The 54,902-nt window shown below is 74.2% G+C and carries 53 protein-coding genes (1 of these 53 running past the window's edge); 26 read left to right on the top strand and 27 right to left on the bottom strand.

Translation table 11 applies throughout. From position 1 onward, the window contains the following. The 6 genes from ACFWBF_RS22555 to ACFWBF_RS22530 form a co-directional block, all read left to right on the top strand. Nucleotides 1-438 carry the final stretch of an NUDIX domain-containing protein gene (locus tag ACFWBF_RS22555; RefSeq protein WP_385604687.1) on the top strand. The gene continues 690 nt to the left of window position 1, outside the view, so 438 of the gene's 1,128 nt are visible here — the last part of the coding sequence; its start codon lies off the left edge, out of view; the stop codon is at nt 436-438. Between the two features lie 75 nt (nt 439-513). After that, nucleotides 514-1,044, top strand: a complete 531-nt coding sequence (locus tag ACFWBF_RS22550) for an SRPBCC domain-containing protein (RefSeq protein WP_385604684.1) — start codon at nt 514-516, stop codon at nt 1,042-1,044. Nucleotides 1,045-1,281: 237 nt separating this feature from the next. Further along, entirely contained in the window at nt 1,282-1,938 is a 657-nt protein-coding gene (locus tag ACFWBF_RS22545) for a GNAT family N-acetyltransferase (RefSeq protein ID WP_385604682.1), read from the top strand. Between the two features lie 74 nt (nt 1,939-2,012). Then, nucleotides 2,013-2,534, top strand: a complete 522-nt coding sequence (locus ACFWBF_RS22540) for a hypothetical protein (RefSeq protein WP_385604679.1) — start codon at nt 2,013-2,015, stop codon at nt 2,532-2,534. A gap of 155 nt (nt 2,535-2,689) precedes the next feature. After that, nucleotides 2,690-3,565, top strand: a complete 876-nt coding sequence (locus tag ACFWBF_RS22535) for an alpha/beta fold hydrolase (RefSeq protein WP_385604676.1) — start codon at nt 2,690-2,692, stop codon at nt 3,563-3,565. A 115-nt stretch (nt 3,566-3,680) separates the two neighbouring features. Beyond that, a complete protein-coding gene (locus tag ACFWBF_RS22530) occupies nt 3,681-4,610 on the top strand; it encodes a class I SAM-dependent methyltransferase (RefSeq protein ID WP_385604674.1) in 930 nt (309 codons plus the stop codon). 69 nt (nt 4,611-4,679) lie between these two features. Here ACFWBF_RS22530 and ACFWBF_RS22525 read toward each other — a convergent pair whose 3' ends face one another. Together ACFWBF_RS22525 and ACFWBF_RS22520 are read right to left on the bottom strand one after the other, a co-directional pair. Further along, nucleotides 4,680-6,179 (bottom strand): DEAD/DEAH box helicase, encoded by a 1,500-nt coding sequence (locus ACFWBF_RS22525; RefSeq protein ID WP_385604671.1) that lies wholly within the window; start codon nt 6,177-6,179, stop codon nt 4,680-4,682. 89 nt (nt 6,180-6,268) lie between these two features. Beyond that, a complete protein-coding gene (locus ACFWBF_RS22520) occupies nt 6,269-6,763 on the bottom strand; it encodes a MarR family transcriptional regulator (RefSeq protein WP_385604666.1) in 495 nt (164 codons plus the stop codon). Between the two features lie 107 nt (nt 6,764-6,870). On the opposite strand from ACFWBF_RS22520, the gene ACFWBF_RS22515 reads away from it, so the two are divergent. Both ACFWBF_RS22515 and ACFWBF_RS22510 read left to right on the top strand, forming a co-directional pair. Continuing rightward, nucleotides 6,871-7,236, top strand: coding sequence for an HGxxPAAW family protein (locus ACFWBF_RS22515; protein WP_385604663.1), 366 nt, complete (start codon nt 6,871-6,873; stop codon nt 7,234-7,236). A gap of 192 nt (nt 7,237-7,428) precedes the next feature. After that, on the top strand, nt 7,429-7,635 hold the full coding sequence (locus ACFWBF_RS22510; RefSeq protein WP_030231294.1) for a cold-shock protein: 207 nt from the start codon (nt 7,429-7,431) through the stop codon (nt 7,633-7,635). A 90-nt stretch (nt 7,636-7,725) separates the two neighbouring features. Here ACFWBF_RS22510 and ACFWBF_RS22505 read toward each other — a convergent pair whose 3' ends face one another. Together ACFWBF_RS22505 and ACFWBF_RS22500 are read right to left on the bottom strand one after the other, a co-directional pair. Continuing rightward, complete coding sequence (locus tag ACFWBF_RS22505; RefSeq protein ID WP_385604660.1) at nt 7,726-8,301, bottom strand: TetR/AcrR family transcriptional regulator; 576 nt, start codon at nt 8,299-8,301, stop codon at nt 7,726-7,728. Beyond that, nucleotides 8,298-8,651, bottom strand: coding sequence for a DUF1304 domain-containing protein (locus ACFWBF_RS22500; RefSeq protein ID WP_385604657.1), 354 nt, complete (start codon nt 8,649-8,651; stop codon nt 8,298-8,300). Before ACFWBF_RS22500 ends, ACFWBF_RS22505 begins: the two co-directional genes overlap by 4 nt. Nucleotides 8,652-8,769: 118 nt before the next feature. Between ACFWBF_RS22500 and ACFWBF_RS22495 the strand changes: the two genes are divergently transcribed. Then, the gene (locus ACFWBF_RS22495) at nt 8,770-9,777 is read left to right on the top strand and encodes a DUF4872 domain-containing protein (protein ID WP_385604654.1); all 1,008 of its coding nucleotides are present in this window, start codon (nt 8,770-8,772) and stop codon (nt 9,775-9,777) included. Nucleotides 9,778-9,830: 53 nt separating this feature from the next. Here ACFWBF_RS22495 and ACFWBF_RS22490 read toward each other — a convergent pair whose 3' ends face one another. The 3 genes from ACFWBF_RS22490 to ACFWBF_RS22480 all read right to left on the bottom strand — a co-directional run bounded on the left by ACFWBF_RS22490 (nt 9,831) and on the right by ACFWBF_RS22480 (nt 11,762). Beyond that, nucleotides 9,831-10,025 carry a ferredoxin gene (locus ACFWBF_RS22490; protein ID WP_385604696.1) on the bottom strand — a complete coding sequence of 65 codons (195 nt, stop codon included), beginning with the start codon at nt 10,023-10,025 and terminating at the stop codon, nt 9,831-9,833. A 14-nt stretch (nt 10,026-10,039) separates the two neighbouring features. Then, entirely contained in the window at nt 10,040-11,293 is a 1,254-nt protein-coding gene (locus ACFWBF_RS22485; RefSeq protein ID WP_385604651.1) for a cytochrome P450, read from the bottom strand. A gap of 127 nt (nt 11,294-11,420) precedes the next feature. Next, a complete protein-coding gene (locus ACFWBF_RS22480) occupies nt 11,421-11,762 on the bottom strand; it encodes a thioredoxin family protein (protein ID WP_385604648.1) in 342 nt (113 codons plus the stop codon). A 79-nt stretch (nt 11,763-11,841) separates the two neighbouring features. Here ACFWBF_RS22480 and ACFWBF_RS22475 point away from each other — a divergent pair, with 79 nt between their 5' ends. Continuing rightward, a complete protein-coding gene (locus ACFWBF_RS22475) occupies nt 11,842-12,111 on the top strand; it encodes a hypothetical protein (protein ID WP_385604645.1) in 270 nt (89 codons plus the stop codon). Nucleotides 12,112-12,187: 76 nt separating this feature from the next. On the opposite strand, the gene ACFWBF_RS22470 is transcribed toward ACFWBF_RS22475, so the two are convergent. Further along, nucleotides 12,188-12,553, bottom strand: coding sequence for a hypothetical protein (locus tag ACFWBF_RS22470; protein ID WP_385604642.1), 366 nt, complete (start codon nt 12,551-12,553; stop codon nt 12,188-12,190). Between the two features lie 210 nt (nt 12,554-12,763). Between ACFWBF_RS22470 and ACFWBF_RS22465 the strand changes: the two genes are divergently transcribed. Both ACFWBF_RS22465 and ACFWBF_RS22460 read left to right on the top strand, forming a co-directional pair. Continuing rightward, the gene (locus tag ACFWBF_RS22465) at nt 12,764-13,120 is read left to right on the top strand and encodes a YciI family protein (protein WP_385228849.1); all 357 of its coding nucleotides are present in this window, start codon (nt 12,764-12,766) and stop codon (nt 13,118-13,120) included. Between the two features lie 95 nt (nt 13,121-13,215). Beyond that, nucleotides 13,216-14,460 (top strand): RNA polymerase sigma factor, encoded by a 1,245-nt coding sequence (locus ACFWBF_RS22460; protein ID WP_385604639.1) that lies wholly within the window; start codon nt 13,216-13,218, stop codon nt 14,458-14,460. Nucleotides 14,461-14,489: 29 nt separating this feature from the next. Here the strand turns inward: ACFWBF_RS22460 and ACFWBF_RS22455 are convergent, their stop codons facing one another. The 4 genes from ACFWBF_RS22455 to ACFWBF_RS22440 all read right to left on the bottom strand — a co-directional run bounded on the left by ACFWBF_RS22455 (nt 14,490) and on the right by ACFWBF_RS22440 (nt 23,192). Continuing rightward, nucleotides 14,490-15,971: a condensation domain-containing protein gene (locus tag ACFWBF_RS22455; protein WP_385604636.1), complete on the bottom strand. Its 1,482-nt coding sequence runs from the start codon at nt 15,969-15,971 to the stop codon at nt 14,490-14,492. A 143-nt stretch (nt 15,972-16,114) separates the two neighbouring features. Continuing rightward, complete coding sequence (locus ACFWBF_RS22450) at nt 16,115-17,065, bottom strand: ABC transporter ATP-binding protein (protein WP_385604633.1); 951 nt, start codon at nt 17,063-17,065, stop codon at nt 16,115-16,117. Next, nucleotides 17,062-19,839: a hypothetical protein gene (locus tag ACFWBF_RS22445; protein WP_385604630.1), complete on the bottom strand. Its 2,778-nt coding sequence runs from the start codon at nt 19,837-19,839 to the stop codon at nt 17,062-17,064. Before ACFWBF_RS22445 ends, ACFWBF_RS22450 begins: the two co-directional genes overlap by 4 nt. Further along, on the bottom strand, nt 19,836-23,192 hold the full coding sequence (locus tag ACFWBF_RS22440) for an FtsX-like permease family protein (RefSeq protein ID WP_385604627.1): 3,357 nt from the start codon (nt 23,190-23,192) through the stop codon (nt 19,836-19,838). Before ACFWBF_RS22440 ends, ACFWBF_RS22445 begins: the two co-directional genes overlap by 4 nt. A gap of 241 nt (nt 23,193-23,433) precedes the next feature. On the opposite strand from ACFWBF_RS22440, the gene ACFWBF_RS22435 reads away from it, so the two are divergent. Next, on the top strand, nt 23,434-24,117 hold the full coding sequence (locus ACFWBF_RS22435; RefSeq protein WP_385604624.1) for a hypothetical protein: 684 nt from the start codon (nt 23,434-23,436) through the stop codon (nt 24,115-24,117). Here ACFWBF_RS22435 and ACFWBF_RS22430 read toward each other — a convergent pair. Then, the gene (locus ACFWBF_RS22430; RefSeq protein WP_385604621.1) at nt 24,107-25,669 is read right to left on the bottom strand and encodes a hypothetical protein; all 1,563 of its coding nucleotides are present in this window, start codon (nt 25,667-25,669) and stop codon (nt 24,107-24,109) included. The two genes, ACFWBF_RS22435 and ACFWBF_RS22430, sit on opposite strands and share 11 nt — an antisense overlap. Further along, nucleotides 25,666-26,550, bottom strand: a complete 885-nt coding sequence (locus tag ACFWBF_RS22425; protein WP_385604617.1) for a LysR family transcriptional regulator — start codon at nt 26,548-26,550, stop codon at nt 25,666-25,668. Before ACFWBF_RS22425 ends, ACFWBF_RS22430 begins: the two co-directional genes overlap by 4 nt. 71 nt (nt 26,551-26,621) lie before the next feature. On the opposite strand from ACFWBF_RS22425, the gene ACFWBF_RS22420 reads away from it, so the two are divergent. Further along, on the top strand, nt 26,622-27,500 hold the full coding sequence (locus ACFWBF_RS22420) for an NAD-dependent epimerase/dehydratase family protein (RefSeq protein ID WP_385604614.1): 879 nt from the start codon (nt 26,622-26,624) through the stop codon (nt 27,498-27,500). Here ACFWBF_RS22420 and ACFWBF_RS22415 read toward each other — a convergent pair. Further along, nucleotides 27,497-28,243, bottom strand: a complete 747-nt coding sequence (locus ACFWBF_RS22415) for a GntR family transcriptional regulator (RefSeq protein WP_385604611.1) — start codon at nt 28,241-28,243, stop codon at nt 27,497-27,499. The two genes, ACFWBF_RS22420 and ACFWBF_RS22415, sit on opposite strands and share 4 nt — an antisense overlap. Nucleotides 28,244-28,482: 239 nt before the next feature. Between ACFWBF_RS22415 and ACFWBF_RS22410 the strand changes: the two genes are divergently transcribed. From ACFWBF_RS22410 to ACFWBF_RS22385, 6 genes are read left to right on the top strand one after another with little or no spacing between them, the layout of a single operon-like run. Further along, nucleotides 28,483-29,652: an ABC transporter substrate-binding protein gene (locus ACFWBF_RS22410; RefSeq protein ID WP_385604608.1), complete on the top strand. Its 1,170-nt coding sequence runs from the start codon at nt 28,483-28,485 to the stop codon at nt 29,650-29,652. Next, nucleotides 29,652-30,563: an ABC transporter permease gene (locus ACFWBF_RS22405; protein ID WP_385604605.1), complete on the top strand. Its 912-nt coding sequence runs from the start codon at nt 29,652-29,654 to the stop codon at nt 30,561-30,563. The genes ACFWBF_RS22410 and ACFWBF_RS22405 overlap by 1 nt, the downstream gene beginning before the upstream one ends. After that, the gene (locus ACFWBF_RS22400; RefSeq protein WP_385604602.1) at nt 30,551-31,504 is read left to right on the top strand and encodes an ABC transporter permease; all 954 of its coding nucleotides are present in this window, start codon (nt 30,551-30,553) and stop codon (nt 31,502-31,504) included. Before ACFWBF_RS22405 ends, ACFWBF_RS22400 begins: the two co-directional genes overlap by 13 nt. A gap of 5 nt (nt 31,505-31,509) precedes the next feature. After that, on the top strand, nt 31,510-32,604 hold the full coding sequence (locus ACFWBF_RS22395) for an ABC transporter ATP-binding protein (RefSeq protein ID WP_385604599.1): 1,095 nt from the start codon (nt 31,510-31,512) through the stop codon (nt 32,602-32,604). Further along, nucleotides 32,601-33,308, top strand: coding sequence for an HAD family hydrolase (locus ACFWBF_RS22390; protein ID WP_385604596.1), 708 nt, complete (start codon nt 32,601-32,603; stop codon nt 33,306-33,308). Before ACFWBF_RS22395 ends, ACFWBF_RS22390 begins: the two co-directional genes overlap by 4 nt. Further along, nucleotides 33,305-34,393 (top strand): DUF2330 domain-containing protein, encoded by a 1,089-nt coding sequence (locus ACFWBF_RS22385; RefSeq protein WP_385604593.1) that lies wholly within the window; start codon nt 33,305-33,307, stop codon nt 34,391-34,393. Before ACFWBF_RS22390 ends, ACFWBF_RS22385 begins: the two co-directional genes overlap by 4 nt. Here ACFWBF_RS22385 and ACFWBF_RS22380 read toward each other — a convergent pair. The 3 genes from ACFWBF_RS22380 to ACFWBF_RS22370 form a co-directional block, all read right to left on the bottom strand. Beyond that, nucleotides 34,390-35,982: a carboxylesterase/lipase family protein gene (locus ACFWBF_RS22380; protein WP_385604590.1), complete on the bottom strand. Its 1,593-nt coding sequence runs from the start codon at nt 35,980-35,982 to the stop codon at nt 34,390-34,392. The genes ACFWBF_RS22385 and ACFWBF_RS22380 overlap by 4 nt on opposite strands. Before the next feature lie 74 nt (nt 35,983-36,056). Then, a complete protein-coding gene (gene surE / locus ACFWBF_RS22375; protein ID WP_385604587.1) occupies nt 36,057-36,971 on the bottom strand; it encodes a 5'/3'-nucleotidase SurE in 915 nt (304 codons plus the stop codon). A gap of 153 nt (nt 36,972-37,124) precedes the next feature. Beyond that, entirely contained in the window at nt 37,125-38,381 is a 1,257-nt protein-coding gene (locus ACFWBF_RS22370; protein ID WP_385604584.1) for an MFS transporter, read from the bottom strand. Nucleotides 38,382-39,975: 1,594 nt separating this feature from the next. On the opposite strand from ACFWBF_RS22370, the gene ACFWBF_RS22365 reads away from it, so the two are divergent. The 3 genes from ACFWBF_RS22365 (at nt 39,976) to ACFWBF_RS22355 (ending at nt 43,394) form a co-directional block, all read left to right on the top strand. Continuing rightward, nucleotides 39,976-40,602, top strand: coding sequence for a phosphatase PAP2 family protein (locus tag ACFWBF_RS22365; RefSeq protein ID WP_385604582.1), 627 nt, complete (start codon nt 39,976-39,978; stop codon nt 40,600-40,602). A 100-nt stretch (nt 40,603-40,702) separates the two neighbouring features. After that, nucleotides 40,703-42,313, top strand: coding sequence for a carboxylesterase/lipase family protein (locus tag ACFWBF_RS22360; protein WP_385604579.1), 1,611 nt, complete (start codon nt 40,703-40,705; stop codon nt 42,311-42,313). A 73-nt stretch (nt 42,314-42,386) separates the two neighbouring features. Then, nucleotides 42,387-43,394: a LacI family DNA-binding transcriptional regulator gene (locus tag ACFWBF_RS22355; RefSeq protein WP_385604576.1), complete on the top strand. Its 1,008-nt coding sequence runs from the start codon at nt 42,387-42,389 to the stop codon at nt 43,392-43,394. Between the two features lie 87 nt (nt 43,395-43,481). On the opposite strand, the gene ACFWBF_RS22350 is transcribed toward ACFWBF_RS22355, so the two are convergent. Beyond that, nucleotides 43,482-44,324 (bottom strand): phosphatase PAP2 family protein, encoded by an 843-nt coding sequence (locus ACFWBF_RS22350; protein ID WP_385604573.1) that lies wholly within the window; start codon nt 44,322-44,324, stop codon nt 43,482-43,484. 117 nt (nt 44,325-44,441) lie between these two features. Continuing rightward, the gene (locus ACFWBF_RS22345) at nt 44,442-45,413 is read right to left on the bottom strand and encodes an alpha/beta hydrolase fold domain-containing protein (protein ID WP_385604570.1); all 972 of its coding nucleotides are present in this window, start codon (nt 45,411-45,413) and stop codon (nt 44,442-44,444) included. A 240-nt stretch (nt 45,414-45,653) separates the two neighbouring features. On the opposite strand from ACFWBF_RS22345, the gene ACFWBF_RS22340 reads away from it, so the two are divergent. Further along, nucleotides 45,654-46,199, top strand: coding sequence for an ATP-binding protein (locus ACFWBF_RS22340; RefSeq protein ID WP_385604568.1), 546 nt, complete (start codon nt 45,654-45,656; stop codon nt 46,197-46,199). A gap of 68 nt (nt 46,200-46,267) precedes the next feature. Here ACFWBF_RS22340 and ACFWBF_RS22335 read toward each other — a convergent pair whose 3' ends face one another. The 4 genes from ACFWBF_RS22335 to ACFWBF_RS22320 form a co-directional block, all read right to left on the bottom strand. Then, nucleotides 46,268-47,302, bottom strand: coding sequence for a zinc-dependent alcohol dehydrogenase family protein (locus ACFWBF_RS22335; protein ID WP_385604565.1), 1,035 nt, complete (start codon nt 47,300-47,302; stop codon nt 46,268-46,270). A gap of 177 nt (nt 47,303-47,479) precedes the next feature. Further along, a complete protein-coding gene (locus ACFWBF_RS22330) occupies nt 47,480-48,361 on the bottom strand; it encodes a DMT family transporter (RefSeq protein WP_385604562.1) in 882 nt (293 codons plus the stop codon). An 80-nt stretch (nt 48,362-48,441) separates the two neighbouring features. After that, nucleotides 48,442-49,230: a RimK family alpha-L-glutamate ligase gene (locus tag ACFWBF_RS22325; RefSeq protein ID WP_385604559.1), complete on the bottom strand. Its 789-nt coding sequence runs from the start codon at nt 49,228-49,230 to the stop codon at nt 48,442-48,444. After that, entirely contained in the window at nt 49,227-50,192 is a 966-nt protein-coding gene (locus ACFWBF_RS22320) for a RimK family alpha-L-glutamate ligase (RefSeq protein ID WP_385604556.1), read from the bottom strand. The genes ACFWBF_RS22325 and ACFWBF_RS22320 overlap by 4 nt, the downstream gene beginning before the upstream one ends. 167 nt (nt 50,193-50,359) lie before the next feature. On the opposite strand from ACFWBF_RS22320, the gene ACFWBF_RS22315 reads away from it, so the two are divergent. Further along, nucleotides 50,360-51,091: a hypothetical protein gene (locus ACFWBF_RS22315; RefSeq protein WP_385604553.1), complete on the top strand. Its 732-nt coding sequence runs from the start codon at nt 50,360-50,362 to the stop codon at nt 51,089-51,091. 423 nt (nt 51,092-51,514) lie between these two features. Here the strand turns inward: ACFWBF_RS22315 and ACFWBF_RS22310 are convergent, their stop codons facing one another. From ACFWBF_RS22310 to ACFWBF_RS22300, 3 genes are all read right to left on the bottom strand, one after another. Beyond that, nucleotides 51,515-52,243, bottom strand: a complete 729-nt coding sequence (locus ACFWBF_RS22310) for an anti-sigma factor family protein (RefSeq protein ID WP_385604550.1) — start codon at nt 52,241-52,243, stop codon at nt 51,515-51,517. Further along, nucleotides 52,240-52,830: a sigma-70 family RNA polymerase sigma factor gene (locus ACFWBF_RS22305; protein ID WP_385604547.1), complete on the bottom strand. Its 591-nt coding sequence runs from the start codon at nt 52,828-52,830 to the stop codon at nt 52,240-52,242. The genes ACFWBF_RS22310 and ACFWBF_RS22305 overlap by 4 nt, the downstream gene beginning before the upstream one ends. Before the next feature lie 110 nt (nt 52,831-52,940). Continuing rightward, nucleotides 52,941-53,939, bottom strand: coding sequence for a DUF1996 domain-containing protein (locus ACFWBF_RS22300; RefSeq protein ID WP_385604544.1), 999 nt, complete (start codon nt 53,937-53,939; stop codon nt 52,941-52,943). Nucleotides 53,940-54,088: 149 nt separating this feature from the next. On the opposite strand from ACFWBF_RS22300, the gene ACFWBF_RS22295 reads away from it, so the two are divergent. Next, nucleotides 54,089-54,838, top strand: a complete 750-nt coding sequence (locus tag ACFWBF_RS22295) for a DUF1838 family protein (protein WP_385604542.1) — start codon at nt 54,089-54,091, stop codon at nt 54,836-54,838. The last annotated feature ends 64 nt before the right edge of the window (nt 54,839-54,902 follow it).

Below are 54,902 nucleotides of genomic sequence, written 5' to 3'. Positions count from 1 at the left end.
CGCACCCGACGCAGCCCGCACCACGGCACCTGGCACGCCGGCCCGGCCCCCGAGCACCTGCCCGTACGGGACCACACGGGCTGGCTGTTCGCCCCCGACGGCCGGGTCCTGCTCCTGATCGCCCGCGCCACCGGCGCGGCCCGCCTCCCGCCCCTGACGGCCGCCGTCAGCTCCGGGGCGGCCCCGCTCGGCTACCGGTACGACGCCCGGCGCGCCCACCCGCGCACGACCGCCCGGCTCACCGCGCTGCCCCCCGGCCCCGACCCGGCGCACGCCCGGCTGCTGGCCACGCCCGAACAGGTCCGGGAGCTCAGCGACTGGGGCCCGGCCGGCCACGAAGAGCTCGCCTCGGTCCACACGGCCCGCGCCCGGCTCGGCCTCCCCGCCCCGGCCCGCACCCCGCTCACGGAACTCCCCGACCAGGGCATCCGTTGGTGAGCGGGCTTTCCCGCGGCGGGCGCCGCGAGGGAGGAAATCCGGCCAGTGCGGGGGGCGGTCCCGCAGCATGGGGGGATGAGTGAGACTGCGATCACCTACACCCTGTACATCCAGGCCGACCCCGCCCGGGTGTGGCAGGCCCTGACCGAACCCGCCTTCACCCGCCGGTACTGGGGGCTCAGCTTCGAGACCGACTGGGCGGTGGGCTCGCCGATGGACTGGGTGGAGGGCGGGGCGCGGACCAGCGATCCCGCGCAGGTGGTCCTGGACTGTGTTCCGCACCGCCGGCTCTCCTACGCCTGGCACACCTTCACCCCGCAGTGGGCCGCTTCGGCGGGCATCGGCGAGGAACTGCGGGCCGAGCTGGCGGCCGAGCGGCGCACGAAGGTGACGTACGAGATCGAGCCGGTGGGCGAGACCCTCGCCCGGTTGACCATCCTGCACGAGGACTTCGAGCCCGGCGGCACCCTCATCGGCATGTGCGGGCGCGCCTGGCCGCTGCTCGCCTCCAGCCTCAAGACGCTGCTGGAGACCGGCGCCCCGCTGCCCGAAGCCGGCCACGACACCGAGCTGGGCCACGGCGGATACGAGACCCACGACGGCTAGTGCGGTCGCAGCACTGGTGCCGTGACCCGGCGGCGTCCGGCGCGCGTCCCCGGCAGGGCGGATCGGACCTGGCCGATCCGAACCGCCCCGCACCTGTGATCATGGTGACCGGCCACGAACCAGGAGCGCTGACATGCCACTCCAGCACCACCGCGTCGTCGTCATCACCGCCGCGGGCGCCGCGCGCACGGACCACGTCGACGTTCAAGTCCTCCCCCTGCGAGGAGGGCTGACGGCATGAAACTGAACGAGATCCTCGACGCGGCGGCCGAAGGCCGGTTCCCGCCGCCCGACGGCGGCACCACCATCGTCCCGGCGCCGAGCCCGCGCGACAGCGGTGTCATCGCCTTCACCGCGCACTCCGTGGTCTTCATGGACGAGGACCCCCACTGGGTGCGCTCCACCCTCGCCTCGGTGGACTGCGACGCGCTGGCCGCCACCATGCACCCGCTCTTCCTGACCGCGCTGCTGGAGCGCACCGGGCGCCGGACCGACACCATCGACCTCCTCACCGTCGCCCGCGCGCTGCCAGGCGATCCGCCGGTGGCACTGCGGGAGATCGCCGACCGCGACCACCCCCGGGTCGTGCGGGCCCGCAAGCGCCGGGACGAGGTACGGGTCTGGGTCACGGACACGGGCGAGGGAGTGCTCGTCCTCGGCCGAGGCATCGCGGGCCGCTGGGAAACGGCCATAGAAGTGGACGAGAACGCCCGCCACCGCGGCCTCGGCCGCGACCTGGCGCTGGCCGCCCGCCACCTCGTCCCCGACGGCGGGCCCGTCTGGTCGCAGCAGGCCGCGGGCAACGCGCGCAGCATCCGCGCCTTCCAGGCCGCCGGATTCCGCCCGGTCGGCTCCGAAGTCCTGCTGCTGGCGCCCGCCCCGGGCAGCGCCTGACACACGCGGTGCACACAGCGGCGTACGGGACCCTGGACACCCGCCGTCCATCACTGTCGTGTGCAATGGTCGCCATGGGGAGACGCGAGGACCAGATACGCCGGAACACGCCAGGGCCGGCTCCGGTGCGCCCGCCCGAGGGGACGTCCGCGCCCGAGTACTGGCGCTACGCCCGGCACCTGGACTCCCTGGCGGCGGCGTCCGGCGGGGCGGCGGAGGCCGAGGCGGTGGCCGCCGTGCTGCGCGACCCGGACCCGGTGATGGCGGAGAGCGCCGTCGTCACGCACCTGGACCGGCGGGCGGCGCAGCTGTTGGCCGACGACGGCTTCCCCGCCTGGGCCCAGGCCCTGCGGGCCCCGCTCGGCGGCCGTACCTTCGCGGCCCGCCGGCTGCACGAGTGGGTCCTGCTCAAGGCCATCGCCCGGGGCGAGCCGTGGTCGGCCGAGGAGCTCACCGCCGCCTCCGACTGGTGCCAGCGCACGGCCGCGCAATCGCTCGCCTCGGACCGGGCGCTGAGCCTGCTGGCCGCCGCCGCCCGGACCCGCAGCGTCCGCAACACCGCCGCCCGGCGCCTGCTGCGGCGGGCGGCGGTCTGACGGCGTTCTGAAGGCGTTCCGACGGCTGTCCGAAGGCGTTCCGACGGCGGCCTGGCGGCGGGCCCATGGCGCCGCGACCACGGCCGGGCGGCGATCGCGCGGCTCTTCGCCGAATCCGGTTGCCACGGCCGCGGCGCGCTCGTGAGGATGACGCCATGCCTGCCTTCAGCGCACCCGACGGAACCCAACTCGCCTACCACGTGGTCGGCGAGGGCGAACCACTGATCTGCCTGCCCGGCGGCCCCATGCGGGCCTCCGCGTACCTCGGCGACCTCGGGGGAGTGTCGAAGCGGCGCCGGCTGATCATGCTCGACCTGCGCGGCACGGGCGACTCCGCCGTCCCGGCCGACCCGGCCACCTACCGTTGTGACCGGCAGGTCGAGGACGTCGAAGCCCTGCGCCGCCATCTCGGCCTGGAACGGGCCGACTTCCTGGCCCACTCCGCCGCCGGCGATCTCGCCCTGCTGTACGCGGCCCGCCACCCCGAGCGCGTCCGCAGCCTGGTGCTGGTCACCGCCCGGGCCCGGGCCATCGGCATCGACTTCACCGCGGAGCACCGCCGGGAGGCCATGGACCTGCGCGCGGCCGAGCCCTGGTACGCGATGGCCCGCCGGGCGGGGGACGCCGTCTGGGCCGGTACCGCGGCGGAAGCCGACTGGGACGCCATGGCCCCCTTCCAGTACGGCCGTTGGGACGCCGCAGCGCGGGCGCACGCCGCGGCCGAGGCCGAGCAGTCCAACGAGGAGGCCGGGGATGTCTACGCCTCCGCCGGAGCCTTCGAGCCGGCCGTCACGCGCGCCGCCGTCATCGCCCTGGAGGTGCCGGTGCTGATCCTGGCCGGCGAGCTGGACGGCGGCCCCCGGCCGCGCGTCGCCCGGGCCGTCGCGGAGTGGTTCCCCCGGGCCGAGGTGGCGGTCCAGGCGGGCACCGGCCACTACCCGTGGGTCGATGACCCGACTGCCTTCGCGCGGACGGTCCTGGCCTTCCTCGACGAGGGAATCGGAAGGGGCGGGAGGAAGCGGCCCCGCTGATTCCATCCATACACCTCGCACCCCTCGTCATTCACCTGTGTGGGGGCTTATGGTCTGCCTACCTGGCCGGGTAACCGAGTTGGACCGATGCCGCTCCAATGGAGGATGACTCTCCGTGTCACACGTTTCACAGGCTCCCGTCACCACCCCCGACGCGGCCCCCGCACCGCCCGCACCCAGGGCGTACAGCGAGGTCAAGGGATGGTTCTCGGCCTATGACCAGGTGCTTTTCGACTGGTTCCTGAGCCGCCAGGCCGGCGACGCCGCGCAGCGCGGCGATCTTCTGGAGCTGGGCGCCTTCATGGGAAAGAGCGCGATCTTCCTCGGCCGGTACCTTCGGGACGGCGAGGAGTTCACCGTGTGCGACCTGTTCGACTCGCCGCCGCCCGACGACTCCAACCTCGCCGAGATGCGGGGCTCGTACCCCACGCTGACCCGCCGCGGGTTCGACACGAACTACCTGACCTTCCACGAGGCGCTGCCGACCGTCGTCCAGGCACCGACCTCCGTGGTCGCCGATCTGGTCCGCCCCGACAGCTGCCGCTTCGTCCACATCGACGCCTCCCACCTGCACGAGCACGTGCTCCAGGACATCGAGTCCTCGCGCATCGTGGCCGCCCCGGGAGCCGTGATCGTCTTCGACGACTACCGCTCGGCCCACTGCCCCGGCGTCGCCGCCGCCGTATGGGCAGCCGTGGCCACCGGCGGGCTGCGCCTGATCTGCGTGTCCGCCTCGAAGCTCTACGCGACCTGGGACGACCCCACGCCCCACCAGGCGGCGCTGCTCACCTGGCTGGAGGGCCGCACGGACCTGTGGCACGGCGTGGACGTGATCGACGGCCGGCCGCTGGTCCGGATCGGTGACGAGGGAGTCGTCGCCCCGGCGCCCCCGCAACCGCTGCACGCCACCCCCGAGCCCGCTGCCGCGGCCCCGGCGAAGGCCGCCGCGCCCCGGGCCGGCGCCGGCTGGCGCCGGTTGGCCAAGGACCTGCTCCCGCCGGTCGTCACCCGCGCGATCGTGGCCCGCCGACGCGCGCGCCGCTGACGGCGACGCACGAGGGCGAAGCGAAGGTGCCGGCCCCCGTCCGGGGGACCGGCACCTTTCACGTACGGGTCACTTGCCCCGGCGCACCCGGGCCGCGGCGCGGGCCTCGGCGGCCTGACGGGCCTCGATCGTCTTGCGGGACTCCTTGCCCCGCCCCGGCCGCCCGGGCCGGGTGCCGATGCCGCGGAAGCCGAGGTCCGAGCCCGAGGGCCTGCCCTTGGCGTCGGTCGGCGCGGCGCCCGCCAGCGGAACCCCGGACGGGGCCTTCGCGCCGGTGATGCGGCTCAGCGCGGCCTCGCCGGAGCGCACCTGCGTGATCGTCGGCCGGAGCTTGGCGTCGGCCATCAGCCGCACCATGTCGCGGCGCTGGTTCGGCGTGACCAGGGTGACGACCCTGCCGGACTCGCCGGCGCGCGCCGTACGGCCGCCCCGGTGCAGGTAGTCCTTGTGGTCGGCGGGCGGGTCCACGTTGACGACGAGGTCGAGGTCGTCGATGTGGATGCCGCGCGCGGCGACGTTGGTCGCGACCAGGACCGTGATCAGGCCGTCCTTGAACTGCCCGAGGGTCCGGGTGCGCTGCGGCTGCGACTTGCCGCTGTGCAGCCCCTCCGCCCGTACGCCCATGGCCCGCAGGTGCTTCACGAACTGGTCGACACCGTGCTTGGTGTCCAGGAACATCAGCACCCGGCCCTCGCGGGCTGCGATCTCGGTGGCCGCCGAGACCTTGTCGGCCGCGTGGATGTGCAGCACGTGGTGGTCCATCGTGGTGACCGAGGCCGCCGACGGGTCCACGGTGTGCGAGACCGGGTCCTTGAGATAGCTGCGGACGAGCTGGTCCACGTTGCGGTCCAGGGTGGCCGAGAACAGCATCCGCTGCCCGGCGTGGTGCACCTGGTCCAGGATCTCCGTGACCTGCGGCATGAAGCCCAGGTCACACATCTGGTCCGCCTCGTCGAGCACCGTGATCTTCACGCGCTCCAGGTGGACGTCCCGCCGCCCGACCAGGTCGCTCAGGCGCCCGGGAGTGGCGACCACGATCTCGACGCCGGTGCGCAGGGCCGCGGTCTGGCGGCCGATGGACAGACCGCCGACGACCGTGGCCATCCGCAGCTTCAGGGCCTGTGCGTACGGGGTCAGCGCCTCGGTCACCTGCTGCGCCAGCTCACGCGTCGGTACGAGGACCAGCGCCAGCGGCCGCTTCGGATCCGCCTGCTCGCCCGCCGTGCGCGCCAGCATGGCCAGGCCGAAGGCCAGCGTCTTGCCGGAGCCGGTCCGGCCGCGGCCGAGGACGTCCCGGCCCGCGAGGGAGTTCGGAAGGGTCGCCGCCTGGATGGGGAAGGGCTCCGTCACCGCCAGCTCGGCCAGCGTCCGCACCAGCTCCGGGGGCAGGTCGAGCTCGTCGAACGACTTCACGGGCGGCAGCGCCGGGGTGGTCGTCGCGGGCATCGCGAACTCGCCCCGCAGGGGAGCGGTCCGGGGGGTCTTGCCGCCCCCCTTGCCACCGCCCTTGGAGCCTGCCTTGGTTCCGGCCTTGATGCCGAAACGCCCGTGAGGTGACGGGTTCTTCATGCAGAACCTTCCGTGAAGTCGTGAAAGGAGAAAATTTTACCATCGGACCCGCGACCCGGCGGGGGCGCGGGCCACAGCGGGCACCCCGGCTACGGGGCCACGGGACCCAGCTCCCCGGCCCGCACCTGGGCGAGGTGGGCGGTGATCTCGACCGTCGCGCGCCCGAACCAGTCGGCGATGACGGCGATCTCGTCGGGGGTGTACTCGGCGAAGACGGCGCCGAGCCGTGCGTAGAAGGGCTCGTACACGGCGAAGATCCGTGCGGCCGCGTCCGGGTCGGCCACGACCCGCACCCGGCGCCGGTCGGCGGGGTCGGCGCGGCGGCTCGCGTACCCGGCGCGCTCCAGGCGGTTGAGGACTCCCGTGACCGCGCCGGTGGTGAGGTTCGTCAGTTCGGCGAGCTCGCCGGCGGTGAGCGGGGTGTCCCCGGCGCCCAGGACGTGGCCCAGGCAGGTCAGGTCGGTGACGTTCAGCCCGAGCAGCTGGGCCACCTCCTGTTGGCCGATGAGGCCGAGCGCGACGTACCGGTCCATGCGCGAAAGCGCCTCCCCGGCCGTGGCCGCGGGGCGGGGCTTGCCCTGCACGCACATACTCCTTAGGATCTAAGAGGCTTAGTTCGTGAGATATTTATCTTGCTGAATAAGTCATCTCCTCTCCGAGCCTACTGCCGTCCGTCCGACCAGGGGGAATCGTGAGCGCCCACGGCGATGTCGATCTCGGCCACACCGTGGCCGGCTGGACCGGTACCTGTCTCGCCCTGCTGGGCTGTACCGGAGCGGGCGTCTCGGTCTGCGCGGCCTGGGCGCCCGGCATCTGGCTCGGCCTGGGTTTCGTCGTCGCGGCCGCGCTGACCACCTGGCTGCTGCACCTGGCCGGCTGGGGCAAGCCGAGCGGCCCCCGGGCGCCGGGCGACTGGGACTGGCGCACCCGGGACACCGTCGCCCGCGCCGGCCACGCCGACTGTCTGGGCTGCCGGCTCGGCGGCTCGCGGCGAGCCGCAGCGGCAGCCCCGCGGCCTCGATCCGCCGTGCCGCTGCCCGCGGACAGCGGCGCCTGAGCAACGGACCGGGGCGCCGGCCCCTGCCGAAAACGCCTTCGTCCCTCGTTTTGCGGATGGTGCGACCAAAGGTTCGATTCATTCAGTGCGCCCCGGTTGGCCGCGCTTGGCGTGTGACGGGGGCGACCTGTGGGCAGGATCGAGACGGCCGCACGTGCGGCCCGCGTGGAACGTTGAGAAGGATCAGCACAGATGGCAACTGGCACCGTGAAGTGGTTCAACTCGGAGAAGGGATTCGGCTTCATCCAGCAGGACGACGGCGGCCCCGACGTGTTCGTGCACTTCTCCGCCATCCAGACGACCGGCTTCAAGGAGCTGGCCGAGGGCGCGAAGGTCGAGTACGACGTGACGCAGGGCCCCAAGGGTCCGCAGGCGGAGCAGGTGGTGACCATCGGCTAGCGCCGCTTCACGAGTCCAGTCCGTGAGGTGAGCCCCGCCGGATGCCCGGCGGGGCTCGCGCGTGCGCGGTGCGGGAGCCGGGCGCGGAAGTCAGCCCGCCCGGTGGATGGCCAGCAGCAGCGCCCAGAGGCGGTCGGCGAGTTCGGCCGGCTGCGCCGGGACGAGGCCGTGCAGCCAGTCCGCGAGCACCCCGGTGAAGGCGGCCGCCACCGCAGACGCGACCAGGTCCGGGCGCGGGGCGCCGACCGCCGCGCGCTCGGCGCGTGCGCGGGCCCGCAGCTCCCGGTGCAGGCGCTCGCCGAGCGGGCCGCCGCCGCCCGGCAGGAGCAGGGTGCGGTAGAGCGGTGCCCGGTCGGCCGCGCCCCCGAGGAAGTCGGCCAGGTCGGCCGGGGGGCGGGCCGGGGCGATGGACCCGGGGCCCGTCTGCCAGGCGTGCAGGGCGTCGACCGCCGCGTGCACCACGTCGGCGCAGGCGTCCACCGCGAGCGCGGTGAGGTCCTCGTAATGCAGGTAGAACGTGGCCCGCCCGACCCCGGCCCGGCGGACCACGGCCGAGACGCTGACCTCGGCCAGCGACCGGTCCGCACACTCCGCGAGGAGGCTCTCGCGCAGGCGCGCCGTGGTGCGGGCGGTACGGGGATCCGTGCGCGGGTCCCCGGCGCTCATGCGGCGAGCAGCGCCGCGCCCAGGGCGAGGGCGCCGGGCAGGGCCTGCGCGATCAGGATCCGCCGGTTGGCGGTCGCCGCTCCGAACACCCCGGCGACGATCACGCAGACGAGGAAGAAGATCTGCGTCGCGAGCGAGTCGATGACGAGCGACCAGACCAGGCCGGCCGCGAGGAACCCGTTGTAGAGGCCCTGGTTGGCGGCGAGCGGAGCGGTGAGCTTGGCGGTGTCCGCGTCGAAGCCGGACAGCGCTCGGCCGGGCGGCCGCTGCCACAGGAACATCTCCAGGACCAGGAAGTACGCGTGCAGCGCGGCGACGGCGCCGATGAGGACCTGAGCGACCGTGTGCACGGCCACCTCCCTTGGGATTCCGATGGATTGCGGACGTCGATTTCCTGGACAACTGTACAGGAAGTCGGGAAGGGGATCGCGGGTCGGCCGGCCGCGGGGGCACGGATACCCTGACCGCATGACCGTGCTCGTATACGAAGACTTCGGCGCAGGCCGCCACCGCGAGAGTTCGCTGATCCGCCACGCCCTCGGGAGCGTGCACGACGAGGTGCTGGTCGCCGGCCTCGCGGGCGGGATCGGCTTCATGTACTTCGTGTTCGAGTACGCCGGTCGGCCGCCGGTCGCGACGATCGTCGCGCAGGCCCACCCCCACCCCTGGGTGCAGACGGCTCTGGGCCGGCTGCACGTCCCGTACCTGGCCACCACCAGCGCCAAACCCCGCCTGAACCGGGTGTGCGGCGCGCTCGACGCCGGGCTGCCGGTGTTCTGCGTCGTCGACCGGTCGGGGCTGCCCTGGCACGGGGCCGCCGAGAGCCCCGAGCCGGCCTCCGTTGATCCGTACACCGTGGTCGTGGCGGGGTACGAGGGCGACACCTTCTACGTCGAGGACGGGGCCGACACCCCCTACGCGATCGGCCGGGAGGAGTTCGGCGCCGCCTGGTCCGCGCACCGCAAGGGGCGCCACCAGATGATCGTGCCCACCGGCCCGCCCGACGGCGAGCCGGACCTCGACGAGGCCATCGCCACCACGCTCGCCCGCCTCACCGGGCCCGTGCTCGGCAACCACTTCGACGCGAACTTCGGCTTCTGCGGCATGGAGAAGTTCGCGGCCCAACTGCGCGACACCCGTACCGAAACGGGCTGGGAGCAGCGCTTCGGCGCCTCCCCGGAGGCGCTGGGCGCGGGCATGCGGCGGCTGCACTCCTGCCTGGAGGAGCAGTGGACCGCCCCCGGCGCGACCCGGCCGCTGTACGCCGACTTCCTCGACCTCGCGGGCAAGCCGGAGGCGGCGGAGCTCTTCCGGGACTCCGGCCGGCAGTGGTCGAGCCTCGCCGAGCTGGCCCGTACGGCCGACCCGGCGGCGGACGAGGCGGACCGCCGGGTCCTCTTCGACGCGTGCGCGGACCGGGTGGACGGGGCGCTCGCGCTGGAGCGGCAGGCCGCCGAAATCCTGAGCAAGGGCTGATCCGCCGGATCCGCCGGATCCGCCCCTGCCCGGGCCGGCTCAGGCCGAGCGGCTCACGGCTCGACCACGGAGATCGCGGAGACCGGGCAGGCGCGGGCGGCCTCCCGCACGAGCGGGCTCCCGTCGCCGCCCTCGCGGCCCGGGACCAGCGCGCTGAACCCGTCGTCGTCCTGGGTGAACACCTCGGGCGCGGTGAGCGCGCACTGGCCGGCGCCGATGCAGACGGCCGTGTCGATGTCGATGTGCAGTGAGGTCACGTCCCTCACCACGCCACGGGGAGTTCGATCATGCCCTGGATGGTGTCCCCGGGCCTGAAGGGGATCCGGTCCGGGTCGGCCGCCAGCCGCAGCCCGGGCAGCCGCTCGAAGAGCGTGCCCAGCGCGATCTCCATCTCGGCGCGGGCCAGGTTCTGCCCGAGGCACTGGTGGACGCCGAAGCCGAAGGCCAGGTGGTGCCGGGTGGGGCGGTGCCAGTCCAGGGCGTCGGGTTCCTCGAAGACCGCCCCGTCGCGGTTGATCACCGAGGTGGAGAACACCACTCCGTCGTCCGGGCGGACCGTGACCCCGCCGATCTCGATGTCCTCGATGGCGACCCGCAGCATCCCGTCCGCGATGGACAGGAACCGCATCAGCTCCTCCACCGCCGCCGAGAGCAGGGACGGGTCCGAGCGGAGCTCGGTCAGCTGTTCCGGGTGGTTGAGCAGCGTGAACGTACCGAGGGAGATCATGTTCGCCGTGGTCTCGTGGCCCGCGATCAGCAGGATCGCGGCCAGCGAGACCAGTTCGTCGACATCGGTCTCGCCCGGCTCCAGCCGCTCGGCGACGAGCTCGTCCAGGAGCCCGTCGCCCGGGTCGCGGCGCTTGCGCTCGATCAGCTCGCGCAGGTAGCCGTTGATCTGCTCCCGGGCGTCCTCGACATCGGCCCTCTCCGGCCCGCGCACCAGCCGGCGCGACTGTCCCTCGAAGAACTCGTGGTCCTCGTACGGGACTCCGAGCAGCGCGCAGATCACCATCGACGGCACCGGCAGCGCGAAGGCGCTGACCAGCTCCGCCCGCGGGCCGCGCGCCTCCATCTCGTCGATCAGCCGGTCCACGGTCTCCTGGATCCGGGGCCGCAGGGCGGCGGTCCGCTTCAGCGTGAAGCTCGGGATCAGCATCCGGCGCTGGGTGTTGTGCTCGGGATCGTCCACCCCGAGCAAGGCGGTGCGCCGGTCCTGGAGACCGATGAAGCGCCTGCTGGGCAGGGGGAAGGCGGCATTCTGCCGGTTGGCGGAGAGCCGTGGGTCGGCGAGCAGGGCACGCGCCTCGGCGTGCCCGGTCACCAACCACACCGAGCGGCCGTCGAAGAGGGAGACCCGGGAAAGCGGCCGGCCCTTCCGCAGGGGGTCGTAGGCCGTCGGCGGGTGGTAGGGGCAGGTTCGGTCCTGCGGGAAGCCGAGGAGTTCGGCCTCGGGCGCATCGGGTTCGGACGCGATGGCTTCGGACGCAATGGATTCGGACACAACGGGTTCGGACATGCAGCACCTCGCAGCGTGGTTCCGTCTCGCCAGGCCTATTACATGCCCTAGGCACCTATCCCACCTATGCCACTTTCGGCCAGATCGGACATGTTCGCCCGGAGGGCCCATCCCACCCCGGCCGGAACTACAGGTGCGCGTCCAGGAACTCCCGGAACTCCTCGCGGGTCATCGGCCCGGCCTGGCTCGCCACCGCCTCGCCATCCTTGACGAGGACGGCCGTCGGGGCGCCGCTCACGCCGTACCGCCTGGTCGCCCCGGGGCAGCGGGTGATGTCGGTACGCACCGCGGTCAGCCGCGGCCCGTACTCCTCGGCCAGCTCGCCGACGACCGCGTCCATCGCCCTGCAGGCCTGGACGGCCTTCGGCCAGCTCCCGCAGAAGTAGGCGAGAACCGGCCCGGCGCCGGCCATCGTGAGGATGAAGTCGAACTCCTGGTCCTCCAGCGGCTGGTGTACCCGACGTGCCATGAGTGGTGCTCCTGCTTCTCGTGCGCGGTGATCCGGACGGCGGACTCCATTGTCAGTGCTGCCTGGGAAGCTGGGTTCCATGGACGACAGGATGCTCCGGCGCCGGGTCTACGGCGCCGACCACGACGACCCCGACCCGGGCCCGCGCCCCGGCCACGTCTACGGCGAACTCGTGGGCGGTCCCCTCGACGGGCTCCTCCTGGACATCACCGGCTGGAGCGGGCCCCAGCTGGCCGAGGAGGCCCGCCTCCCGACGGAGATAGGGCGTTACGGGCCGGGCGGCCGGTCCCACTACCGCTGCCGTGCGGGTGAAGCGGGGCACTGGGACTGGACGGGCGACAGCCCCTGACCGCATCCCGCCCGCATCCCGCCCGCGCCGCGCCGGCGCGGGCGTTCGCGATCATGAAAATCGCCAGACGGGTGGCTCAGCCGCGGCTCACGCTGCGGGCCCACAGGACGAGCGGTATCTGCAGGGGCAGCCGGGCGATCGTCGCGGCCCGCGCGCCCGCGGAGCCGTGGCGCGCGTCCACGGCCATCTTGACGTTCGCCGGGAACACGCCGACGAAGAACGCCGCGGTCGCCAGCGCCGCCGCACGCCGCGTGCGCGGGTGGGCGACCCCGGCGGCCAGGACCAGCTCCGCCACCCCGCTCGCGTACGTCCATTGCCGCGGGGTGCCGGGCAGCGAGCGCGGGACGATCGCGTCGAACTGCTTCGGCGCGACCGCGTGTGCCACCGCGGCGCCGGCCAGCAGGCCGGCGAGCAGGGCGGGGGAGGAGGGGGTGCGCGGCATCGGGTGATCCTCTCTGAGGGACTGGGCGCGGCGATCCTACTCGCCGGTAGCCCCGGCGGGCAGGGCCTCCGGACACCCCGGGAATCCGCCCGGTGGCCGCCCCGGAAGATTCTTTGAAGAATTTGCCGGGGAGCTGTCGATCCGGACCCTTCCCGTTCGACGCAGGGGTGAGAGGCAGGGAAGCCCTGCCCCCACGACCGAGGAGTCACCATGCCGCGCTTCCTGACGCTGATCCGCATCGACGAGCAGAACCTGCCCACCGAGGCCTTCCCGGCCGACTTCGAGAAGCGCATGGGCGCGCTGCTCGAAGAGATCACCAAGGCCGGGGTCATGCTCGACACGGCCGGACTGCTGCCCACCTCCCAGAGCACCCGGCTCAGCTGGTCCGGCGGGAAGATCAGCTACACCGACGGCCCCTTCACCGAGACCAAGGAGGTCGTCGGCGGCTACTCCCTCATCCAGTGCAAGGACAAGGCCGAGGCCATCGAGTGGACCAAGCGGTTCCTGGAGATCCACCCGGCGCACTGGAACGTCGGCGCCGAGGTCCGGCAGATCGAAGAGATGTGACCCGCCGCGGGGCGCCGCACCGGTGGCCCCGGCGCTCGCCCCGCCCCCCGCGTGTGCCCCGCGTTTGCCCTGCCACGTCACGGCTGCTCTGATGGGTGGCCGTGACGGCAGCGAGTACGGCCCAGGCGGTCGAAGCGGTGTACAGGATCGAGTCCGCGCGCATCATCGCCGGCGTGGCCCGGATCGTGCGCGACGTCGGCATCGCCGAGGAGCTCGCGCAGGACGCTCTCGTCGCGGCCCTGGAACAGTGGCCGCAGACCGGCGTCCCCGACCGGCCGGGCGCCTGGCTCATGGCCACTGCCAAACACCGCGCGATCGACCTCGTCCGCCGCAAGGAGACCTACGCGCGCAAGCTCGCCGAGGTCGGCCGGAGCCTGGAGGACGCACCGCCGCCCGCCGAGCCGGCCGACCCGCAGGACATCGACGACGACCTGCTCCGGCTGATCTTCACCGCCTGCCACCCGGTGCTCGCCACCGAGGCCCGCATCGCGCTGACCCTGCGCCTGATGGGCGGCCTCACCACCCAGGAGATCGCCCGCGCCTTCCTCACCACCGAGCCGACCGTCGCCCAGCGGATCGTCCGCGCGAAGCGGGCGCTCGCCAAGGCCGGGGTCCCGTTCGAAGTCCCGTACGGAGCCGACCGCGAGGAACGGCTCGCCTCCGTACTGGAGGTCATCTACCTCGTCTTCAACGAAGGCTATTCGGCGACCGCCGGAGACGACCTCGTCCGCCCCGCCCTCTGCGAGGACGCGCTGCGGCTGGCCCGCGTCCTCGCCGGCCTGATGCCCAAGGAACCCGAGGCGCACGGGCTGGTGGCGCTCCTGGAGTTCCAGGCCTCCCGGATCGCCACCCGCACCGGCCCCGACGGCGAGCCGGTGCTCCTCGCCGACCAGAACCGGGCCAAGTGGAACCGCATGCTGATCCGCCGCGGAGTCGAGGCCATGCACCGGGCCGGCACCGGCCCGTACTCCCTCCAGGCCGCCATCGCCGGCTGCCACGCGGACGCGCTCCGCTACGAGGACACGGACTGGCGGACCATCGCCGCGCTCTACGCGCGGCTGGTCGAGCTGATCCCGTCGCCGGTGGTCGAGCTCAACCGTGCGGTCGCCGTCTCCATGGCCGAGGGGCCCCGCGCGGCGCTGGTGCTGGTGGACGCGCTGGCGGCGGAACCGGCCCTGCGCGCCTACCACTTGCTGCCGAGCGTACGGGGTGACCTGCTGGAGCGGCTCGGCCGGCGGGCGGAAGCCCGCGCGGAGTTCGAACGGGCCGCCTCCCTCACGCGCAACGCGCGCGAGCAGGCCCTGCTGCGGCAGCGCGCTGCCCGCCTGATCGACGGCTGACGCGCCCCGGCCGCCCGGCCGCCGGCCCGTCAGGCGCGACGGCCGTACCCCGCCACGTCGAGCGGGGTGCGCGCGGGCCGGCGCGGCGCGGTCAGCGCGATGGGGCGGCGCAGCGAGCCGTGGCGGGCGATCTCGCGGACCGTGAGCCGCAACGCCTCCTGGAAGTCGTCCATGGTGCGGCGGGCGACGGGGGTGTCCACGTAGATCGAGTTCATGTGCAGGCCGTCCGCGTCCCGCTGGAACCAGGAGCAGGCACCGTTGGCGCGCGCCGACCACACGTGGGTGGAGGGCCGCCAGTCCTCGTGGCGCTCGGCGCCCGGGCACTTGCGCATGTCGATGTACGAGAAGAAGTTCACCGGGTAGGGCCAGGAGCGGGCGGCGAACTCCTCGGGCGCCAGCAACTCCCAGGCCCGGACGAACGGTACGTCGATATGGCCGATCATCTCGCCGAAGCCGGCCCGCACGGCGGCCATGACCTGGGCGAAGTCCCGGCCCGGCGAGGCGTCGAACTCGATGGGCATGGTGTTGACGAACCAGCCGACCGATCCCGTCCACGAGGCCCGGCCGCGCTCGCTGACCGGCATGAACCCGCGGTACACGCCCGGTCCGCCCGCCTCGCGCAGGCACACGGCGACGGCGGCGAGCACGCCCATGAACGCCTTGCCGTCGACCGCCAGGCAGGCCTTCTCGAACACCTCGGCCTCGCCGGCGTCCAGCAGCGGCGAGGCCTCGTTGACGATCGGGTACATCCGGCCCGGCTCCACACCCAGTTCGAGCGGGAAGCGCGGGAAGAACTCGCCGCCGCCGCGCGCGATGAACGACTTCCAATAGGTGAGGCGGTCGTCGCCGGCGTCGATGGACAGGTAGCGGCGGCGCTGCTCCTCGGCGAAGTCGAGGTAGCTCGGCGCGGGTTCCACGAGCGGCTCCTCGCCGCGGCAAAGGGCCTCGTAGGCGCTCTGGACCTCCTGGACCACGATCGGCATCGACAGGCCGTCGCACACGATGTGGTCGAAGGCCAGGTACACGGTCGCGGAATCCTCGCGCAGGACGGCGCCCATCGTGAACAGCGGCCACGACAGGGTGTCGATGCTCCGCTTGAACCGGTCGATCAGGAAGTACTTCAGCGCCTCGGAGGTGGCGAAGGCGGCCACCGGCACGGTGTCGAGGACGAGTTCGTCGGGGGCGATGGGCGCGCACGCCAGCTCCCCGGCGAGCCGGCGGAACTCGCACCGCAGCACCTCGTGCCGCTGCACGAAGGCCAGCAGGGACCGGGTCAGGGCGAGCTCGTCGAGCGCCCCGCAGACCTCGAAGGTGACCGCGATCCACGACGCGACGGGGTCATCGGCCGCGCGGCTCTCCTCGGCGACGGTGAAGTGCTTGTCCTGGTTGAAGGACGCCCGCCTGTCCGCCGCATCGTCCGCACCGGGGGCCTGCGCCGCCGTGGACCGCAACCGCCACTCGACGACCCGGCCGGGTGCCATGTGGTGCATCTCCAGAGGAAACTGCCGCATTCCGTCATCCCTTCGCCCCCCGAGTCAACCCCCAGCCCCTAACGACACCCGCCCCACGGAAGTGACGCCCACCAGCCGGTTCACCACCCGAGGCACAGCGCGGACCCGATCACGCTCGCGACCTCGACGACCACCCCCGGCTCTCAGTGCTCGTCCGGGCGCAGTTCGATGTGGTCCGCGGCCAGGTCGACCGCGACGCGGTGTTCCATGCCCAGGGCTTCCAGGAACTTCTGCGGGAGCTGCACGCGGCCGGTGCGGTCCAGCATGACGTACTCGCGTTCGCTCACCGACTCCTCGCCGTGTTCGTCGGTGACCGTGCGGCGCAGCACCTCGGTGCTCGTGCGGCCGTCGCGCATCGCCACCGTACGGCGGACCTCCCCGGCCACGAGCGGGTCGTGGGTCACGATGACCACCGTCGCGGCCAGCTCCCGGTTGACGGTCCGGAAGGCCTCGAAGACCGCCGATCCGGTCTCGGAGTCCAGCTCGCCCGTGGGCTCGTCGGCCAGCAGCACCGCCGGATCGTTCGCCATGGCCACGGCTATGGCGACGCGCTGCTGCTGGCCGCCCGAGAGCTCGGCCGGGCGCCGGTCGGCGAGATCCCCGATCTCCAGGGCCTCCAGCAGCTCACCGGTGCGGGCCGCGTGCCGCTTGGCCGCGCCGCGCCCGCCGCCCTTCAACTGCATCGGGAGCGAAATGTTCTGCGCCGCCGTCAGGAACGGCATCAGGTTGCGCGCCGTCTGCTGCCAGACGAAGCCCACCGCCTCCCGGCGGTAGCGCAGCCGGTCCCGCGCGGACATCTCCAGCAGGTCGTAGCCGCCGACGCTCGCCGCGCCGGCCGTCGGCACGTCCAGCCCCGCCAGAATGTTCAGCAGGGTGGACTTGCCGCTGCCCGAGGCCCCGACCAGGGCCATCAAATCCCCCTGGGCCACCGTCAGTTCCAGCCCCTGCAAGGCCTGGACCTCCACACCCGCCGTACTGAAGATGCGTACCAGGCGCTCACAGGCGATGGCGGTGTCCGCTCCGTGCCTGCGCGGTTCGGCGGCGGCCAGCGCCCGCTGCCGCAGCTCCTCGTACGTCGGCTGCTCGCTGTTCACCGCTGGTCTCCCGCTCTCAACTCGGTGGTGATCTGTCGCCTGCCGGATGTCGCCGCCTCCACGAGCACGGCCACGGCGACCAGGACGGCCAGGCCCAGCGCCTGGGTCAGTACGGGCCGCACGAGGAGCCGCAGACCGGTCGGCACCGGCGAGCCGACCAGGGTCGAAAGGTCCACCGCCGGGCCCAGCAGGGCGACCGCGGCCGCCGCGACGAGCCCACCGCCGAGCGCGGCGGCCACCGCCTGCGGCAGCGACTCGGCCAGGATCAGCAGGACGCCCTGCCGGGGCCGCAGACCCATCGTGCGCAACCGGGCCAGCAGCGCCGCCCGTTCGGGCGCCGCCCGCAGCAGGGTGAGCAGTACGGCCAGCAGTGCGAAGCCCGCGACGCCGGCCACGGCGGCCCAGAACAGCCGCTCGGCCGACCGCTGGAGCGGATCCGCGGCGAGTTCGGCGACCTTGGCCGAACTCGTGCGCACCAGATACCGCGAGGCGTTCGCGGCCGGGGCCTTCGCCCGGACCAGCTCGCTCAGCTGCTCCTGGTCGAAGTCGCCGAGCGCGAACCACCGGTTGGGCCGCGCGGTCTGCGCCGTCGCGGCGGTGACCGGCCCGGCCGGGAGCACCAGGGTGGCCTTGCCGCCCGCCAGCGCGGGCGTGCCGTCCACCGTCCCGGCGGACTTGACCTGGAGCTCCCCGCCGTTGCTCAGCCGCAGCTGGTGGGTGCCGGAGGGCCTGCGTCCGGCGAGGTCGCGGTTGAAGAGCGCCGGCACCGGGGCGCCCGCGGGGCCGCCCGTGAGCACGGCCGGGTCGAACCCGCCGCGACCCACCACCCGGGCCACCTCCGCGTACGAGGCCGGATCGACGACGACGACGTTGACATCGAGGTAGCCCAGGTCGGCGTCGAAGAGGTAGGCACCCTCGTCGAGCCATACGCTCGACGTCGTCCGTACGCCGGGCAGCGCGGCCGCGGCCCTGACCAGTTCGTCCGGGACCACGGCCTCGGACGGCGCGGCGATCTGGGCGTCACCGCCGACCGCCTGCCGGGCCACCTCCAGCCGCGCCGTGTCCACACCCGCCAGCACGGTGGCCCCGAACCCGCCGATGGTCACCGCGAGCAGCAGCGCCACCAGCGGCAGCACCGACGGCCGGGCCCGCCCGCCGGCGCCCCGTGCGGCGCGGGCCAGGCCGAGGAAGCCGATCAGCGCCCGGCCCCGTCCCGCGGCTCGGGCCAAGGCTCCGACCAGGGTGGGCTGGAGCCGGGCCAAGAGCAGGCCGCCGCACAGCGCGAGCAGCAGCGGGGCGGCGACCAGCAGCGGATCGAGCCCGGCCCCGGCCGGAGCGACCCCGCGCCCGCGCACCTCCAGGACGGCCGCCACCGTCGTGGCGAGGACGAGCAGCTCGCCGACGAGTCGGCGCCGGGGACTCGGCCCGCGCGGCGCCGACAGCAGCACGAAGGCCCGTACGGGGAACGCCAGCAGGGCCAGGAGCGTGGCGGCGGACGCCGCGAGCAGGGTGGCGGTCAGCCGCGGCGTCGGCAGCAGCGCCACGGCGAGCCCCGTCGCGAGCACGGCGGCCGGCAGTACGGTGACGGCGCCCTCCCCGAGCAGCCGTCCCACGATGGAGCGGCGCGATCCGCCGCGGGCCAGCAGCAGCCGCAGCTCGCCCTCGCGCCGGTCCCCGCCGAGCGCGGCGGCCAGGCAGAACACCACGGCGGCCACGCCGGCGACCCCCGCCGGGCCGATCGCGGCGAGCGGCGCGGCGGCCTGCTGCCGGGCCCGGGCCTGGGTGAACAGGTCCGGCAGGCGCGAGGTGATGCGCAGGTCGGGGCGGTGGGTGTCCTGGGTCAGCCGCGTGGCCGTCGGGCCGGTGAGGTATGCGGCGAGCGCCTCGGACGTGGCGGGCAGCCGGTCGGTGCGCAGCGCGTCGACGTCCACCGGGAGCCGCCAGAAGTCCGTGGCTTCCTCGCCCCACGGTGCGAGCCGGTCGAGCCGCTCGGCCCCCACCAGAGCCGTGGTCTGCCAGAACGTCAGCGGTATCTTCTTGGTGGTGCTGGCCAGACAGGCGTGGGTGAGGCAGGGCAGGTCGGCCCAGTACGCGTCGGCGTCGTCGACGGGGGTGTAGAGGCCGACGACCTCCGCGGTGGCCGGTCCGGCAACGGTGGGGGCGGAGTCCAGCACCGTGCCGACCCGGATGCCGAGGGTCTGCGCCGCGCTCTGGGACAGCGCGATCGGCACCGGCCCGTCAGGCGTGCCGGCGCCCGGCCACTGCCCGGCCACCAGCCGGGTGTGGGCGGCGGCCTCGCGCAGGTGCGCCAGGCTGAGTTGGGGTGAAACGCCCTCGGGGCGGGTGAGTTCCGGGTTTTCGAGCTTGCGGGGCTTGAGCGCCAAGGTGCCGTGGACCGGGCCGCTGGCGGCCAGGGTGAAGCCGGGGCCGATGCGCGAGCGCAGCGTGGCCAGTACGGCGTCCAGTTCCTGGGGGGTCTGTTCCCCGTACCGGGCCGTGGAGTTGGCGAGCAGGCTGGTCGGGCCGGGACCGCCGGCGTGCAGGAACGCGTGCAGGGCCTGGTCGTTGCCCCGGTCCAGGGCGCGCGGCAGGGCGGCGGCCAGCAGCACGGCGACGAAGGCCAGGGCCGCGCCGAGCAGGGCGGCCACCGGCGTGGCACGCAGCCGGGTCCGCACCCAGGGCGCGGCCGGCGCGGGCGGGCGGGCGGCGGGCCGCGCTTCCTCGCGCTCGGGCCCGTCCGAGGGCGTCGGTGTGGTCGGGCTCTGGGTGCTCACATGTCCTCCACGTGCCGCAGCCGGGCGGCCGCGTTCCGGACGGTCCGGTTGCGGCGGCCGCCCAGGACCGACGACAGCAGCGGCGCCGTGGCGATGGCCGCCGTCAGCAGCAGCGTGCCGACGACCGGCAGGTCCACCAGCACCTCGGGTACGGGACGGGCCGCGGCGGGCGTCAGCACCATCAGCGGGACCACCAGGTGGACGACGGCCGCGCCCAGACCCAGCCCGACGGCGGTGGCCAGGCCCACCAGTACGCAGCCCTCGACGGCGGCGCTGCGGGCCAGGCCCCGGCGGGGCGCCCCCAGCACCAGCAGTACCGCGAACTCCCGGGCCCGCTCCCGCCCGGCCGCCGCGGCGGAGGCCGCGAAGCCGATCGCGGCCAGCACCGCGCAGGCGGCGGCCAGGGCGGCCAGCGCGCTCTGCGGTCCGGCGCTGAACGGATCGTCCAGCAGCGCGGCGGCCACCTCCTCGCGCAGTTGCACCTGCTGGGTCCCTCCGTCGGCGCGCAGCGCGGCGGCGGCGCGCGCCGGGGCGGTGTCACCGGCGGAGGCGGCCGGCAGCCACCATTCGCCGGCGGGGGGCAGCTCCCGCCCGCCGCCGGCCGCCAGCACCCGCCCGGCGGTGGCCAGATCGACGGCCAGCGCGGTGTCGCCCGCGACCGGGAGCGAGCCCACCGCGGCCGTGATCCGTACCGGCACGGAGGCCCCGCCCAGCGGGACGGGCACCACGTCACCCACAGCCGCGCCGACGGCGGTCAGGTAGGCGCGGGTCGCGATCCCGGGCACCTCGGCCGCGACGGCGCCGCCGGGGGTCAGCCCGAGCTGTACGCCGCCGATGTCGCCGACCCCGTCCCGGTAGCGCAGCCGCAGCAGTTCCGCGGCCCCGGCCTGGGGTGCGAGCAGTTCGGCCGGCTTGGTGCCGTCGGTGAGCGGCGGGGCGGACAGCTGCCAGCCGGGCGCGGGGGAGGGGACGGGGACGGCCGCGGCGCCAGGGGTTTCGGCGACGGAGATGCCGCGTACCGTCAGCTCGTCGTAGGCCTTGGCCGTACCGACGGGCGGGAGACCGGCCGCCTCCGACCCGGCGGCGAGCCCCGGCCCGTAGTTCGACGGCCCGTTGTTGTCGTACGTGAACACGAGCCCTGCGATGCTCAGCGGGGTGGCGGCCGATCCGAGCGGGGCGCCGACCAGCGCGCCGATGTTCGCGGAGACGACGGCGTCGCCGTTGTCGGGGAGCTGGAGCATCGGAGTCCGGTACGTCAGGCCGAACCGGTCGCGCAGCAGCAGCCCGAGGCGCGGCCGGCCGCCCGCGCCGGCGGGCCGTACGTTCAGGTCGAGGTCGATGCGCTGCGGCCGCCCCGGCAGCACGATGCCGTTCGGGTCCGAGGCGTTCGGGTCCGAGCCGTTCGACGCGCCCGGCGCGAGCGGGGCGAACAGCTCGCGCATCGCACGGCCGTCGCGCAGGTCGGCCCGCAGCGGGACCCGTTCGGCGACACCGCGGGCGTCCAGCGCGAGCACCTGCCCGGGCCGGCCGCCCGGCAGCTCCTGCCGGACGCGGATCACGGGGATCACCCGCTCGCCGCCGGGCAGCGTTCCGTACCGGCCCCCGCGGCCCATCGGGGGCAGTTCGCTGCCCGATATCCGCAGGCCGCCGGCGGTGGCGAAGTCCGCCTGGTCGCGCTGGGACGCCGACCAGGCGGTCTGCTGGCCGAGGGCGAGGACCCCGCTGGAGACGGCCAGCACCAGCAGCAGCACGGGCCCGGTGGCACGCCGCGGCCTGCGGGCGAACTGCCAGCCGACGAGCGCCGGGCCGAGACCGCGGCCCCGGGCGGCGATCCGCCCGCCGAGCCGCGCGGCGAAGGGCAGGATCCGCAGCACCAGCAGGGTGCCCGCGCACACGGCCAGGGTCGGCGCGGCCACCAGCACCGGATCGACGCCGAACAGGCCGCCGCGCTGCGCCCCGGTGCCGAGCGGACCGCCGCTGTAGTGGGAGAGCTGCTGGTAGGTGAGGACGGCCAGCCCCACCAGTGCCAGGTCGGCGCCGGAGCGGGCGGCTCCCGCGACGATCGCCTGGCGGCGGCCGGTACGCCGCGGGGCGGCGCCCGCGGCCCCGAACGGGATCGCGGGCAGCGTGGTCAGCACGACGCACCCGAGGGCGCAGCCGGCCGCCACCGGCCAGAGGGTCCAGGTCATGGACGTGTCCAGCGGCACCCGGGCCAACGGGCCGAACCGGCCGAGCAGCCGCAGCAGTGGCGGGGTCAGCAGCGGGGCGAGGACCGCCGCGGGCAGCGCGAGCAGCAGTGATTCGGCCGCGGCGAGGGCCCCGATCCGGCGGCGGGAGGCCCCGCGCGCGGTGAGCAGTACGCGCTCGCCCTCCTGGCGGTCCGTCAGCAGGCGGGCGACGAGCAGCAGCGCGGCCGCCGCGAGGACGGCCAGTTGCAGGGCGCCGACCAGCAGGGTGGACCGGGCCACGGTCTGCCCCGATTCCAACTCACGCAGCAGCGCAGGGAGTTCGGTCTGCACCTGGAGGCGCGTGGTCTGCTGGAAGCGTACGGTCGTGCCGGGCGCCCGGGCCAGGACCGCCTCGGCGTCCGCGCTGGTCACGGCGGCGAAGCCGGGCGTCACGAGCAGGGCGCGGTCGTTCTGCGGCACCCCGCCGGCCGTGAACGCGGAGTCGTCCACGAGCAGCGGCCCGTACGTGGTGAAGCCGGCGACCTGGATTTCCCGCCCGCCCAGCGGGTCGAGCCGCCAGTACGGGGAATCGGGTTCGGCCGACTGGTAGACCCCGGTCACCAGCACGGTGAACGGGGCGCCGCCGGAACGGTCGTCGAGGCGCACCTCGGCCGGCAGCGCCCCCTCGGCGAGCCCGAGCCGGGCCAGGGCCGTCTTCGGGGCAGCCACCTGGACGGGGCCGCCCGAGCCGCTCGCCCCGCCGGAGCCGCCGGCGGGCTGTGGCCACCGGCCCGCGAGGAGGCGTAGTCGCTCGTGGTCGAAGGCAGCCAGCAGGGTGAGGTCCGCGTCCCTGCCGGGAGTACGCGCACCGGGCAGCCCGTACGAGCGGCTGCGGGCCACGCTCTCGACGCCGACCGGCAGTTGCCCGAACAGCTCGCGCGCCAGGGCCCGTACGGCCTCGTCGTCCTTGCCGCGGGCGGCCACCGGATGCCCCCCGGTGACCAGGACGGTGCTGCGCGCGCGGCCCGCCGGTTCCTGGAGCGCCTGGCGCAGTCCGGCCTCGCCCACGCCACGGGTGAACGCGAACAGTGCGGTGAGCACCGTGGTGGTGATCAGTACGGTGAGCAGTACGACGGCGGCGAGCGGCAATCGCCCGCGCAGCCGGCGCACGACGAAGCCGAGCATGTGCCGTTCCCTCCCCGTCCGGACCACTGGCACCGGATAGCGGACGATGCTGTCAGATTCGAACGCATTGTGGAAGGGACGTGAGTGACCGGTACAACCGGTTGGACAAGTCGGTGACACGGTTCCGCAAGAGGGCCATTTCGGACGGCACATGTCCCGCGCTGACGGAACCGGCGGCCGGGCCCGCGCGTCCCACACGCGCCGACCGCACCGGCACCGGATTTCGAGGGGGACGCAAAATATGCGCAGAACCACGGCTCAGTTCGCGTGCATGGCCGCCCTGACCGTCGCCGTACTGCTCACCGGCTGCGGCACCGCGACGAAGGCGGATCCGTCCGGGCGCGCGATGACCGGGACCGTCGGGGCCGCCGGCGCGGACTCGCCCGAACCGTGCCCGGTGGTGGACCCCGGCACCCCGCAGTCCCCGCCGACGCTGATCGACGGCACCCCGGCCAACACCCCGGAAGGGGCCCGGCTTTCCCAGGCCGTCGGCGGGCAGGGGCGGGGCGCCTTCGCCGACGTCTACTCCACCCAGATCACCGACCACCCCGCGGGCCGGGTGGCCGTGTGCGTCACCGACCTCGCCCGGGGCCGCCTCCTGGTGGCCGCGGCGCACGAGGCGGATCCGCAAGCCGACCCCGCCCGGGCCGACTTGTACCTGAGCCCCTACACGCACCGGGCCCTCAGCGCCGCGATGGACAAGGTGACGGCGCTCGAACCCGCCTTCCCGATCCACACCTGCTCCGTCGGCCAGGGCGCCACGGGACTGGAGGTGACCTCCTCCGCCGAGGGCGCCGCCTCGCCCGAGTTCAAGAAGCAGTTGGAGAAGGCGAGCGGCGGCATCCCCGTGACCGTCAAGGAGGGCGCCCCCGTCCAGCCTCTGGTGGGGAAAGCCGACGTCACCCCGGCGCCGGTCACACCCTGAGGGCGATCAGCTCCTCCATCACCGGGCGCGGAAGGGCGGGGTTGGCGGCCGCGGCCTCCGCCGCCGCATGGTCCTCGGCGGTCAGCAGGTCGACGAGGACCGGCGGGGGCAGGGCCGGGTGGCCGGCGGCCCGCGCCCGGGTCTCCTCGACGGCCAGGCACGGCAGGAGCGCCTGCGCCGTCGCGTTCGGATGTGCGGCGATCTCGCGGAAGGCCCGCCGCACGGGGGGATCGTGGCGGGCCAGATCCGCCAGCAGGGCCGCCGAGGCATCCGGATTGGACGCCACCTTCACGAGCACCCGTACGCCGTGCCGCGCGACCATCGCGCGCAGCCGGTCCTCGGCGATGCCCGGGTGCGGGGCGATGGTCTTCAGCACCGACGCGTCCGGGTCGGCGGCCAGGGCGTCGCGCACCTCTGCGGGAAGGTCGCGCCGGCGGGCCGCGAGCATGCGTACGCCCGCATGCGGGGACGCGGCCAGCCCGGCGAGTTCCTCGGGGGAGGCGGCTTCGATCCGCGGCAGGGGCCCGGGGCGGATCCGCACCGTGCGGGCCAGGTGCGCGAGCACGTCGAGCGGGACCCGCGGATGCCGCGCCAGGGCGGATCGGTCGAGGTCGGGGTCGTCGGCGGCGGCCAGGGCGCGGATCAGCGGCTCGTCGACGGCGGGGTTCGCGACGACCGCCTGCCGGACCCCGGGCTCGGTGTCCTCGGCGAGCCGGGCGTACAACGACGGGGGCAGGTCGGCCCGTTCGGCGAGGGTCCGGCGGATCGTCATCGACGGGTGGCCGGCGAGCAGGGCCGCGGCACCGGGCGGGGTGGCCCGGTTCCCCGCGGCCGTGTGCAGCATGTCGCGCACGGTGGACTCGTGCCCGCCGGCGCAGGCTTCGTCGCCGAACAGCTCGCAGTCCACCGCCGCGCAGAGCGGATCGTGCGTGAACGGGACCTCCTCGCGGTCGCAGACCCGGCACGCCTCGGCCGGAGCGAGTCCCTCGCCGGTGATCAGCGCCGCCAGGGCGGCAGGCGGCGTGGCCTCGTTGTAGGCCGCCTTCCGCCGGACCTCGGCGTGCGGGTGCGCCGCGAGGCGGCCGATGACCTCGGGAGCGTCCGTCCACAGCGCCAGCTCGGCGACCACACCGATGTCGGGGTCGGCCGCGAGGCTCCGCGCCACATCGAGCGGCAGGCCGGGGGCGGAGGCCAGCGTCCACCGGACTTCCCGGTCCGGGTGGGCGGCCAGCAGCCGGGCCCATCGCGCCGGCCCCGCACGCTCGTCGAGCAGGACGAGTGCCACCCGGGGCCGGGCCACCGGATCCACGTCGGCGGCGGTCAGCAGGCCCCCGCGGGCGAGGCGCAGCGCGGCGTACTCGTCGTGCGCGGCCAGTGCGAGGACCTGGGCACGGGTGAGGTCCGCGCGCTCCGAGAGCTCGTAGGCGAGATCGGCGGAGGGATCGTCGTCGGGGTCCGCGGCCGTAGCCGAGACCACGAGGGCGATCAGCCGGTCGACGAGCTCGGGCGGCAGCGAGGGGTTGGCGGCGAGGCCGCGCAGCAGGTGGCTCACCCCTCCACCGCCGCGGTCAGGGCCTCGGTCAGCGCCTCGGCGTACGGCCGCGGCCGGCGCCGGAGCGGGGAGAGCACCCCGATGTGCCGGGCGGGACGCGGGGGTTCGACCCGTACGGCGGTCAGCGCCCCGGCCGGCTCCAGGGAAACCTGCGGGATCAGCGCGACGCCGACACCCGCCGCGACCAGGCTCTGCGCGAAGAAGTAGTCCGAGGTGGAAGCCGCCACCCGGAGCTCGAACCCGGCGAGCGAGGCGTACCGGCGCAGATACGCCCCGGTCTTCAGACAGCCGAGCACCCAACGCCCACCGGCGAGTTCGGTGAGGCTGACGGTGGTGCGCCCGGCCAGGGGGTGGCCGGCCGGCAGCACCAGCCACAGCGGATCGTCCATCAACGGCAGCCAGTCCAGTCCCGCCCGCAGCGGCAGCGGCCCGTCGAAGTGGTACGTCAGCGCGAGATCGGCCGCGCCGCCGCGCACCATCGGCACCGCGGCCTCCGGTTCGGCCTCCACCACCGTCAGCTCCACGTCCGGATGCGCGGCCACGAACCGGGACAGTGCCCGCGGCAGCAGGCGCCTGCCCCCGCTGACGAAGGTGGCGATCGTCAACCGCGGCCGCCCGGCCGTGATCCGGTCGATCTCGTGGCGGACCTGGTCCAGTTCGGCGGAGATCGTCTCCGCCGCCTCCACCAGCAGCAGGCCCGGCTCGGTGAGGGTGACCCCGCGCGTGGAGCGCACCGCGACCGGGTGGCCGAGGCTGCGCTCCAGCGAGGCGATCTGCTGGGAGACGGCCGACGGGGTCAGGAGCAGTGCTCCCGCCGCCTTGTTGAAGCTGCCGTGCTCCGCGACCGCCCGCAGGATGCGCAAACCCTGCACATCGATCATCAGGTTTCCTTACGACGGGATCAGCATCTGATCAGTACCGCTGGGGACGATACAGCGGCAGTGTCGGAGTCATGAAGAGAATTCTTGTCATCGGCGGCAGCCGGTACTTCGGGAAGCTGCTGGTCGGGCGGCTGGTGGAGGCCGGGCACGAGGTGAGCGTGCTCAACCGGGGCCGGTCCGCGCCCCCTGGCGGCGTCGGCCGCCTCGTCGCCGACCGCGACGACGAGGCCCAGCTCCGCACCGCGCTGGGCGCCCGCACCTTCGACGTGGTCATCGACCAGGTCTGCTACACGCCCCGCCAGGCGGAGATCGCCCGCCGCGTCTTCGCCGGGCGCACCAGGAGGTACGTGATGACCTCCACGATGGAGGTGTACGACCCGGCGCCGCCGACCCCCGACGCCCTGCGCTACGCCGAGGGCAAGCGGCGGGCCGAGGCGGTGTTCCTGGGCGGCCACCCCGGCGGGACCCGGCCCTTCGAGTTCGTCACCGTCCGGACCGCACACGTCCTGGGCGGCGGCCGGGCGGAGTTCACCGGGCGCCTCGCGCACTACGTCGAGCGGATCGGGGCCGGGCTGCCGGTGGACGTACACGAAGCCCCGTACCCGACCTCCTTCATCCACCACCGGGAGATCGCGCGCTTCCTGCACTGGGCGGCGGAGGGGACCTTCACCGGCGCGGTCGACGCCGCCTCCCACGGAGCGCCGGACGTACGGGAGCTCTGCGAGCTCGTCGGCGCGGGAGTCGGCCGTCGGCCGCGGTACCGGGTGGTCCAAGAGGGCGCCGCGGCCTCGCCGTTCTCCTTCGACCGGGCCTACGCCCTGGACAACGGCCGGGCCGCGGCCCTGGGTTTCGACTTCGGCCGGATCGCGGACTGGCTGCCCGGGGCCATCGCGGAGACGGCGGCCGCGGCGGCCGCGGCGGCGTCTGCCGAGGCTTTGTCCGCGCGCTAGCGGTCGCCCGCGTGTCGCTCCAGGGGTGTGGCCACCGCCGAGTTGCTCACGCTGAAGGTGACGCTGCCCGCCAGGTAGCGGTCGTCGGACCACTCGATCGGGCGGCCGGAAGCCGTCGCCGACACGTGCCGCTGGCGCAGCAGCGGGCTTCCGCGCCGGATCCCCAACAGCCGGGCGTCCTCGCTGCCCGCCGGCAGGGCGTCGATGAGGTGCTCGCCGTAGTGGGCGACGATCCCCGAACCTTCAGCCAGACCGTCCATGACGGAGCGGCAGTCCTCGGGCATCGCCTCGACCGCCGCCGCGACCCAGTCGGCGTACGCGGTGCGCTCCACCATGGTCGGCTCCCCGTCGAGCAGCCGCAGCCGCAGCACGGCGAGGACCTCCGTGCCCGGCGGCAGTGCCAGGCGCTGCGCCTCCTGCGACGAGGCGGCCCGGCGGGTGCGGGACAGGAAGGTGCTGCGGACCTCGTGCCCGACCCCCTCGGCCCACTGGGCGAAGCTGTTGAGCTCGCCGAAGCTGTGCCGCCGCTCCTTGCGCAACACGATCCGCCGGGCGCCCTGCCGGGACCCGATCAGCCCCTCGGCCGCGAGCGTCGCCACCGCCTGACGGACGGTCCCGCGCGAGGCGGACCAGCGCGCGGCCAGGTCGCTCTCCGAGGGGAGCCGGGCGCCCACCGGGTACTCGCCGCTCAGGATCGCTGTGCGCAGCGCCTCGGCGATCTCCACGTACCGGACCGTCGCCATCCTGTGCGCCCCCTTGATCATCGTCTGTCGGCCACCTTAGCCAGCGGGTCGCCCGTACCCCTCACCTTGATCATTCAAGGCCCGTTGTCACGACCTCTTTCGGTCAATCGATCGATTTCGTCGAGACGTGCTCCGCCGGACGGCCGCCGTTCACCGTCCGTACAGCGGGCCCGGGCGAACTGGAGCCAACTTGTTCAGACAAGTGAACCCCTCCTTTGCCCCAGTCTCCGGGAGAGACCGTGCTCAGTTCCCCCGCCCGTCGCGGCGCGGCCGTACTGCTCAGTGCCGCCGTGCTCACCACGCTCAGCGCGTGCGGCGCCGCACCCGACCAGCCCGCCGGCTCGGCCGCCGCCGACGGCAAGAACAAGGTCCAGCCGGGCGCCGCGACCTCGGTCGCCGACTTCGCAGGCTCGGCCGGCCTCGTCGCCGCCGCCGAGAAGGAGGGTGCCCTCAACGTCATCGCGCTGCCCCCGGACTGGGCGAACTACGGCGCGATCGTCAAGGCCTTCCAGGCCAAGTACCCCAAGATCAAGATCAGCAGCGAGAACCCGGACGCCTCCAGCTCCGACGAGATCGCCGCGGTCAAGTCCCGCAAGGGCCAAAAGCGCGCCCCCGACGTCCTGGACCTGGGCATCGCCTTCGCCCGCAGCGGCGCCGCCGAGAACCTCTTCGCCCCGTACAAGGTCACCGCATGGGACAAGATCCCCGACTCCCAGAAGGACGCGGACGGCCGCTGGTACAACGACTACGGCGGTTACGTCTCCATCGGCTGCGACGCAGCCCGCATCCCCAACTGCCCGACGTCCTTCGCCGACCTGGCGAAGCCCGAGTACAAGGGCAAGGTCGCCCTCAACGGCAACCCCACCAAGTCGGGTTCCGCCTTCGGCGGCGTCTACGCGGCAGCCCTCGCCAACAAGGGCTCCTTCGCCGACATCCAGCCGGGCATCGACTTCTTCGGACAGCTGAAGAAGAGCGGGAACTTCATCCCCGTCGAGTCCACCCCGGCCACCGTCGAGAAGGGCGAGACGCCCATATCCATCGACTGGGACTACCTGAACGCCGGCTACGCCGAGCAGTTCAAGGGCAAGGGAGTCGACTGGAAGGTGGCCATCCCCACCGACGGCGTCTACGCGCAGTTCTACTCCCAGGCGATCAACAAGGAGGCCCCGAACCCGGCGGCCGCCCGCCTGTGGATGGAATTCCTCTACAGCGCCGAGGGCCAGAACCTGTGGCTGGCGGGCCACGCCCGACCGGTCCTGCTCCCCGCCATGACCCAGGACGGCACCGTCGACAAGGCAGCCGTCACCAAGCTCCCGCAGGTCACCGGCACACCGTCGTTCCCGGCCTCCACCGAGCTCGACAAGGCCAAGGCCACCCTCGCCGAGAAGTGGGACAAGGCCCTCAGCTGATGTCTGCCCCCACCCCCACCCCCCACCCGACGGGGACCGCCGGCGGCGGCAAAACCACCCGCCGCCGGCGGAGCGGCCCGCGCACCTGGCTCGCCGTCCTCCCCCTCCTCGCCTTCACCGGGCTCTGCTTCGGCATCCCGCTCGGCGCCATCGCCTTCGGCGCGGTCACCCGCACCGACACCGCGACCGGCGCCACCCGGCTGACCGGCGAGCACCTCGCACGCTCCCTCCAGGGCCCCTACCTCGGCTCCCTCCTCGGCAGCGTCCAGCTCTCCGCCCTCACCGCCCTGATCGGCGGCGTGCTCGGCGTGCTCGTCGCGCAGGCCGTGGTCACCTCCCGCTCCCAGGCCCTGCGCGGAGCGGCGCTGACCGCCTCGGGCGTCCTCGCCAACTTCGGCGGGGTCCCGCTCGCGTTCGCGTTCATCGCCACCGCCGGCATCTCCGGAGTCCTCACGCAGCTCGCCGACCTCACCGACCTCGGCTGGAACCTGTACTCCTTCACCGGCCTCGCCGTGGTCTACCTCTACTTCCTGACCCCGCTGATGGTGCTGGTCATCGTCCCCGCACTGGACGGTCTGCGCCCGCAATGGCGCGAAGCCGCCCAGAACAACGGGGCCACCGCCTGGCAGTTCTGGCGCCACGTCGGCCTGCCCGTACTCGCGCCCTCCCTCCTCGGCGGGTTCGTGCTCCTCTTCGGCACCGCCTTCGCCGCCCACGCCACCGCCGCCGCGCTCGTCGGCGGCTCGGTCCCGCTGGTCACCCTCAAGATCGCGGACGCGCTGTCGGGCAACGTACTCACCGGCCAGGAGAACGTGGCGCTCGCCCTCGGCCTCGACATGATCGTGATCGCCGGCCTGGTCATGGCGGTCTACCTGCCCCTCCAGCGACGGAGCGCCCGATGGCTGCGATGACCCCGACCGTGGACACGACCGAGGAAGCCACCGCGGTACGGGTGACCGCGCGCCGGCCGCGCCCCCGCCCCCGGGTATGGCGCGGAGCCGTACTCGCCCTCGCCGGCACGTACTTCCTCCTGCCGCTCGCCGCCTCCTTCGTCTTCACCGTGCACGTGCCCGGCCGGGGGACCACCTTCGAGGCGTACACCGAGCTCCTCGCCGCCGACGGCTTCACCGACAGCCTGCTGCTCTCGCTCGGCCTGGCCGCCGCGACCATCGCGGCCTCCCTGCTCCTCGCGGTGCCCGCGCTGATCGCCGTACGCATCGGATCGCCCCGACTGCGCCCCGTCGTGGAGGTGGTGTGCATGCTGCCGCTGGTGGTGCCGCCCATCGCCCTGGTCACCGGCATCACCACCGTGTTGCGCTGGGGCCCCGACCACCTCTCGCGGACCCCGCTCTACCAGACCTTCCTGGCCGTCCAGAACGAGGACTTCCCCGTCGTCCTGGTCCTCGCCTACACCGTGCTGGCCCTGCCCTTCGTCCACCGCTCGCTCGACGCCGGCCTGCGCGCCGTCGACGTACCGACCCTCGTCGAGGCCGCCCGCAGCTGCGGCGCGAGCTGGCCGTACGTCGTCCTGCGCGTGCTGATCCCCAACCTGCGGGCCTCGCTCGCCGGAGCCGCCTTCCTCACCCTGGCCCTGGTCCTCGGAGAGTTCACCATCGCCTCGCTGCTCGGCTTCCAGCCCTTCGCGGTGTGGATCGTCTCGATCTCCGGAGCACAGGCCCGGATGTCGGTCGCCGTCTCCATCCTCAGCCTCCTCATCACCTGGCTGCTCCTGCTCCTCCTCTCGCGGGCCGGAACCAATCCGTCCGCGGTCGCCTCCGCCCCCGCGGCCTCCCGTACCGCCCGTGTCTCCCGTACCGCCCGCGTCTCCCGTACTTCCCGCAAGGAGTCCTGACCCTCATGTCCACCACCCTTCCCGCGGCGAGGAAGCCGGCGGATACGGCCGCCCCGGCGGGCGCGCGCGTCGAATTCCGCGGCCTGCGCCGGGCGTTCGGCTCCACCACCGCCCTGGACGGGCTCGACCTCACCATCGAGCCCGGCGAACTCCTCGCCCTGCTCGGCCCGTCGGGCTGCGGCAAGACCACCGCCCTGCGCGTCGTCGCCGGCTTCGAACAGCCCGACTCCGGCGAAGTCCTGGTCGACGGGGAGGACATCACCCGCGTACCGGCCAACCGCCGCGACGCCGGCATGGTCTTCCAGTCCTACAGCCTCTTCCCGAACCTCAGCGCCCGCGACAATGTCGCCTTCGGCCTGCGCGTGCGCAAGGTACCCGGCGCGCAGCGCCGCGAGCGGGCCGCCGAACTGCTCGACCTGGTCGGCCTGCCCGACCACGGCGACCGCTACCCGCACCAGATGTCCGGCGGCCAGCAGCAGCGCGTCGCACTCGCCCGAGCCCTGGCCCTGCGCCCGCGCGTCCTGCTGCTCGACGAGCCGCTGTCGGCGCTCGACGCCAAGGTACGGGCCAACCTGCGCGACGAGATCCGCAGGCTCCAGCTCTCCCTCGGGATCACCACCGTGTTCGTCACGCACGACCAGGAGGAGGCCCTGTCGATGGCCGACCGGGTCGCCGTCCTGAACGCCGGGAAGCTGGAGCAGTGCGCCGCCCCCGCCGAACTGTACGAGCGGCCCGCGACACCGTTCGTCGCCGAGTTCGTCGGCACCATGAACCGGCTCCCCGGCCGGCTCACCGGCACCGGCCTGGTGGAAGTGGCCGGAACCCGGCTGCCCGTGGACGGCCCGGTGCCGGCCACCCCCGACGTGGAGGTCCTCGTCCGCCCCGAGAACATCACCGTGACGGCCGCCACGTCGGGCACGGCCACCGTCGTCTCGGCGTCCTTCTTCGGCGCCGTGACCAGGCTCCACCTCGACCTGGCCGGCGGCCGGACGGTCAAGGCCGACCTGCCGTCACGGGACGCCCACCACCTGGCCCCCGGCGCGCGGGCGACCGTGGGTCTCGCAGAACGCCCCGTCCTCGTCGTGGCCGGCTCCGCGTGACCGGGCCGGCCGACGGCCTCGGCGCCGTCCTGTTCGACATGGACGGCACCCTCGTCGACACCGAGGTGCTGTGGTGGCGCACCACCGAGGAGGTCGCGCTGGGCCTCGGCCACCGGCTCGGCGAGGCGGACGCGCCCGAGGTCGTCGGCCGGGCCGTCGAGGACACCGCCGCCCACCTCGTACGGGTCTCGGGAGGGGGAGACCCATACGCGGTGGCGGCGGCGCTGACCGGAGACTTCTTCCGCCGTGTGGAGGCGGGCGCGCCGATGCGCCCCGGCGCCGACCGGCTGCTGACCGCACTCCACGCGCAGGGCGTGCCCTTCGCCCTGGTCAGCGCCTCGCCGCGGGTGGTCGTGGACTCGGTGGTCGGCGGCTCCCTGGCCCATGTCCCCTTCGCCTTCACCCTGTCCGCGGACGACACGGAACTCACCAAACCGCACCCGGACCCCTACCGCTCCGCGGCCGGCCGCCTCGGCCTCGACGCGCGGGCGTGCGTGGCGGTGGAGGACTCACCGGACGGCGCCGCCTCCGCGGAGGCCGCCGGGTGCGGGGTGCTGGTGGTCCCGTCGCTCCTGGCCGTGCCGGCAACCCGCGTACGCACCTTCGCGCGGTCCCTGGAGGAGGTCACCCCGGAGCTCCTGCGGGCATGCCTCAGGGCCGGAACCGGATCGCGCCGGCCGCCGTCTGAGCACCCGTGTGGATGAAACGAAGAATCCTGGTACTGCTGTTCGCCCTGCTCACGACGCAGCTGGGCTCCCTGATCAGCCCGGCGTACGCCTGCGGCTGCGGGGCGATGATCCCCGAGGGCTACTCCCGGATCGGAGTCGAGCAGGAGACCTCCGTCGTGCGCTGGGACGGCCGGGCGGAACAGATCGTGATGAGGTTCACCGTCCGGGGCGACGCGGCCCGGGCGGCCTGGATCATGCCCGTCCCGGGGCGGGCGAGCGTGGAACTCGCCGACGGGGCGATGTTCAGTGAACTCACCTCGCTGACCCGGCCCCAGGAGAAGGTCCGCCACTACTTCTGGCCGCGTGAGGACGACTGGCCCTTCTCCTCCCACTCCAGGGACATGGCCGGAGCCCCCGCGCCCGGCGCGGGGGCCTCGGTCGACGTCGTCGGCCGCGAGCAGCTCGGTGACTTCGACGTCGCCCGCCTGACCGCGACCGACCCCGACGCGCTGCGGAACTGGCTGGAGAGCAACGGCTTCAAGCTGCCCGACGGCCTCGCCACCGAACTGAAGCCCTACGTGGACCAGAAGTGGGAGTACGTCGCCGTCCGCCTCGCCCCGCGCCGGCAGGGCCAGAAGCTCCAAGGCCACCTCGACCCGCTGCGGATCCGCTTCGACAGCGACCGGCTGGTCTACCCGATGCGACTGTCCCGCCTCGCCAAGACACCCCAGTCCCTGCGCCTGTACGTCCTGGCAGACCACCGCATGCAGCCCGCCTCCCCGATCGGCGGCGCCGACCCGAAGGTGACCTTCGCCGGAACCGTCACCCCGAAGGACAACGCCCTGGCCGGCCTCACCGACGGCAAACCCGCCTATCTCACCGCCATCGAGCAGGAGTTCCCGGAGCCGGGCCGCATCGACGGCGACCACGAGCTCCGGGCCGCGGCATCCGACGTCCCCTACCGCCGCGCCATCTACCACGACGAGCTGCTCACCGTCGCGGGCGGCATCCCGGTCTGGCTCCTGACGGTGGCCGGCGCCGCCGCGGCGGCCGCGACGGCGCTGTTCGTGGGCCTGCGCGCCCGGCGGCGGCGGCGGAACCGGGCCGCCGCCACTGCCTAGGCCAGCCGGGCCTGAGCGGCCCAGAAGCCGCACTGATGGTCCGCCGCTAACGTCGAACTCGACTGCGTCGAGCCGGGGTTGAGGGTCAGGGCCGTACCCCGGCCGTCGGTCGCCGGCCAGCGGGTCTGCCCCGGCACCACCGGCGTACCGAAGTGGGCGAAAGCACCCCAGTACCGCTTCATCCGGGTGCCCAGCGCGCTCTGCGCCGCGGTCAGCGGGCGCTCGCCCATCGTGAAGTCGTGCAGATAGGCCAGCTCGGCGCTGTGCGCGTTCGACTCATCGAGGCCGGGCACCTGCGCACCGGCCAGCGTCGGTGAGTCCGGGTCGTCGAACTCGTAGACGTACGTGGGTACTTGCGCGGCGAACAGCTGAGCCGTCCACGCCGTGTGACAGGCGAAGGTCGAGTCCGTCATGACGGCCGACATCGCCAGGTACGGCGAACCGTAGGCGGAGAGCGGATAGCGGGCCAGCACCTGCGCCCCCGAAGCCCCGTAACCCGCCAGGACCTGCGCGGTGTACTCGTCCGCCGTCAGGTACGGCTGCGACAGCGCGACGAACATCCGTGCCTCCGAGCGGGTGCTCCCGATCAGGACCGGCACCTTGTTCCAGGCCCCGGCCCCGATGGCGGCGGCCGGGTCGAGCGGCAGCAGCCCGTCACCCGACGCCGGACCCGAAGTGGGCAGCGTACGGGCCGCCTCGACCAGCGCCGGGCCCGTCGCGGCACGCAGACAGGCCGCCACCGCGGCCGGCTCGGCGCACCCCGCCCGGGAGGCGAAGGCCCGCGCCTCGGTCGCGGCCCGCGCACTGTCCGGCGTACGCAGCAGTGTGCACGGACCGCTCTGCAGCACGGCCCGGTGGAACAGGCCCGCGGCCGACGGGGCGGCCAGCAGGGCGCAGACGGAACCGCTGCCCGCGGACTGCCCGGAGACCGTCACGCTGCCGGGGTTGCCGCCGAAGGCGCCGATGTTCTCCCGGGTCCAGCGCAGCGCCGCGACCTGGTCCATCAGCCCGAAGGAGCCGGAACGCCGCTCGTTCTCCCCGGCGAGCTCGGGCAGGCCCAGGTAACCGAGCTGCCCCAGACGGTAGTTGATGCTGACCACCACGCTGCCGGTGAGATCGGCCATCGTGCGGCCGCCGAACTGGGTTCCCGTGCCCTGGCTGTACGCGCCGCCGTGCAGCCACACGATCACCGGAAGCCGGGCTCCGGCGTGCGCGGTGCGCGGCCGGTACACGTCCAGGTAGAGGCAGTCCTCGCTGACGGCCTGCGGATCCCGCAGCCCGAACGGCGAGAACTGCAGGCACGCGGGCGCCTGTCGGGTCGCCTCGCGCACCCCGCTCCAACGCTGCGGCGGTGCCGGTGCACGCAACCGGGACTCCCCGACCGGGGGAGCGGCGTACGGGACGCCGAGGAACTCCTGGGCGCTGTCGTGCGTCTGGCCGCGGAGCGTGCCCTGGGCGAGGGTGACGCGGGGGCGGGGAGGGCTGCCGGGCGAGGCGGCGGCGGGGGCCGCCGAGCCGAGCAGCGCGGCGCAGGTCGTCAGGGCAAGTGCCGTACCGAGCAGGGGCCTTGCTGATGGGAACCGCTTCATCAGTCGTCCTGGGGTAGGGACGGGCCGGGGCGGAGCGGTGCGCGCTCCCGCCCCGGCCCGCCGGCCGGGGGAGGCTACGGGCGCAGTCCCGAGAGCAGTGCGGAGGTCACCGCGAAGTCGGCCGGCCCCGTGTTCCAGTCGGCGTTCATCGGGCTGACGGCGATCCGGTCGGCGCTCACCGCCTCCACGTCACCGCCCTTCGCGGCGGGCTGGACGCTCAGCCGTACGTTCACCTTCCAGGTGCCGTCACCGGAGTCGGTGAAGTCCGGGCGGAGCGGCGCCTGCGGATCCTGGAAGGTCGTGGCGACACCGCGGGCGACGCCCTTGCCGTCGGCGCCGATGACCGGGTGGTTGACGTTCAGGCCGACGCCCTTCGGCAGCAGCGGACCGCTGCGGGCGCGCGTCCTCAGCCGGTCGATCAGCTTGACCGCGAAGTCGACGGTGGGATCCATGGCGTTGACCGTGGCGACCGGATCGGGGACGGCGAGCCCGCCGGTGCTCAGCGCGATGGCCGGCACCCCGTACTCGAGCGCGGCTACGGCGCCGCCGACCGTGCCGGAGTGGGTGGCGAGGGAGGCGAGGTTCGGCCCGAAGTTGGTGCCGGAGACGACGAGGTCGGGGGCTCGGCCCTCGAACACCTCGGCCAGGCCGAAGGCCACCGAGTCGCCGGGGGTGCCGTCCACCGCCCAGACCTTCGGCTCGGGGTGCTGGACGGCGATGGCGGGAGCGCTCGCCATCTTCGTGCCGGTGCCGCTCTGGTTGGTGAGCGGGGCGACGATGGTGACGTCGTACCCGGCGGCGGTCAGGCGGGCGAAGGCCTTGCGGATGCCGGGTGCGTTGTAGCCGTCGTCGTTGGTGAGCAGGATCCGCAGCGGCGCCGACGGGGCTGCGGGCGCGGTCTGCGGGGCGGCGGCGGCCGGTGCCGTACCGGCGAGGGCCGGCGTACACAGCATCAGCGCGGCCAGTGGCAGAACTCGCTTGTGTCTCACGGAGTGCTCCTTCGGAGGGATGTGCGGATGGGTGGGTCGGTGGGTGCGGGGGGTGGGTACGGGGCGTGGTACGGGGGGTGGGTACGGGGGGTGGGTACGGGGGGTGGGTACGGGGGGTGGGTACGGGGGGTGGTGCGGGGGGTGGTGAGGGGATCAGCGCACGCTGCGGATCGGGAGGATGGCGAGCGCTCCGATCAGCGAGAGGGCGCCACCGGCCAGGAAGAGCGGGGTGTATCCGCCCAGCCCGGTGACGATCGCGGAGGCGACGAACGGGGCGATGATCTGCGGCCCGGCGTTCGCGACGTTGAGGACGCCCATGTCGCGGGCGGCGTCCTCGGCCCGGGGGAGGACCAGGGTGACCAGCGCGGTGTCCACCGCCATGAAGCAGCCGAAGGCGAGGCCGTTGAGCGCGCTGAAGACGAGCATGCCGGTCCAGGTCGGACTGATCACGGGCACCACCATGACGAGCCCGGCCAGGGCGGCCGAGACGCCGACGAACACCTTGCGGCGGTTCCAGCGGTCGGAGAGCAGGCCGCCCACGACGGTGGAGAGCGCCATCGCGACCATCGACACGGGGGTGAGGGCCGCCATCGCGGAGGCGGGGGAGAGACCGTCGGGCAGGGCGATGTGGTCGTCGAGGATGTACAGCTGGTAGCCGACGACGGAGAAGTAGCCGAGGACCATGAGGGCGCGGCCTATGAAGGCCCAGCGGAAGTCGTGGTGGGCCAAGGAGGAGAGGAACGCGGCCAGTTGGGCGCCCTTGGGCCGGGCGGCGGGGGCCGGGGCCGGCTCGGTGCGGGGCAGGTCGCGGCAGAAGGTCGTCAGCAGCAGCGCGGCCACGGCGACGATCGCGCCGAAGACGAGGTAGCCGGTGCGCAGGTGGCCGACGGTCTGCGAGGCGACGAGCACGCCGACCGTGCCGCCGATCGGCAGGCCCAGCCCGACGAGGGCGGACGCGGTGCCGCGGCGGACGGCGGGGATGCGGTCGGGGACGATCGCGGTGACGGCGGCCTGGTAGATGTTCATGGTCGCCTGGATCAGGCACCAGCCGATGCCGACGAGCAGCGCGGTGGTGACGCTGCCGAGGAAGGCGAGGCCGGCGAGCGAGGCGAGGGCGCCGCCGAGGATCCAGGGGCTGCGGCGTCCGGTGCGGTCGGAGAGGGCTCCGGCGATGGGGTTGAAGGCGGTCGCGAAGATCGCGCTGACGCCGCCGATGAGGCCGAGGACGGCGACCTTGTCATCGGGGGCGATCGCGGCGATCTGGGTGGGGAGGAGGACGGATCCGACACCCATGTAGACCGCCATCATCGCGGAGTTGGCGACGAGCAGCAGGGGCAGGAGCCCGCGCTGGCGGGGCGGTTGCGGGGCCGGCGGGGCGGTGGGCGGGTCGGTGATCTCGTTCGTGGCCATGACGACTCCTCGGGGGACGGAGCGGGGAGAACGCGGGGGTGGGGGAGAGGGCAGCGGTGTCGCGACCCGGGGCGCGGACTTGAGGTGTTGTTACACGTGTCACCAGCGGCGCTGGACACTGTGTAGCACCCATTCGGGGGCTCCGCCAGGGCTTGCGGGAGGTCGTTGTGCAGATCGTGACCGAGGCGTGAAGGCTTGGTTAGGCACGTGTAACCATCGGATTGCGGCCACTGACCTGGGCAATCCCGTCTCGAAACCCTCTTGCCCTTGTGGCGGCGGTCACGGTTCCGCAATACTCCGTCCCGCCGGCTCGGCCCCTGTCCGGGGCGCCGAGTGAGGTGTCCCGGCGCGGCTCGTACGGCCTGGCCCTGGCCCTGGCCTTGGCCCGGCCATCGCCGGGAGGTGCGTGCCGTCGGCGCCGCTTTGCCGCAGGGCCGGGCCCCCGCTGTGCGGCCCCGCTCTGCGGCGGGGCTGTGCGGCGGGGCTGTGCGGCGCGGCGTTCCCCCGGCTACCGCCGGGAGGGTCGTGCCGCGGGCGCTGCCGTACGGCTGGCGCGTTGCCCGACGGTCCGCAGTGTGGCGGCCCTGCTCCGAGCGCCACGGCCCGGCCGCGCACCCCGCGGTTTGGGTGCTGGCGGTCCCGGAGTCACGGCCTTGCCGCGCACCCTGCGGCTTCGGTGTCGGCGGTCCCGGAGCCACGGCTCTGCCGCGTACCCCGCGGTTTGGGTGCCGCGGCTCCGGGGTCACGGCCTTGCCGCGCACCCTGCGGTTTGGGTGTCGGAGGTCCCGGAGCCACGGCCGGCCGCCCACCCCGCGGCTTGGGTGCCGGCGGTCCCGGAATCACGGCCTTGCCGCGTACCCCGCGGATTCGGGGCCGGCGGTTCCGGAGTCGGGCGGTATCCCAACCTGCGGAGCCATACGGCTCCGCACCGGATTCGGTCGCTCGCAGGGTCGCGTGTCTCGGAACCCGGGGCCCGGCGTGGCGGGCGGTCGGCGCGGGCTCCAGGGCTCGCCGGCGCCGACCGGCCGCCCTGCCGCGCGGAGGGGGGCGTCCTCCCCGCCGACCGGCCGCCCCGCTGCGCGGAGGGGAGCCGCCCTCCGGTTCCCCATCCCTGCCCGGTCCCTTGTCCCCGTCCTGCGTTAGCTGCCCCGCTCACGCTCCCGGCCCCTTGTTCTGCGTCTGGCGTCTCCTGCCCCGGTCCCGGTCCCCTTCCGGCCTCCCCTGTCCCCGTCCCACGCGCCCGCTCCGCTGCCTGCGAGTCCTGCTGCTCCGCGTTACTCGTGCCGCGCACTCCCCGCGGCCCGTATCCGTGTCGCCCGCTCCCAACCCCGCGTCCCTTGTCCCCTCCCCGCGCCACCGTCCCGGTTGCGGCGCCCCTGGCGCCCCTGGCCCCGTCCCGCGGCGGCCGTTCCGGGTCGCGGGGCTGCGCTGCCGCTCCGCGTCCACCGTCCCCGTCCCGATTCCTCCGCTTCGCGTTCCCCGCGCGTCCCCAGTGCCGGGGAGCCTTCGTGAAAGGTCTGCCATGTACTCCTCTCCCTTCGCCGCGCCGCCGCCCCGGCATTACGTTCCGGCGGCGCCGCCTCGGCATGCCGTCGTGTCCGGATCCGCTCTGCTGCTCGGCTCGTTGGTGACCGGGTTGCTGCTGTCCGGCGGGGGAGCCCCGTTCTTCCAGGGGGTTGACGACCGCTGGGCCGCCTGGGTGATCGGTTCGCCGCGCGGGGCCGCCGCCACCTTCGCCACGCTGCTCGACCGGCTCGGCGGCCCCCTCGGCACGGTGCTGCCGCTCGCGCTGATCGGCTGCCTCTGTGTCTACGGGCGCTGGCGGTCGGCCCTGTTCGTCTTCTCGGCCGCCATCGGCGCCAACATCCTGCTGGTCCTGCCCCTCAAGCGACTCGTCGACCGCCCCCGTCCGCCGCATCCGTGGGTCCTGGTCAACGACGGTTCGTTCCCCTCGGGGCAGGTCTTCAGCGCCGTCACCCTGGTGATCGCCGCCGCGGTGGTGCTCTTCCCGCCGCGCGCCCGCCGCTGGTGGTGGCTGCCCGGGGGTGCGTACGTGCTCGCCATGATGTGGAGCCGTACCTGGCTGCACGCCCAGTGGCTCAGCGACACCCTCGCCGGGGCCCTCGCGGGCATCGGCACCTGCCTGCTGCTGTGGCGGCTGTTCGCTCGCCTGCTGGAGGCCGAGGCGGAACGCGCCGCCTCGAACAGTCTGTGGCTCTGAGCCCAACAGTTATCGCGAATCATTGACGGTCGTACAATTTCCGCCATAGTCTCGACCGGGTCGGCGTGCGTCCGACGCGCCGCCCAGGAAGGATTTGCGCATGGCTCACATCCCAGGCCCGGACCCCGAGGTGGTGGACCTGCCCGCAGGCCGGCTGCGCGGTGCGATCGAGAACGGGGTCGCCGTGTTCCGGGCCGTCCCGTACGCCCTGCCTCCGGTCGGCGAGCTCCGCTGGCGACCCGCGCAGCCGCACCCCGGCTGGAGCGGTACGCGCGATGCCACCGCCGACGGCCCCAGTGCGCCGCAGATGTACATGGAGGGCGGCGACCCCGTCCTCGGCGGACACGGGTCACCGCCGTTCGACGAGGACTGCCTGACCCTCAACGTGTGGACCCCCGCGGCCCCCGCGGCCCCTACGACGCCCGAGGCCCCCGCACCCGACGCGGCCCCCCGCCCCGTGCTCGTCTGGATCCACGGCGGCGGTTTCGTCTCGGGTTCCGGATCCCTGCCGAACTACTCCGGCGAGACCTTCGCGCGCGACGGAGACCTCGTCGTGGTGAGCGTCAACTACCGCATCGGGTCCCTCGGTTACCTCGGGCTCGACGCCGAGGACGGGGGCTGCAACCACTGGCTCACCGACCAGCTCGCCGCCCTGCGCTGGGTACGGGAGAACATCGCCGCCTTCGGCGGAGACCCGGACGCCGTCACCGTCGCAGGCCAGTCCGGCGGCGCCATGTCCACCGCGGCCCTCGCGGGCCACCCGCAGGCCCGGGGGCTGATGCGCCGCGTGATCCTGCAGAGCCCGCCCTTCGGCCTGGACCTCCCCGACCCCGAGGGCTGCCGGGAGCGTACCGACGCCTACCTGGAAATCGCCGGCGCCAAGACCGTCGAGGAGCTCCGCGCCCTGCCCTGGCCCGCACTGATCGGCGCCACCGGCGGGCTCTTCGCGCTGACGACGCGCTGGGGCTACTGGCCGACGCCCTTCCTGCCCGTGATCGACGGCGCGGCCGTCGCCCGCCACCCGGTGGAATCCCTGCTGCACGGCGCCGCGGCCGACATCGACGTGATGATCGGCTGGACGCGGGAGGAAGCCAACTTCGGCTTCGCCCTGGACCCGGGCCACGCCGCCGCCACCCGGGAGCAGGTGACCGACCGGATCGCGGACACCTTCGGCGGCGAAGCCGCCCCCGCGGTGTACGCCGCGTACGAGCGCGCCCGGCCCGGTGCGCGTCCGGCCGACGTGCTCATGGACCTGATCACGGACGAGCTGTTCCGGGTCCCGGCCGTCCGGCTCGCGGAGCGGCGGGCGGAGTCGGGCCGCCCCGTCTGGGCCTACCAGTTCGATCTCCCCACCCCTGCCCTGGGCGGCCGGCTCGGCGCCGCGCACTGCCTGGAACTGCCCTTCGTCTTCGCGAACTTCGACCGGTGGTCGCACGCCCCCTTCCTTGCCGGCCTCGCCCCCGCGACCCGCGACGGCCTCGCGCACACCATGCACGAGGCGTGGATCGCCTTCGTCCGCACCGGCGACCCCAACCACCCCGCGATGCCGCAGTGGGACCCGTACGAGAAGGACACCCGCACCACCATGCGCTTCGACTCCGTCGTCGCGGCTCTCGGTGATCTCGCCGGACCCTCGCGCCGGCTGCACGACTCGGCCGGCCGGGCGGGCGCCCAGGGGGCCGGGGCGGGCGGCGCGGCTGACCAGGAGTGATCCGGTTCCGGTGATCTAACTCGTGTAACCTGGGTGGAAAGGCGTCGGTCGGCCGCAGGGAGACGAGGACCACATGCCCAGGCAGACACACACCCCCGCGACGATCACCAGCGCCGACGTGGCTCGGCTGGCGGGGGTGTCACGCGCCACCGTCTCCTTCGTGCTCAACGACACCCAGGGCCACCGCGTCAGCGCCGCCACCCGCGCCCGGGTGCTCGACGCCGCCGCGCAGCTCGGCTACGTCCCGCACGCCGCCGCCCGCTCCCTGCGCGCCGGCCGCAGCAACCTCGTCCTGATGCCCGCCTCGATCTCCGCGTTCGGCCGCCTCGCCAGCGACTGGGTGGACGACCTGAACACCGAACTGGACCGCCTCGGCTACACGGCGGTCCTCCACGCGGGCCGCTTCGCCGACCCGCTCGACGCCGCCCGCGCCTGGGCCGAACTGCGCCCGGCGGCCGTCATCGCCCTGGACGGCGACCACTTCACCGCCCAGGCCGCCGAACTCCTGCGCCGCGCCGGCGTACGCGCACTGCTGGCCTTCAGCGCCCGCCCCGTACCGGACGTCCACACCATCGGCTTCGACCACGCCCGCATCGGCGCGACCGCGGCCGAGCACCTCATCGCCCGCGGCCGGACCAGGATCGGCGTGGTCATGCCGCAGGAGCGCGGCCTCGCCACGCTCGCCGAACCCCGCCTCGCCGGCGCCGAGTCGGTCGCCGCGCGGCACATGGCCACGGTCACGCCGGTGGAACTCGGCTACACCCGGGAGTCCGCGGCGGCCCTCGCCCGGCGCTGGCCGAGCCTGGGTCTGGACTCGGTCTTCGCCTACAACGACGAGTACGCCGCCCTCCTGCAGTACGCGCTGCGGGCCGAGGGCATCGACGTACCGGACGACGTGGCCCTCGTGGGCTGTGACGATCTGATCCTGTCCGCACTGCAACAGCCCCCGCTCACCACGGTCCGGCTGGATCTGCCGGCGGCCGCGCAGATCGCACGGGCCCTGCACGAGCTGGTCGAGACCGGCACCACGGAACCGGTCCGGCCCACCGAGGCGGTCCTGGTCCACCGCGGTACGTCCTGAGGGGCCGGGGCAAACCCGCCCCCGGCCCGTCCTGAGGGGCCGGGGGAAACCGCCGCCCGCCCCTCAGCTCAGGCGCCCCGCCGCCGGTCAGTGCCGCGCGGGCTCCGGCGTGTCCGCGGCCGCCCCCCGACGGTCGCGGCCCGCCCCGGGCATCCGGTGCCGTTCCCGCCGGCTTCCCGGGCCGTGCCCTCGTCCCCGCCCCCGTCCTCGGCCCCGTTCCGCTTCCCGGGCCAGCGCGGGGCCGAAGAGCCACCACGTCAGCAGCCCGGCCCCCGCCCCCGCGGCCGCCCCGGCGGCGGTGTCGCTGAGCCAGTGCGCATGCAGCCACGTACGGCTCCACATCATGGCCAGCGTGAAGACCGCGCCCCCCGCCCACCAAGCCGGCCGGCGGGCGACCGGCACCAGCAGCGCGCCGACGATCACGACCAGCAACGCCGCCCCGGCCGCGTGGCCGGACGGGAAGGAGCCGTGGTCCACCCGGACCAGCGGATTCTCCGGGCGCGGCCGGTCCACCAGGTGCTTGAGCCCCTGGACGACGAGCATGTTGCCGACCAGGTACGCGCCGAGCAGGAAGCCCGCCGACACCCGGCGCCCGCGTACGAGCAGGAGCACGAGAAGAGCGAGCGGTACGACGGCCCCGGGGGGAGCGCCGAACCAGTTCAGGGCCGACGCCACCGCGGCGGGGAGCCCGTCGTGCGGACCGCCCGTCCACGACAGCCAGCGGTCGTCGATGCCTTGGAAGGGCGGGTGCGCGGCGTCCGGCCGGACGAGGAGGGCCGACAGCCCGGCGCCCGCGAGGAGCAGCAGCCCGAGTACGAGCGTGCCGGGGCTCCTCCGCCCGGACGGTGTGGGCGCCGGGGCGGGGACGGGCGCCGGGGCGGGGGCTGCGGCGCCGGGCCGGCCGGGGGAGGTGACGGGGTTCCTGGACATGAGTGCCTCTCGGGGACCGCGCCCGTCGGGGCGGACGCGGCTCGTGGTGATCGACGTACCCGTGGGGGCGCGGCCGGGCCGGCCCCCACGGTGGAACAGGACCGACGGACCGCCGGGTCAGGCCTTCGCGCCCAGGCGGCGGGCGAGGAACTCGACGCTCTCCCCGACGATCCGCACGATGTCGGGGGAGCCGAGGAATATGTGGTCGGCCCCGTCGACGGGGCGCAGCGTGACCTCGCCCCCGGCGCCCGCCAGCGCCTCGGCGAGGAGTTCGCTCTGGCTGTACGGGACCAGCCCGTCGTGCGTGCCGTGGATCAGCAGGAACGGCGGCAGTCCCGGAGCCCCGGCGTACGTGACCGGGCTCGCGGCCCGGGCCAGCGAGGGCCGCTCCGCCTCCGTGCCGCCGAGCAGGGCCTCGTACGGGTCGGGGAACTCGACCTCGGAGGGCATCGCGGGCATGGGGTGGTCGGCCAGGGCGACCAGGTCGGAGACGCCGTACCAGTCCACGACGGCCTGCACGCCGCTCTCGCCGGAGCCCACGCCCTGCGTGCCCTCCAGCCACGCGGCGCCCGCCGTGCCCGGCCCTACGACACCCGCGAGCGCGGCGAGGTGGCCGCCGGCCGACTCGCCCCAGGCGCCGATGCGGTCCGGGTCGATGCCGAGGTCGCCGGCGTGCGCGCGGACGTAGCGGATCGCGGCCTTCACGTCGTGCAGCTGGGCGGGGAAGGGGGCTTCGAGGCTGTGCCGGTAGTCGATGGAGACGAGCGCGAGCCCGGCGGCCAGGACGGTGCCGTGCAGCAGTTCCACGGGCACGGTCGGCGGCGGGTAGCGGCGGTCGCCCTCCAGCCAGCCGCCGCCGTGGATCCAGACGACCGCCGGGAAGGGGCCCTCGCCGGCGGGCAGCCGTACGTCGAGCAGCCGGGGGCGGTAGCCGGGCGTGGTGGCGTAGGTGATGCCGTCGAAGCGGCGCAGCCCGTGCTCGTCCGTCACGGCCGGTACGGGGGGCCGGTAGGGCGGGGGCGGCCAGGTCATGTCGGCCAGGTCGGGGAGCCCGGGGATGCCGGGCGTGGTGGGAGGAGATTGCGTCATTGCGGCCCTTCCGATTCGGCGCGGCCGCGGTGGCCGGCGGGTCCGGTGCGGGCCCAGGCTTCGTAACGTTTGTCCGAAATGCTTGCGCGGGCACCGGGGGAGACTTAACGTGTTACACGTGTAATCACAACTCTAGCGACGCATTTCCGCTGACCACAAGCCCATATGCAGGCAGACTTCCGGGCCAGTTACTCGAGACAACAGGCGGCGCGTCGCCCCTCCCCCCTCTGGGAGCACGCCATGTACACCACCGCCGTCACCCACCCCGCGTCCCCGATGGCCGCCCTGACCGGCGCGGTCGACCCGGTCGGCCCTGTCAGCCCTGTCGGCCGTGTCGGCCCTGTCGTGACGCCGGCCCCGGCCGCCGAGGCCCCGCCCCGGGGCTTCGCGCGGTGGACCGCCGAGCCCACCGCGGCCACGGTCCCGCTGCTGAGGGCCCGTGTCCGCGCCCTGCTGGAGGGCTGGGAGGTCGCCGCCGACACCGCGGACGTCCTGCTGCTGGCCGTCAGCGAGCTCGTCGCGAACGTCGTCCTGCACGCCGCCGCCGCCCCGGGCCGGATGCGCGTCAGCGCCCGCCTCGGCGGCGGCTGGCTGCAACTGGAGGTGGCCGACCGGGCCCCCGGGCTGCCGCGGCTGCCCGATCCCGCCGCCGAGGTCGACCCGGACGACGAGCACGGCCGCGGGCTGCTGATCGTGCAACTGCTCGCGGCCGAGGCGGGCGGCCGGCTGACCGTCACGGCCGACCGGTTCGGCACCGCCGTCCGGGTGCGCGTCCCCGCGGCCTGACCGCCGCGGCCCCGTCGCTGTCCCGCCGCTGTCCCGTGGCGGACCCGGTCGGCGCCGGCGGACCGGACTCAGGGGCGGATGATCGTGACCCCGCCGCCCGGGGTCGTGCCCATCGCGGCGAGGGCCGCCGGCGCCGCTTCCAGGGGGATCGTGGCGGTGACCAGCAGGTCCGGGCGCAGTGCTCCCGACCGGACCAGCTCCATCATCGGCGGGTAGGCGTGCGCCGCCATCCCGTGGCTGCCGAGGATCTCCAGCTCCCAGCCGATGACCCGTTCCATGGGCAGCACGGTCGCCCCGCCCGCCGCCGGCAGCAGCCCGACCTGTACGTGCCGGCCGCGCCTGCGCAGCCCGGCGACCGAAGCCGCCGCCGTCCCCGGCGAACCCAGTGCGTCGAGCGACAACTGCGCGCCCCCGCCGGTCAACTCCCGTACGACGGCGGCCGGATCCTGCCCGGCGCCGTCCACGCAGTGCGCCGCGCCGAACTTCCGGGCCAGGTCCAGCGCCGCGGGCGCCGTGTCGACGGCGATCACGCGGGCCCCGGCCGCCACCGCGATCATCACGGCGGACAGTCCCACCCCGCCGCAGCCGTACACGCAGACCCACTCGCCCGGCGCCGCCCGCCCCTGTGCGACCACGGCTCGGAAGGCCGTCGCGAAGCGGCAGCCGAGCCCGGCCGCCGTCGCGTACGAGAGCTCATCGGGCACCGCCACCAGGTTCACGTCGGCGTGCTCCAGGGGCACGTACTCGGCGAAGGACCCCCAGTGCGTGAATCCGGGCTGCGTCTGCCGGGCGCACACCTGGTGCTGCCCGGCCGCGCAGTCGGCGCAGGTGCCGCAGGCGCAGACGAACGGTACGGTGACCCGGTCCCCGGGCCGCCAGTTGACGACCCCGGAGCCCACCGCCTCGACCACGCCGGCCAGTTCGTGCCCGGGGACGTGCGGCAGCACGATGTCCGGGTCGTGTCCCATCCAGCCGTGCCAGTCGCTGCGGCACAGCCCCGTCGCCTCGACCCGCACCACGACCCCGCCGGGGCCCGGACGTGGTTCCGGCACCTCCCGGACCTCGGCCCGCTCTCCGTACCGTTCGAAGACCACCGCGCGCACGCCGTCCACCTTCCGCTCGCCAGCTCCCGCCGCGTGTGCCGCAGCCTACGTCCAGTGCCCGCTCGACGCTCCGGGGGAGCCGGCGCAGGATCCACCGGCGGTGGTGGGCGTTGTGGTCCCACGGGTGCGCGGCGGTGAAACGTTCGAGTGCCCGGAAGAGGCGGTGCGGCAGGCTCTTCATGTCGCCGGTCCATCAGGCCCCGCCCCCTGTTCGGCGGGCGGGATCCGGGCCATGGCCAGGACCCCGGCGCAGATCAGGGCCACGCCCAGCAGTTGGGGCAGGAGCCACCAGCCCGTGCGCAGGTCCTCCTCGTACAGCAGCACGCCCAGCGCCACGCTGACCGTCGCGTCGCCCAGCGTGAGCGCGGGCTGCGAGGCGACCAGCGGGCCGCCCTGCATGGCGTGTTCGAGCATCAGCAGCGCGCAGATGCCCGTTGCGGCGAAGGCGTACGTCTGCCAGGCGGTCAGGAACGCCCCGAGCCCGTCGTCGGTGAGGACGAACACGGCCGACTTCATCAGGCCGGCGGTGAGCGCGTAGCAGACGGCGGTGGCCGCGCCGAAGCAGCCGGCCCGGGCGCGGCCCGGCCCCCGCCGCAGCCCGGCCCAGGCCAGCAGCGCCACCGCGGCCCCGCAGGCGGCCAGCGCCGGCAGCCACCGGTCGAGCGGTACGTGCGTACGGTTCCCGGACGGCGACGCGGCGGCCATCGCCACGCCGAGGCCGAGCACCACGGCCGCCACCGCCCGCCACAGCGTCGCCGGCAGCGGCTGCCGCACCGCCAGGGAGGCGATCAGCAGCGCGAGCGGCAGCTCCAGGACGAACAGTGGCTGTACGAGGGCCAGCGGGCCGGTCGCCAGCGCGGCTGCCTGCCCCGCGCCGGCGACGATCACGGCCACGATGCCGGCGACCCACACCGGCCGCCGCATCAGGTCCAGTACCAGCCCCGGCCGGAACCGGTCGCTCTGCGGCACGGTGAGAGCGGCCCGCCGCTGGAGCACGGTGGCCAGGGCATTGCTGAGCGCCGCGGACAGCGCGAGGAGGACCGGCGCGACGATGCCCATCCCCCGATCCTCCCCGGGCACGCCACCCCCGCGCCGCGGCGACACCACGCGTTCCCCCGTCCGGGTCCCGGCCGACGGTTCTACGCCTTGGCCGCCCGGTCGAGGGTCAGTTCCGCCAGGGTCTCGGGGGCGCCCGGCTGGTCGCGGATGCCGGGGAAGGCGTTGACGTCGACGATCAGGGGGGAGCCGTCGGCCGTGGCGATGACGTCCACGCCGTAGACGTCCAAGGAGAACACCTCGCCGACCCGCAGGGTCAGCTCGGCCCAGCCCGGCGGGGGCTGTGGGAGGGGGAGGGTCGGGCCGCGGCCCTCGGGGGAGAGTTCGGAGCGGCGCAGGGCGGCGAAGACGCGGTCCCCGATCGCCCAGAGCTTGTGGTCCCAGCCGCTGTTGGGCGCGAACCGCTGGACCACCACCGGCTCGTCCGGCCAGTTCTCCGCCAGGGCCCGCAGCGCCGCGGTGTCGTCGGCGCGGGCGACCAGGTCCTGTCGGCGGCTGTGCCGGCTCTTGACGACCACGGGGGAGCGGAGCGAGGTGCCCGAGGCCCACGGGGCGAGCGCGTCGAAGGTACGGGTCGCCGCGAACGGCAGCCCGGCCCGCCCGGCCAGCTCCGCCATCTCGGTCCGGTCCTGGCACAGTGTGGTCGCGGCGGCGGAGTTGACCACCGGCGCCCCGCGCCGTTCCAGCTCCCGCGCGAGGACCAGCGCCCGCGGGGTGTGTGCCTTCAGAAGGTATACGTCGGCCAGTGCCCGCTGGGCTCCGTCCGGCGCGCCCGGATCCACCACCTCCACCCGGTGCTCCGCGGTGAGCAGCGCGGCGGCCGCCGACAGCAGCGGGTGTCCGGGGTTGTCGGTGATCAGGCCGATCCTCATCCGCCGTCCCCCGCCCCCGCCGCGACCTGGAGCGGGATGCCCCCCGGTAGGCCCTGCTGCCGGGGGAGTACCGCGGGCTGCGGCCCGGCCGGGACAGTCGTGCCGTCCGAGGCGCCTCCCGCGCCGACCGCGTCTCGCGAGCCTCGCGAGCCGCCGGTCCGCGCCAGTTCGAGCACCGCCCGGGCCACCCGCGCCGCCGCGTCGGGCACCTGACGGAAGCTCGGGAAGTCGTTCACGTCCACCACCACCGGCCCGTCGGGGCCCAGCAGCACGTCCACCCCGTACAGGTCCAGCCCGTACACCGCCCCCACTTGCGCGGCGATGGCGGCCACCTCGGCCGACAGCGGCACCCGGCGCTCCTTCACGGAGGAGTCCGGGTGCAGCGGGGAGCAGCGTTCGGTGGCGAAGAGCTCCCCGCCGACCGCGTACACCTTGATGTCGGTGCCCGGGTTCGGGACGTACGGCTGGGCGATCAGCATGCCCTCGCCGGCCAGTTCCGGGAGCATCGCCGCCAGCCGCTCCGGCGAGGACACCAGGTGCACGCCCCGCCCGGAGCTGCCGTCGGCGGGCTTGACGACCAGCGGATACTCGCCGGCGGGGATCTCCGCCAGCAGTTCCGGCCGGGCGGCGGCGTAGGTCGGCGGCAGCGGCAGCCCCCGGCCGTGGCCGATGGCGGCGGCCAGCGCCTTGTCCCGTACGCCCCGGATCGAGCGCGCGTCGTTGACCGTGGTCATCCCGGCCGCCGCGGCCGCTTCGAGCAGCGCCAGCCCGGGGCCGCCGGAGACCGTCTTGAGCACCCAGGCGTCATGGGTGCCCGCATCCACCACCTCGGCCATGCGCAGCAGTGAACCGCCGGGGCGCACCACATCCACCCGGTGGCCCCAGGCCAGGAGCTGTCGGACCACCTCGTTCGGCATGCCGTCGTGGCGGTAGTGCTCCTCCACCAGGAAGCAGAGCCTCATCGACCTTCCCCATGTTCCCCGGTCGTCCGCCGATCCCGTCCGGCGAGTTGTGACGTCACAGGATGTCATGGACCGCAATGTGATGATCGGTCCGCGGTCCATGGTCCCGGCGGCAAGCGGCGGTAATTCGGATGTGGCGCCGATCCGGGGGCTGCTACGTTCACCGCGTGCCGAAGCTGAATCAGATCATCGCAGTGGAAAAGGGCGTCAAGTCCAAGTCCCTCCAGGAGCTCACCCAGGCTCACCACGACGTCCAGAAGCCCGCCTTGCTGGCCGGGATCTCGCGGACGTACCAGCCCAAGGACGAGGAGGGCGAGCAGCTGCCGCCCGAGTCCACGCGGGTGCAGGTCAAGGCCGAGGACGCGCTGCGCGCCACGGCGGGGACGCTGACGCGGCTGTTCGACGTGACCGCGACGAAGGACTGGGCGAACCGCACCGCCGCCGCGGACGTCGTCGTGGACGGGACGGTCCTGCTGGCGCAGGTGCCCGTGCCGTACCTGCTCTTCCTGGAGAAGCAGCTCACGGACATGCACACCTTCGTGCGCAAGCTGCCGGTGCTGGACGCCTCCGAGTCCTGGAACCTGGACCCGTCCACGGACTCCTGGAAGACGGAGCCGGTGCGGACGATCCGGACGAAGAAGGTGCCGCGCAACCACGTCAAGGCCGAGGCCACGGAGAAGCATCCGGCGCAGGTCGAGGTGTATTACGAGGACATTGCCGTCGGGTACTGGACGACCGTGAAGTTCTCCGGCGCGCTGCCGGCCCGGCGGGTCAACGAACTGCTCGACCGCGTGGAGAAGCTCCAGCAGGCCGTCAAGTTCGCCCGCGAGGAGGCCAACAACACCGAGGTCACCGACCAGCGGGTCGGCGACGCGGTGTTCGGCTACCTGTTCAGGTAGCCCCATGATCGCCCCCGTGCGAGCGGGGGTGCGCGAGAGCGCAAGCTGAAACTGATGTTGAAGCTGACCAAGGGGTGTCAGATGGGGGTTCGAATCCCTCCCCCGGCACTACGAGCCGGGGTGGCCCAAGCCTGGCAGAGGCGGCCCCGTAAAACTCAGATTCTCGCTCCAGTCTCAGTATTCGCCGCCGAACACCGGATCGACCGAGCGTGGACGAACATCGACGGATGGGGGTTCAAGTCCCTCCTGCGCCTCTTCTCGTGGCGCGGTAGTTCAAAGGCAGAACACGTCGGTCTCACACTGATCCGCGACTCTTAAAAGCCGCCGGTGTGCGCAATTGGGTGGCAAGCAGGGGCCCGGGAGCTGGACATGCTCCCGGGCCCTGTCACGTTGCCGCGTCGCCGCGTTGCGGCCCTCGCCCGGCTACACCGGTACGGACACGAACCGCCGGCCCGCCTCGTTCTCCACGAGGATCGCCTGGACGTTGGCCGGGTCGACCGCCGCGGTGCCGTCCAGGGCCGCGCCCTTGGACTCGCCGTTCCCCTGGCTGCCCACGACCCAGCCGCCCGCGGTGGTGCGCGTGCCGTCGCGGGAGACCACCACCAGCCGGCACCGCTCGCCCGGCGGTACTCCCGCGACCGCCGCGTGCACCCGTACCCACTTCGCGGCCGGGGTCACCTGTACGGTCATCCGCGCGCCCGTGTCCGGATCCGTGGCCGAGGCCACCCGGGTCCCGGCAGGCGGCGCGGTCGGCTGCGCCGACACCGTCGGGGACGGCTGCGGGGGCAGGGCCAGCGAGCCGCCGTCGCTCCCGCCCCACTGCGCCCCGGCCCAGAACACGGCCGCCAGCGAGGCCACCGCGGCCAGCCCGGCCACACCCCGGCGGCGGCGCCGCGCACCGGCCAGCTCACCCCGCATCTGCCGCAGCGTGCGCTGGAGCAGCAGATCACCGCCCTGCGGCGGCGGTCCGTCGAGGAACGCCTCCCCGGGCACCTCGCCCAACGCGGCCTCCATCTCCCGCAACGCGGTCACCTCCTCCCGGCACTGCACGCAGCCCGCCACGTGTTCCTCGACCCGGTGGACGTCCGCGTCGTCGAGGACGCCGAGAACGTACGGGCCGAGCAGTTCCTCCTCGTGCCGCTGCCCGTTCATGCCACCACCTCCTGCATTCCGGCGGCCTGCTGGGGCGGCCTGCCCGGTCGGTTCGCGCCGGCGCCGTCCTTGAAGACCTGGCGCAGCGCCTTGAGCGCGTAGTGCGAGCGCGATTTCACGGTGCCCGCCGGGATGCCGAGGCTGTCCGCGGCCTCGGCGACGCTGTGCTGGCGGTAGTACAACTCCGTCAGCACGTCGCGGTGTTCCGCGGACAGCTGGTCCAGCGCGCCCAGCACGGCCATCGTGTCCACCACGGAATCGGCGTGGTCCGCCTCCACCGGGGGAGTGGCCGGCGAACCGGAAACCTCCGGCGGCCGGGCGGCCTTGGCCCGGGACCGGTCGGTGATGATGTTGCGGGCGACCGTCAGCAGCCAGCCGCGCACCGAGCCCTTCCCGTTGACCAGGACCTCCGAATGCCGCCAGGCCCTGATCAGGGTCTCCTGTACGACGTCCTCGGCGGCGGCCCGGTCCCCGGTCAGCCGGGTGGCGTACGCGAGCAGGGCGTGGCCGTGCTCCTCGTACACCGACCTGATCAGTGTTTCATCGGTCGAGCCCCGCCGAGTGCGGGGCCACAGTGGTCCGGCCATCTCACCCTCTCCGTCTTCCTCGCTTGCGTGGTGCGGTCGGAACACGCGCCGCGGACCGGCCCGGTTCACGTGACCCGCGTCACGCGGCCGGCCCTCGACGGTGCGGGCGCTCAAGTGCGGCAGGCGCGGCCCTGGTTGAGGCAGTCCACGACGCGGGACATCTGCGCCTCGGTCATCACGTTCACGAACATCGCGTGGTCCGTCTTCGGGCTGTGCCGCTGCTCGGGGAAGGAGTCGAGCGCGACGGGCACGCCCGGGGGCACCTCGTAGCCGAGGGAGACGCGCAGCTCGGGCACCGGGAAGGTGCCCTGCGGGCAGACCCCGTTCGCCGCCGGGAAGCGCAGGTGCGAGCGCTGCCCGGGACTGGCGGTGTCGAGGCCGTTCCAGCAGCTGGGGAAGACGAGCGTGCGGGTGACGCGGTCGCCCTCGGGGCAGCGCGGGTAGCGGGTGGTGGACCGGTCGGGGAAGCCCGAACAGCCCCAGCGGGCCCGCACGTCGGCGTCGCTGCCCGCCGTGTACGCGACCGCGTCGCCGGTCATCGCGCGCAGGAACCGGGGCATCGGCACCACCTTGCTCACCGGGTTGCCGCGGAACTCCACGGAGACCGAGGTCTCGGGCAGGATCTCGCCCGTGTTGCCGTGCCCCGCCGAGCCCTCGTGCGGGCGCGCGCCGGGCCGGTCCAGCCGGCGCAGCACCGGCCAGTAGTACGTCGAGCGGTCGCCGCCCCGGCAGCTCGTGGCGGCCGCGTCGAGGGAGGCGTCGTCGGACATCGCGTCCGTGGACAGGTTGCCGACGTACGCGTGCGTGTGGTGGGCGCCCGCGCGCAGCCCCGGCGACACCACCAGGTTGTCCTCGTTGTAGTGCCCCTCCTCGCCCCGGCCGCAGTCCACCGAGACCGAGCCCGCCGAGGCGTCGGGCCCGGCGGCCGGGGCCACCTCCGCTCCGCGCGGGACGTCGCGTATGTCCACCTGGTCACCGGGCGGGGGGTGCGCGGAGTGCGCGCCCGCCCGCGGACCCGCTGCCCGCGTGGCCCCGAGCACGGCGGCGGTGAGTCCGCCGCCCAGGACCAGGCAGATGAGCAGCGTGAGCAGTCGGTGTTCGTTCCCCATGCCGATCACGGTTGCCGGTGGCCGCCGCAGCCGTCAACCTGGCGTCCGCGGAGCGGGCGGCGCGACCGCCGTGAATGCGCCGCGGCGCCCCGCGAGTTGGCCATGTCGGTCCTTGCCGCGGCGGACACGGACCGCGCAGAGTACGCGGTATGACTCCCGCCGAACTGCTCCACGCCCTCGCCCGGACCCGTGCCTCGCTCGACGGCGACGAGGTGACCTTCTGGTGGACGGGCGACGTGTACTCCTGGGCCCCGGGGGAGCCCTACCAGCGGCTGTTCGGCTTCGAGGGGATCAATGTGGCCCGGCTGCTGGCCCCCGCGGACGAGCCGCCGGGCACGTACCAGCTCCTCACCCGGGAAGCCGCGTTCTACCTCGACCCGCAGACCCGCGAGATCCTGGAGACCTGGCAGGACAAGCCGGTCATCCACGTGTGGAACGACCCGGCCAACCAGAGGTGGCGGCCGTTCCCGGTCCCCATGACGGAGCTCGGCGACCAGGTCTGCTTCAGCCTGGAGGTCCCGCTCGCCTACCCCTCGCCGCTGCCGGTCGCCGACTTCCCCGAAAATTCGGCGGACGACACCTACCGGGCACTGGAGATGTTCCAGTTCTTCGCCCCCGCGTCCGTCCTCACCACCGACGCGCCCAGTGTCCCGTCGACCATGTCGTGGACGCGGATGTCCCCGTGGCTTCCCTGGATGGCGCAGGGCCGGCGGCCCGGCGGGCTGACCTTCCACTGCCGGGGCCGCAAGCTGTCCTCGTACGCCGAGGTCCCCGAGCGCACCCGCGCGTACGTCGCCGCCCGCCACCCGGAGTTCGCCCACGCCCCGGAGAAGTGGAGCGAGCCGAACGAGACGAGCTGGACCTACTTCCGCAAACTCGCCTCCCCGCCGCACCGCTAGTGCTGTGATCGGAAAGGTTCACCGCGTCGCGGCGCCCGGCACGGCGCCTCGCCGCGTTGTCGGA

It is taken from the genome of Streptomyces sp. NPDC060028 (genome assembly GCF_042736725.1).
In the GTDB taxonomy this organism is placed as follows: Bacteria; Actinomycetota; Actinomycetes; order Streptomycetales; family Streptomycetaceae; genus Streptomyces.
Note: the sequence above shows the minus strand (reverse complement) of the source record. Positions and strands in the feature narration are given on the sequence as shown.

What these genes read in the sequence shown, in the direction of transcription:
- ACFWBF_RS22350 (WP_385604573.1), bottom strand. Translation starts at nt 44,324, where the DNA reads ATGTCCAGGAACCCCGTCACCTCCCCCGGCCGGCCCGGCGCCGCAGCC.
- ACFWBF_RS22385 (WP_385604593.1), top strand. Translation starts at nt 33,305, where the DNA reads ATGAAACGAAGAATCCTGGTACTGCTGTTCGCCCTGCTCACGACGCAG.
- ACFWBF_RS22440 (WP_385604627.1), bottom strand. Translation starts at nt 23,192, where the DNA reads ATGCTCGGCTTCGTCGTGCGCCGGCTGCGCGGGCGATTGCCGCTCGCC.
- ACFWBF_RS22545 (WP_385604682.1), top strand. Translation starts at nt 1,282, where the DNA reads ATGAAACTGAACGAGATCCTCGACGCGGCGGCCGAAGGCCGGTTCCCG.
- ACFWBF_RS22525 (WP_385604671.1), bottom strand. Translation starts at nt 6,179, where the DNA reads ATGAAGAACCCGTCACCTCACGGGCGTTTCGGCATCAAGGCCGGAACC.
- ACFWBF_RS22405 (WP_385604605.1), top strand. Translation starts at nt 29,652, where the DNA reads ATGTCTGCCCCCACCCCCACCCCCCACCCGACGGGGACCGCCGGCGGC.
- ACFWBF_RS22300 (WP_385604544.1), bottom strand. Translation starts at nt 53,939, where the DNA reads ATGGGGAACGAACACCGACTGCTCACGCTGCTCATCTGCCTGGTCCTG.
- ACFWBF_RS22455 (WP_385604636.1), bottom strand. Translation starts at nt 15,971, where the DNA reads ATGCGGCAGTTTCCTCTGGAGATGCACCACATGGCACCCGGCCGGGTC.
- ACFWBF_RS22345 (WP_385604570.1), bottom strand. Translation starts at nt 45,413, where the DNA reads ATGACGCAATCTCCTCCCACCACGCCCGGCATCCCCGGGCTCCCCGAC.
- ACFWBF_RS22550 (WP_385604684.1), top strand. Translation starts at nt 514, where the DNA reads ATGAGTGAGACTGCGATCACCTACACCCTGTACATCCAGGCCGACCCC.
- ACFWBF_RS22355 (WP_385604576.1), top strand. Translation starts at nt 42,387, where the DNA reads ATGCCCAGGCAGACACACACCCCCGCGACGATCACCAGCGCCGACGTG.
- ACFWBF_RS22295 (WP_385604542.1), top strand. Translation starts at nt 54,089, where the DNA reads ATGACTCCCGCCGAACTGCTCCACGCCCTCGCCCGGACCCGTGCCTCG.
- ACFWBF_RS22475 (WP_385604645.1), top strand. Translation starts at nt 11,842, where the DNA reads ATGGACGACAGGATGCTCCGGCGCCGGGTCTACGGCGCCGACCACGAC.
- ACFWBF_RS22310 (WP_385604550.1), bottom strand. Translation starts at nt 52,243, where the DNA reads ATGAACGGGCAGCGGCACGAGGAGGAACTGCTCGGCCCGTACGTTCTC.
- ACFWBF_RS22325 (WP_385604559.1), bottom strand. Translation starts at nt 49,230, where the DNA reads ATGAGGATCGGCCTGATCACCGACAACCCCGGACACCCGCTGCTGTCG.
- ACFWBF_RS22395 (WP_385604599.1), top strand. Translation starts at nt 31,510, where the DNA reads ATGTCCACCACCCTTCCCGCGGCGAGGAAGCCGGCGGATACGGCCGCC.
- ACFWBF_RS22305 (WP_385604547.1), bottom strand. Translation starts at nt 52,830, where the DNA reads ATGGCCGGACCACTGTGGCCCCGCACTCGGCGGGGCTCGACCGATGAA.
- ACFWBF_RS22380 (WP_385604590.1), bottom strand. Translation starts at nt 35,982, where the DNA reads ATGAAGCGGTTCCCATCAGCAAGGCCCCTGCTCGGTACGGCACTTGCC.
- ACFWBF_RS22465 (WP_385228849.1), top strand. Translation starts at nt 12,764, where the DNA reads ATGCCGCGCTTCCTGACGCTGATCCGCATCGACGAGCAGAACCTGCCC.
- ACFWBF_RS22435 (WP_385604624.1), top strand. Translation starts at nt 23,434, where the DNA reads ATGCGCAGAACCACGGCTCAGTTCGCGTGCATGGCCGCCCTGACCGTC.
- ACFWBF_RS22485 (WP_385604651.1), bottom strand. Translation starts at nt 11,293, where the DNA reads ATGTCCGAACCCGTTGTGTCCGAATCCATTGCGTCCGAAGCCATCGCG.
- ACFWBF_RS22425 (WP_385604617.1), bottom strand. Translation starts at nt 26,550, where the DNA reads ATGATCGATGTGCAGGGTTTGCGCATCCTGCGGGCGGTCGCGGAGCAC.
- ACFWBF_RS22370 (WP_385604584.1), bottom strand. Translation starts at nt 38,381, where the DNA reads ATGGCCACGAACGAGATCACCGACCCGCCCACCGCCCCGCCGGCCCCG.
- ACFWBF_RS22340 (WP_385604568.1), top strand. Translation starts at nt 45,654, where the DNA reads ATGTACACCACCGCCGTCACCCACCCCGCGTCCCCGATGGCCGCCCTG.
- ACFWBF_RS22400 (WP_385604602.1), top strand. Translation starts at nt 30,551, where the DNA reads ATGGCTGCGATGACCCCGACCGTGGACACGACCGAGGAAGCCACCGCG.
- ACFWBF_RS22480 (WP_385604648.1), bottom strand. Translation starts at nt 11,762, where the DNA reads ATGGCACGTCGGGTACACCAGCCGCTGGAGGACCAGGAGTTCGACTTC.
- ACFWBF_RS22360 (WP_385604579.1), top strand. Translation starts at nt 40,703, where the DNA reads ATGGCTCACATCCCAGGCCCGGACCCCGAGGTGGTGGACCTGCCCGCA.
- ACFWBF_RS22470 (WP_385604642.1), bottom strand. Translation starts at nt 12,553, where the DNA reads ATGCCGCGCACCCCCTCCTCCCCCGCCCTGCTCGCCGGCCTGCTGGCC.
- ACFWBF_RS22505 (WP_385604660.1), bottom strand. Translation starts at nt 8,301, where the DNA reads ATGAGCGCCGGGGACCCGCGCACGGATCCCCGTACCGCCCGCACCACG.
- ACFWBF_RS22420 (WP_385604614.1), top strand. Translation starts at nt 26,622, where the DNA reads ATGAAGAGAATTCTTGTCATCGGCGGCAGCCGGTACTTCGGGAAGCTG.
- ACFWBF_RS22540 (WP_385604679.1), top strand. Translation starts at nt 2,013, where the DNA reads ATGGGGAGACGCGAGGACCAGATACGCCGGAACACGCCAGGGCCGGCT.
- ACFWBF_RS22535 (WP_385604676.1), top strand. Translation starts at nt 2,690, where the DNA reads ATGCCTGCCTTCAGCGCACCCGACGGAACCCAACTCGCCTACCACGTG.
- ACFWBF_RS22510 (WP_030231294.1), top strand. Translation starts at nt 7,429, where the DNA reads ATGGCAACTGGCACCGTGAAGTGGTTCAACTCGGAGAAGGGATTCGGC.
- ACFWBF_RS22415 (WP_385604611.1), bottom strand. Translation starts at nt 28,243, where the DNA reads ATGGCGACGGTCCGGTACGTGGAGATCGCCGAGGCGCTGCGCACAGCG.
- ACFWBF_RS22330 (WP_385604562.1), bottom strand. Translation starts at nt 48,361, where the DNA reads ATGGGCATCGTCGCGCCGGTCCTCCTCGCGCTGTCCGCGGCGCTCAGC.
- ACFWBF_RS22495 (WP_385604654.1), top strand. Translation starts at nt 8,770, where the DNA reads ATGACCGTGCTCGTATACGAAGACTTCGGCGCAGGCCGCCACCGCGAG.
- ACFWBF_RS22320 (WP_385604556.1), bottom strand. Translation starts at nt 50,192, where the DNA reads ATGAGGCTCTGCTTCCTGGTGGAGGAGCACTACCGCCACGACGGCATG.